Annotated in this window: 41 protein-coding genes, 3 rRNA genes and 1 pseudogene (1 of these 45 cut by a window edge); 41 read left to right on the forward strand and 4 right to left on the reverse strand. The window is 71.0% G+C overall.

The window, feature by feature from the left end:
* The 15 genes from JT1_RS03840 to JT1_RS03910 form a co-directional block, all read left to right on the forward strand.
* A protein-coding gene (locus JT1_RS03840; RefSeq protein ID WP_068323256.1) for an immune inhibitor A domain-containing protein crosses the window boundary here: on the forward strand, window positions 1-735 show its 3' end. It extends 1587 nt beyond the left edge of the window; the window shows 735 of its 2322 coding nt (coding positions 1588-2322); its start codon lies beyond the left edge, outside the window; its stop codon occupies window positions 733-735.
* Window positions 736-892: 157 nt separating this feature from the next.
* Window positions 893-2236 carry a class I SAM-dependent methyltransferase gene (locus tag JT1_RS03845; RefSeq protein WP_068323260.1) on the forward strand — a complete coding sequence of 448 codons (1344 nt, stop codon included), beginning with the start codon at window positions 893-895 and terminating at the stop codon, window positions 2234-2236.
* A gap of 26 nt (window positions 2237-2262) precedes the next feature.
* A complete protein-coding gene (locus JT1_RS03850) occupies window positions 2263-3600 on the forward strand; it encodes a glutamine synthetase family protein (protein ID WP_068323264.1) in 1338 nt (445 codons plus the stop codon).
* Window positions 3601-3604: 4 nt separating this feature from the next.
* Window positions 3605-6574, forward strand: coding sequence for a bifunctional [glutamine synthetase] adenylyltransferase/[glutamine synthetase]-adenylyl-L-tyrosine phosphorylase (locus tag JT1_RS03855; RefSeq protein ID WP_068323266.1), 2970 nt, complete (start codon window positions 3605-3607; stop codon window positions 6572-6574).
* Window positions 6575-6670: 96 nt separating this feature from the next.
* Window positions 6671-8005, forward strand: a complete 1335-nt coding sequence (gene hisD / locus JT1_RS03860; RefSeq protein WP_068323270.1) for a histidinol dehydrogenase — start codon at window positions 6671-6673, stop codon at window positions 8003-8005.
* Complete coding sequence (locus JT1_RS03865; RefSeq protein WP_068323275.1) at window positions 8002-9120, forward strand: histidinol-phosphate transaminase; 1119 nt, start codon at window positions 8002-8004, stop codon at window positions 9118-9120. Before hisD ends, JT1_RS03865 begins: the two co-directional genes overlap by 4 nt.
* Window positions 9117-9728, forward strand: a complete 612-nt coding sequence (gene hisB, locus JT1_RS03870; protein WP_068323278.1) for an imidazoleglycerol-phosphate dehydratase HisB — start codon at window positions 9117-9119, stop codon at window positions 9726-9728. The genes JT1_RS03865 and hisB overlap by 4 nt, the downstream gene beginning before the upstream one ends.
* A 7-nt stretch (window positions 9729-9735) precedes the next feature.
* Complete coding sequence (locus tag JT1_RS03875; RefSeq protein WP_169701836.1) at window positions 9736-10329, forward strand: hypothetical protein; 594 nt, start codon at window positions 9736-9738, stop codon at window positions 10327-10329.
* Entirely contained in the window at window positions 10326-10979 is a 654-nt protein-coding gene (gene hisH, locus JT1_RS03880; protein WP_068323284.1) for an imidazole glycerol phosphate synthase subunit HisH, read from the forward strand. Before JT1_RS03875 ends, hisH begins: the two co-directional genes overlap by 4 nt.
* The gene (priA, locus tag JT1_RS03885) at window positions 10976-11719 is read left to right on the forward strand and encodes a bifunctional 1-(5-phosphoribosyl)-5-((5-phosphoribosylamino)methylideneamino)imidazole-4-carboxamide isomerase/phosphoribosylanthranilate isomerase PriA (protein ID WP_068323287.1); all 744 of its coding nucleotides are present in this window, start codon (window positions 10976-10978) and stop codon (window positions 11717-11719) included. The genes hisH and priA overlap by 4 nt, the downstream gene beginning before the upstream one ends.
* Window positions 11716-12441 carry an SseB family protein gene (locus JT1_RS03890; RefSeq protein ID WP_068323290.1) on the forward strand — a complete coding sequence of 242 codons (726 nt, stop codon included), beginning with the start codon at window positions 11716-11718 and terminating at the stop codon, window positions 12439-12441. The genes priA and JT1_RS03890 overlap by 4 nt, the downstream gene beginning before the upstream one ends.
* Before the next feature lie 314 nt (window positions 12442-12755).
* The gene (infC, locus tag JT1_RS03895; RefSeq protein ID WP_245634755.1) at window positions 12756-13388 is read left to right on the forward strand and encodes a translation initiation factor IF-3; all 633 of its coding nucleotides are present in this window, start codon (window positions 12756-12758) and stop codon (window positions 13386-13388) included.
* 43 nt (window positions 13389-13431) lie between these two features.
* A complete protein-coding gene (gene rpmI / locus JT1_RS03900) occupies window positions 13432-13626 on the forward strand; it encodes a 50S ribosomal protein L35 (protein ID WP_068323302.1) in 195 nt (64 codons plus the stop codon).
* A 41-nt stretch (window positions 13627-13667) separates the two neighbouring features.
* On the forward strand, window positions 13668-14051 hold the full coding sequence (rplT, locus tag JT1_RS03905; RefSeq protein WP_068323305.1) for a 50S ribosomal protein L20: 384 nt from the start codon (window positions 13668-13670) through the stop codon (window positions 14049-14051).
* 56 nt (window positions 14052-14107) lie between these two features.
* Entirely contained in the window at window positions 14108-14872 is a 765-nt protein-coding gene (locus JT1_RS03910; RefSeq protein WP_082807446.1) for a TrmH family RNA methyltransferase, read from the forward strand.
* A gap of 69 nt (window positions 14873-14941) precedes the next feature.
* Here the strand turns inward: JT1_RS03910 and JT1_RS03915 are convergent, their stop codons facing one another.
* Window positions 14942-16501, reverse strand: a complete 1560-nt coding sequence (locus JT1_RS03915) for a catalase (protein ID WP_068323308.1) — start codon at window positions 16499-16501, stop codon at window positions 14942-14944.
* A 151-nt stretch (window positions 16502-16652) separates the two neighbouring features.
* A pseudogene (locus JT1_RS17685) lies at window positions 16653-16910 on the reverse strand (Fur family transcriptional regulator); the annotation flags it as partial.
* Here JT1_RS17685 and JT1_RS18860 point away from each other — a divergent pair.
* From JT1_RS18860 to JT1_RS03970, 11 genes are all read left to right on the forward strand, one after another.
* A complete protein-coding gene (locus tag JT1_RS18860; RefSeq protein ID WP_068323319.1) occupies window positions 16819-17013 on the forward strand; it encodes a hypothetical protein in 195 nt (64 codons plus the stop codon). The pseudogene JT1_RS17685 and the gene JT1_RS18860 overlap by 92 nt on opposite strands.
* A gap of 66 nt (window positions 17014-17079) precedes the next feature.
* A complete protein-coding gene (gene pheS / locus JT1_RS03925; protein ID WP_068323322.1) occupies window positions 17080-18174 on the forward strand; it encodes a phenylalanine--tRNA ligase subunit alpha in 1095 nt (364 codons plus the stop codon).
* On the forward strand, window positions 18174-20687 hold the full coding sequence (gene pheT, locus JT1_RS03930; protein WP_068323335.1) for a phenylalanine--tRNA ligase subunit beta: 2514 nt from the start codon (window positions 18174-18176) through the stop codon (window positions 20685-20687). The genes pheS and pheT overlap by 1 nt, the downstream gene beginning before the upstream one ends.
* A 154-nt stretch (window positions 20688-20841) precedes the next feature.
* Window positions 20842-21885 (forward strand): N-acetyl-gamma-glutamyl-phosphate reductase, encoded by a 1044-nt coding sequence (gene argC, locus JT1_RS03935; protein ID WP_255218246.1) that lies wholly within the window; start codon window positions 20842-20844, stop codon window positions 21883-21885.
* Complete coding sequence (gene argJ / locus JT1_RS03940) at window positions 21882-23033, forward strand: bifunctional glutamate N-acetyltransferase/amino-acid acetyltransferase ArgJ (protein WP_068323342.1); 1152 nt, start codon at window positions 21882-21884, stop codon at window positions 23031-23033. Before argC ends, argJ begins: the two co-directional genes overlap by 4 nt.
* A 10-nt stretch (window positions 23034-23043) precedes the next feature.
* Entirely contained in the window at window positions 23044-24009 is a 966-nt protein-coding gene (gene argB, locus JT1_RS03945) for an acetylglutamate kinase (RefSeq protein WP_068323344.1), read from the forward strand.
* Window positions 24006-25214, forward strand: coding sequence for an acetylornithine transaminase (locus JT1_RS03950; RefSeq protein WP_068323353.1), 1209 nt, complete (start codon window positions 24006-24008; stop codon window positions 25212-25214). Before argB ends, JT1_RS03950 begins: the two co-directional genes overlap by 4 nt.
* Window positions 25211-26149 carry an ornithine carbamoyltransferase gene (argF, locus tag JT1_RS03955; protein ID WP_068323355.1) on the forward strand — a complete coding sequence of 313 codons (939 nt, stop codon included), beginning with the start codon at window positions 25211-25213 and terminating at the stop codon, window positions 26147-26149. Before JT1_RS03950 ends, argF begins: the two co-directional genes overlap by 4 nt.
* Window positions 26146-26658, forward strand: coding sequence for an arginine repressor (locus JT1_RS03960; RefSeq protein WP_068323357.1), 513 nt, complete (start codon window positions 26146-26148; stop codon window positions 26656-26658). Before argF ends, JT1_RS03960 begins: the two co-directional genes overlap by 4 nt.
* On the forward strand, window positions 26655-28103 hold the full coding sequence (gene argH, locus JT1_RS03965) for an argininosuccinate lyase (RefSeq protein WP_068323363.1): 1449 nt from the start codon (window positions 26655-26657) through the stop codon (window positions 28101-28103). The genes JT1_RS03960 and argH overlap by 4 nt, the downstream gene beginning before the upstream one ends.
* A 1-nt stretch (window position 28104) precedes the next feature.
* A complete protein-coding gene (locus JT1_RS03970; protein WP_068323366.1) occupies window positions 28105-28734 on the forward strand; it encodes a DNA-3-methyladenine glycosylase in 630 nt (209 codons plus the stop codon).
* On the opposite strand, the gene bfr is transcribed toward JT1_RS03970, so the two are convergent.
* Both bfr and JT1_RS03980 read right to left on the reverse strand, forming a co-directional pair.
* Window positions 28721-29209, reverse strand: coding sequence for a bacterioferritin (bfr, locus tag JT1_RS03975; protein ID WP_068323368.1), 489 nt, complete (start codon window positions 29207-29209; stop codon window positions 28721-28723). The genes JT1_RS03970 and bfr overlap by 14 nt on opposite strands.
* Entirely contained in the window at window positions 29196-29417 is a 222-nt protein-coding gene (locus JT1_RS03980; protein ID WP_082807447.1) for a (2Fe-2S)-binding protein, read from the reverse strand. The genes bfr and JT1_RS03980 overlap by 14 nt, the downstream gene beginning before the upstream one ends.
* A gap of 178 nt (window positions 29418-29595) precedes the next feature.
* Here JT1_RS03980 and tyrS point away from each other — a divergent pair, with 178 nt between their 5' ends.
* The 15 genes from tyrS to JT1_RS04050 form a co-directional block, all read left to right on the forward strand.
* Window positions 29596-30867 carry a tyrosine--tRNA ligase gene (gene tyrS / locus JT1_RS03985; protein ID WP_068323493.1) on the forward strand — a complete coding sequence of 424 codons (1272 nt, stop codon included), beginning with the start codon at window positions 29596-29598 and terminating at the stop codon, window positions 30865-30867.
* A 635-nt stretch (window positions 30868-31502) separates the two neighbouring features.
* Window positions 31503-33027: ribosomal RNA gene (locus tag JT1_RS03990) — 16S ribosomal RNA — on the forward strand.
* Between the two features lie 374 nt (window positions 33028-33401).
* Window positions 33402-36514, forward strand: a 23S ribosomal RNA gene (locus tag JT1_RS03995).
* 95 nt (window positions 36515-36609) lie between these two features.
* Window positions 36610-36726 (forward strand): 5S ribosomal RNA (gene rrf, locus JT1_RS04000).
* Together the 16S, 23S and 5S rRNA genes form the textbook arrangement of a ribosomal RNA operon.
* A 401-nt stretch (window positions 36727-37127) precedes the next feature.
* Window positions 37128-37865 (forward strand): tetratricopeptide repeat protein, encoded by a 738-nt coding sequence (locus JT1_RS04005; RefSeq protein WP_068323372.1) that lies wholly within the window; start codon window positions 37128-37130, stop codon window positions 37863-37865.
* The gene (locus tag JT1_RS04010) at window positions 37862-38851 is read left to right on the forward strand and encodes an HAD-IIA family hydrolase (protein ID WP_068323375.1); all 990 of its coding nucleotides are present in this window, start codon (window positions 37862-37864) and stop codon (window positions 38849-38851) included. Before JT1_RS04005 ends, JT1_RS04010 begins: the two co-directional genes overlap by 4 nt.
* Before the next feature lie 30 nt (window positions 38852-38881).
* Window positions 38882-39373: a hypothetical protein gene (locus JT1_RS18615; RefSeq protein WP_068323381.1), complete on the forward strand. Its 492-nt coding sequence runs from the start codon at window positions 38882-38884 to the stop codon at window positions 39371-39373.
* Window positions 39366-39530 (forward strand): hypothetical protein, encoded by a 165-nt coding sequence (locus JT1_RS18220; RefSeq protein ID WP_169701837.1) that lies wholly within the window; start codon window positions 39366-39368, stop codon window positions 39528-39530. The genes JT1_RS18615 and JT1_RS18220 overlap by 8 nt, the downstream gene beginning before the upstream one ends.
* Window positions 39531-39533: 3 nt before the next feature.
* On the forward strand, window positions 39534-40340 hold the full coding sequence (locus JT1_RS04020) for a TlyA family RNA methyltransferase (protein WP_068323382.1): 807 nt from the start codon (window positions 39534-39536) through the stop codon (window positions 40338-40340).
* Window positions 40337-41248 carry an NAD kinase gene (locus JT1_RS04025; protein WP_068323389.1) on the forward strand — a complete coding sequence of 304 codons (912 nt, stop codon included), beginning with the start codon at window positions 40337-40339 and terminating at the stop codon, window positions 41246-41248. Before JT1_RS04020 ends, JT1_RS04025 begins: the two co-directional genes overlap by 4 nt.
* 1 nt (window position 41249) lies before the next feature.
* Complete coding sequence (recN, locus tag JT1_RS04030) at window positions 41250-42983, forward strand: DNA repair protein RecN (RefSeq protein WP_068323392.1); 1734 nt, start codon at window positions 41250-41252, stop codon at window positions 42981-42983.
* 31 nt (window positions 42984-43014) lie between these two features.
* Complete coding sequence (steA, locus tag JT1_RS04035; RefSeq protein ID WP_082807448.1) at window positions 43015-44199, forward strand: putative cytokinetic ring protein SteA; 1185 nt, start codon at window positions 43015-43017, stop codon at window positions 44197-44199.
* On the forward strand, window positions 44196-45179 hold the full coding sequence (locus JT1_RS04040; RefSeq protein ID WP_068323401.1) for a copper transporter: 984 nt from the start codon (window positions 44196-44198) through the stop codon (window positions 45177-45179). The genes steA and JT1_RS04040 overlap by 4 nt, the downstream gene beginning before the upstream one ends.
* The gene (locus JT1_RS04045; protein ID WP_068323405.1) at window positions 45176-45982 is read left to right on the forward strand and encodes a hypothetical protein; all 807 of its coding nucleotides are present in this window, start codon (window positions 45176-45178) and stop codon (window positions 45980-45982) included. The genes JT1_RS04040 and JT1_RS04045 overlap by 4 nt, the downstream gene beginning before the upstream one ends.
* A partial coding sequence (locus JT1_RS04050; protein WP_303621106.1) for a lipid II flippase MurJ occupies window positions 45979-46948 on the forward strand: 970 nt, incomplete at its 3' end. The genes JT1_RS04045 and JT1_RS04050, both read left to right, overlap by 4 nt.

The following is a 46948-nucleotide window of genomic DNA, read 5'->3' on the forward strand; positions in this document are numbered from 1 at the left end:
TGGCACGCAGAGACCACGGACCTCACTGCCTACGCGGGCGACAAGGTCCTCTTCCGCTGGCGCTACCAGACCGACGGTGGACTCGCCAAGACCGGCGCCTTCATCGACGACATCACCATCACGGTCGACGGCCGGGCCGTCCTCACCGACGACGTCGAGTCGGGTGACAACGGCTGGACCGCCGACGGGTTCACCCGGATGACGGGGTCGACCACCGAGGCCGTCCAGGACTACTACCTGGCGGAGAACCGCGTGTACTCCGGCTACGACGAGAACCTCAAGACCGGTCCGTACAACTTCGGCTGGGCCTCCACCCGGCCGGACTGGGTCGAGCGGTTCCCCTACCAGGACGGTCTGCTCGTCTGGTTCGCCAACGGCGAGTACAAGGACAACAACACCAGCTCCCACCCCGGGGGTGGGCTGGCCCTCCCGGTCGACGCCCGCCCGGCGCCGGTCACCTTCGAGAACGGCCGGCTGCTCGGCAACCGCCGTCAGCCCTTCGACGCCACCTTCGGCAAGCAGCGCACCGACGCGGTGACCTTCCACAACAACGGCATCGCCGAGACGGTGCCGTCGAGCAAGGGCATCGCGACCTTCGACGACTCCGACCCGGACCGCTACTGGTCCGCGGACAACCCGTGGAGCTCGACCAAGGTCGCCGGGTCCGGCACGAGGATCACGGTCAAGGCGCAGCACGGCGACGAGATGAAGCTCGACGTCCGCGCCGGCGAGTGAGGCCGTCGGCCTGACGCACACGGGCCCGTCCGTCCCCCCTTCACCGGGGGCGGGCGGGCCCGCGGCGCGTGCCCGCACAGGCCCCCCACTCCGCCGGATACTGTGGGCGAAGGCCCCGCCGGACGGGAGCCGGGACCGCTGGGAGAGGACCTTCGACGTGACGCAGACCGCTGACCACCTCCTGCCCGACTCTCCCGTGGAGCGCGCCCTCGTCGCGAGGGGATGGGCCGACATCGACCTCGTGGAGCGGCTCGGCCCGGCGCGCACCCGACGGTTCCGCTCCGCGACGCTGGGCGCCGACGTCGACCGCGCGCGGGAGTGGTTCCGCTCGCCGGAGCCGGGCACGATCCCGCCGGGCATCGTCCAGATGTACGAGTCCGAGGCCAACGTGACGCGCTACCGCCGAGTCCTGGACTTCATCGGTGCCGGCGAGCGGGTCTTCGAGGTCGGCATCGGTCACGGCTTCCTCGCGACGATGATGCTGCGCGACGGGGGGATCGAGCGGTACCGGGGCGTCGACCTCTCGCGGTACAGCGTGCGCAAGACGACCCAGACGCTCGAGGCCAACGGCTTCGCGGACGTCGCCGAGGTCGCCGAGCAGGACCTCTACACGGTGACCCGGCAGGACCTCGAGGCCGTCGACGCGACCCTCCTCGTGTGCTGCGAGGTGATCGAGCACGTGCCCGAGCCGGAGGAGGCGCTCGCGACGCTCGCCCGGGCCCTGCCCGAGGGCACGGACCTGCTGTTCTCCATCCCCCTCGTCGGTCGCCTCGAAGGGGTCTGGGGGCACACGCAGGTCTTCGGCGCCGCGCGCATCCACGACATGCTCGCGCCCGCCGGCCTGGTGGCGCACCACGTCGAGGTCCTCCACGACACGTGGGCGGTCGTCCTGGCCTCCACGAGCACGGCGCCCTCGCCGCGGGCCGCCCGCGTGCTCGAGGCGACCGCGCCGGTGGAGCCCGAGCGCTTCCTCGAGCCGCCGTTCAGGTCGATGGCCAATGTCGTCGTCAAGGACCTCGAGCGCGTCGAGGCCCAGTGGGTCAAGCGCGTCGCCGACCCCACGGTGGAGCCGTGCCCGGGTAGTGGTGACGACCCCGACCTGCCGCTGCGGGGCCTGCGGGTCAGGGCCGGCAACGAGAGCCCGACCCGCGGACCGGGCAAGGGCTGGGCGGCGTACGCCGGGGTCGCCTTCGCCGTGCCCGAGGGGACGAAGGGGGCGCGCCTGGAGGTCCACCTCGAGGACCCGGAGGCCGTCCGGGCCCTGCGGGTCGTGTGGTCGCGCGAGGGGGAGGCGGTCGGCAAGTGGGTGTGGCGTCCCGGCGAGGCCCGGCCGAGGATGGACTCGCCCACCTTCCTCATCGCCCCCGGACGCGGCGGGACGTACCTGCGACGGGTCCCGGGGTCGCGGGTCGAGGGCGCCGACGCCGTCGAGGTCTTCGTCGAGGCCGAGGGCACCGCCGACATCGACTTCCGTGTCCTGCGCTGGGCCTGGGTGAGCTGACGCCGCCCGTGGGGCAGGATGGGCCCATGGATCGTCAGCAGGAGTTCGTCCTCCGCACCATCGAGGAACGCGACATCCGGTTCGTCCGGCTCTGGTTCACGGACGTGCTCGGCACGCTGAAGTCGGTCGCGATCGCGCCGGCCGAGCTCGAGGGTGCCTTCGCCGAGGGGATCGGGTTCGACGGGTCGGCCATCGAGGGCTTCACCAGGGTCTACGAGGCCGACATGCTCGCGCGCCCCGACCCCTCGACCTTCCAGGTGCTCCCGTGGCGTGGTGAGCACCCGGGCACTGCCCGGATGTTCTGCGACATCCAGCTGCCAGACGGCTCGGCGGCGCTCGCCGACGCCCGCTACGTCCTGCGCCGGGCGCTCGACAAGGCCGCCGACATGGGCTTCACCTTCTACACCCACCCAGAGATCGAGTTCTTCCTCCTGCACCAGGGCACCCCCAAGGGCGCGCGGCCGGAGCCGGTCGACGACGCCGGCTACTTCGACCACGTGCCCAAGGGCGAGGCGCACGACTTCCGCCGGGCGGCGATCACGATGCTCGAGTCGGTCGGCATCTCCGTGGAGTTCAGCCACCACGAGGGCGCACCGGGGCAGAACGAGATCGACCTGCGCTACGCCGACGCGCTGTCCACCGCGGACAACATCATGACCTTCCGCACGGTGGTCAAGGAGGTCGCGCTCGAGCAGGGCGTCTACGCGACCTTCATGCCCAAGGTCTTCGCCGAGCACCCCGGCAGCGGCATGCACACGCACATGTCGCTCTTCGAGGGCGACACCAACGCCTTCTACGAGCCCGGAGCGCCGTACCAGCTGAGCAAGGTCGGCCGACAGTTCATCGCCGGGCTGCTGCACCACGGCCGCGAGTACACCGCCATCACCAACCAGTGGGTCAACAGCTACAAGCGGCTGTGGGGCGGTGGTGAGGCCCCCGCGCACCTCACCTGGGGCCACAACAACCGCTCCGCGATGGTCCGGGTGCCGATGTACAAGCCCAACAAGGGCAACAGCAGCCGGGTCGAGGTCCGCAGCCTCGACTCCGCGTGCAATCCCTACCTCGCCTTCGCCGTGATGCTCTCGGCCGGCCTCAAGGGCATCGAGGAGGGCTACGAGCTCCCGCCCGAGGCCGAGGACGACGTCTGGGGCCTCACCGACCGCGAACGTCGCGCCATGGGGATCAAGCCGCTGCCGGCGAGCCTGGCCGAGGCGATCGAGGCCATGGAGGAGAGCGAGCTGGTCGCCGAGACCCTCGGCGAGCACGTCTTCGACTTCTTCCTGCGCAACAAGCGCCAGGAGTGGGACGACTACCGCAACCAGGTCACCCCCTTCGAGCTCGAGCGCCTGCTGCCCAGGCTGTGACCTCGTGACGCCACCACGCCGCGCGGTCCCGGGGCTCGCCCGACGGGGCTTCAACGACACGGCGCGCGCGGAGACGCTGCTGTCCGACCCGGCGCTCGAGCCGCTCGTCGCCGCCCGGGAGCCGCTGCTCGCCGCCCTCGGTCGCGCCGCCGACCCCGACGCGGCCCTGCTCGGTCTCGTCCGGCTCCTCGAGGCAGCAGGTCCCGAGACCGACGCCCTGGCCGCCGCCCTTCGCTCCGACGAGGCCGCCCGGCTCCGCGTCATCGGCGCCCTCGGGATCTCGAGCGCGCTCGTCGACCACCTCGTGGCCCACCCCGAGCAGTGGCGCGACGCCGTCGAGGCGCACGAGATGACCCCCGAGGAGCGGACCGACGCGCTGCTCGGCGAGATCGCCGCGCACGGGGACCTCGAACCCCAGGACGCCCTGCGCGTCGGCTACCGGAGGCAGCTGCTCGGCATCGCGGCCTGCGACGTGACCTCGGAGGACCCCCTGGCCCACCTGCCGACGGTCGCCGCTGCCCTGGCCGACCTCGCCGGGGCGGCGCTCGAGGGTGCGGTGCGGATCGCGATCGACGAGCTCGGGGAGGCCGGCCAGACCTGCCGCTTCGCCGTCATCGGCATGGGCAAGGCCGGGGGACGGGAGCTCAACTACATCTCCGACGTCGACGTCATCTTCGTCGCCGAGCCCGTCGAGGGCGCCGACGAGGCCGCCGCCCTCGAGGTGGCGACCAAGATCGCGACGCGCACGATGCACGCCTGCGCCGACGCCACCGCGCACGGCAGCCTGTGGCCGGTCGACGCGGCCCTGCGGCCCGAGGGGAAGCAGGGCCCGCTCGTGCGCACCGTCGCCAGCCACCGCACGTACTACGAGCGCTGGGCCAAGACCTGGGAGTTCCAGGCCCTGCTCAAGGCGCGCCACCTCGCGGGCGACGCCGGCCTCGGTGCCGAGTACCTCGACGCCGTGCGGCCGCTCGTCTGGGAGGCCGCCTCCCGGGAGGACTTCGTCGACGACGTCCAGGCCATGCGCCGCCGCGTCGAGGAGCACATCCCCGCCGCCGAGGCCGCGCGCCAGCTCAAGCTCGGTCCCGGGGGGCTGCGCGACGTCGAGTTCTCCGTGCAGCTGCTCCAGCTCGTCCACGGACGCACCGACGAGACGCTGCACTCGGGCACGACCCTCGACGCGCTCGCGGCGCTGTCCACCGGCGGCTACATCGGTCGCCGCGACGCGCAGGTCCTCGGCGAGGCCTACCGGGTGCTGCGCACCCTGGAGCACCGGATCCAGCTGCACCGGCTGCGCCGCACGCACCTCATGCCCACGTCCGAGCAGGACCTGCGGCGCCTGGGCCGCGCCATGCGCCTCTTCGACCAGCCGGACAAGCAGGTCGTCGCCCTGCGCACCGAGCGTTCCCGGGAGGTGCGCCGGCTCCACCAGCAGCTCTTCTACCGGCCGCTGCTGTCCGCCGTCGCGCGGCTCAGCCCCGACGAGGCCCGTCTCACGCCCGACGCGGCCCGCACGCGGCTCGGCGCCCTCGGCTACCGCGACCCCGCCGGCGCGCTGCGCCACCTCGAGGTGCTCACCGACGGGGTCAACCGCACGGCCGCGATCCAGCGCCAGCTCCTGCCCGTGATGCTCGAGTGGTTCGCGGAGATGGCCGACCCGGACGCCGGCCTCCTCGCCTTCCGCAAGGTGAGCGAGGCGCTCGGCTCCACGCACTGGTACCTCCGGCTGCTGCGGGACGAAGGGGAGGCCGCCCAGGTCCTCGCCCACACCCTCGGGGCCAGCCGGTTCGCTGGCGACCTGCTGCTGGCGAGCCCCGAGGCCGTCCAGATGCTCGGCGACGGGGACGGGCTGCGCCCCCGCGGCAGGGACGAGATCCTGCGCCGCATGCGGGCGGCGGCCGGCCGCCGCGACGACGCCGACGCGGCGGTCTCTGCGATCCGTGCCATCCGCCGCGCCGAGATCTTCCGCGTCGCCGTCGCGGACCTGCAGGACACGGTGAGCCTGGAGCAGGTCGGGCAGGCCCTCACCGACCTCAGCGAGGCGACGATCGAGGCATCCCTCGAGGTCGTCGTCCGCTCCGTCGAGGCCGACCTGGGCCGGCCGCTGGGCACGGACCTGCTCATCATCGGGATGGGGCGCCTCGGGGGCAGGGAGATCGGCTACTCCTCGGACGCCGACGTGCTCTACGTGCACGACCCGCACGACGGGGTCGCCGACCAGGACGCCCAGGAGGCCGCGCTCGCGGTCGTGGGGGAGATGCGTCGGCTGCTCGGGGCGCAGGGCTCCGACCCGCCGCTCGGCCTCGACGCGGACCTGCGCCCCGAGGGCAAGAGCGGGCCGATGGTGCGCACCCTGGCGTCGTACGCGACCTACTACGCGCGGTGGTCCCAGACCTGGGAGGCGCAGGCGCTCCTGCGGGCCCGACCGGTCGCCGGGGACCCGGGGCTGGGGGAGCGGTTCATCGCCCTCATCGACCCGCTGCGCTGGTCCGACGACGGGCTCGACGCCACGCAGATCCGCGAGGTCCGCCGGCTCAAGGCCCGGATGGAGGCCGAGCGGCTGCCCCGCGGCGCCGACCGCAAGGCGCACTTCAAGCTCGGGATGGGCGGTCTCTCCGACGTCGAGTGGACCGTGCAGCTGCTGCAGATGGAGCACGCCCACGAGCACGAGGGCCTGCGCACGACCCGGACCCTGCCCGCACTCACGGCGGCGGTCGAGGCGGGGCTGGTCACCGCCGAGGACGCCGAGGTGCTGCGCCAGGCGTGGTGCATGGCCTCCCTGCTGCGCAACGCCGGCATGCTCTTCCGCGGTCGCGCGGTCGACTCCGTCCCGTCCAACCTGCGCGAGGCGGACGGCGTGGGGCGCATCGTCGGGATGGAGCCGCAGTCGGGGCTGGCGCTCGCCGAGTCCTACCGCCGCACCGCCCGCCACGCGCGCCAGGTCGTCGACCGGATCTTCTACGGCGAGGAGTGAGCGCCTGCTGCTCTCGGGGTGGTGCGGCGGGCGTCGGGTGACCCCGAGCGGTGGACACCGGACGGGCCGTCCGGTGGACGAACCTAGACTTGTCCCATGCTCGCCACGATCGACCTGCGTTCCCAGCCCCTCGGGGCCCGGCAGCTGCGGGCAGCCCTGCCGCGCGCCGAGTACGACGTCGAGGCCGCGCTCGACGCGGTGCGACCGATCTGCGACGACGTCCATGACCGGGGCGCCGAGGCGCTCTACGACCTCGCCGAGCGCTTCGACGGGGTGCGGCCGACCGCCCTCCGCGTGCCGGCGCAGGTCCTCGAGGCCGCCGTGGAGGTCCTCGACGCCGACGTGCGGGCCGCCCTGGAGCTGGCCATCGAGCGCGCCCGTGCGGTCCACGCCGACCAGCGTCGCACCGACACCACGACCACGCTCGCGCCCGGGGGGACCGTCACCGAGCGCTGGGTCCCGGTCGAGCGGGTCGGCCTGTACGTGCCCGGTGGCCGGGCGGTCTACCCCTCGTCCGTCGTCATGAACGTCGTGCCCGCCCAGATCGCCGGAGTCGGGTCGCTCGCCGTCGCCAGCCCGCCCCAGCGCGAGAACACCGGCGTCTTCGCCGGCTACCCGCACCCGACGATCCTCGCGGCGTGCGCGCTGCTCGGCGTCGACGAGGTGTGGGCGATGGGTGGGGCCCAGGCGGTCGCCGGCTTCGCCCACGGGTTCACCGACGGTGCCGACGAGTGCGCCCCCGTCAGCCTCGTCACCGGCCCGGGCAACATCTACGTCGCCGCGGCCAAGCGGCTGCTCAAGGGCCTCATCGGCATCGACGCCGAGGCCGGGCCGACCGAGATCGCCGTGCTCGCCGACGCGAGCGCCGACCCCGAGCACGTCGCGGCCGACCTCATCAGCCAGGCCGAGCACGACCCGCTCGCCGGTTCCGTCCTGGTCACCGACTCCACCGAGCTCGCCGACGCCGTCACCGCTGCCGTCGAGCGGCGCGCGGCCGCGACCAAGCACAGCGAGCGCGTCGGCGAGGCCCTCACCGGGCGCCAGTCCGCGATCGTCCTCGTCGACGACGTCGATGCCGGCCTGCGGGTCGTCGACGCCTACGCCGCCGAGCACCTCGAGGTCATCACGGCGGACGCGCCGCAGGTCGCGGCGCGCGTGCGCAACGCAGGGGCGATCTTCGTCGGTACGCACTCGCCGGTGAGCCTCGGGGACTACGTCGCCGGGTCCAACCACGTCCTGCCCACCGGCGGCAGCGCCGCCCACAGCAGCGGCCTGTCCGTGCAGTCCTTCCTCCGGGGCATCCACGTCGTCGAGTACTCGGCGCAGGCCCTCGCCGAGGTCGCCCCGCACGTCGTGGCCCTGGCCGAGGCCGAGGACCTGCCCGCCCACGGCGAGGCCGTCACCGCGCGCACGGGCGAGGTCCGGCGATGAGCGAGATCAGCGAGCTGCTGCGCCCCGGGCTGCGCGGCCGCACCCCCTACGGTGCGCCGCAGCTGGACGTCGACGTGCAGCTCAACACCAACGAGTCCTCCTACCCGGTGCCCCCCGAGGTCGTCGAGGCCATCCTCGCGGAGCTCGCGGACGAGCTCGGGACGCTCAACCGGTACCCGGACCGCGAGTTCACCGCGCTGCGCAAGGCGCTCGGTGACTACCTGCACGACCGCAGCGGGGTCTCCATCCGCCCCGAGCAGCTGTGGGCCGGCAACGGGTCCAACGAGGTCCTCTCGCACCTCGTCCAGGCCTTCGGCGGGCCGGAGCGGACCGCGCTCGGCTTCACCCCCGCGTACTCGATGCACCCGATCATCGCCGAGACGCTCGGCACGACGTGGGTCGACGGGCAGCGTGACCGGGCCAGCTTCGACCTCACCGTCGAGTCCGCGATCGAGCAGGCGAAGGGGGTCGACCCGCACCTCGTCTTCCTCTGCTCGCCCAACAACCCGACCGGCACCGCCCTGCCCTTCGACGTGGTCCAGGCGATGCTCGAGGCCGCGCCGCGGGCGATCGTCGTCGTCGACGAGGCGTACGCGGAGTTCGCCCGTCCCGGGACGCCCACCGCGCTCTCGCTCCTCGAGCGGCACCCGCGCCTCGTCGTGACGCGCACGATGAGCAAGGCCTTCGCCCTCGCAGGTGGACGGCTGGGCTACCTCGCCGCCGACCCCGAGGTCATCGACGCCCTGCGCCTCGTGCGACTGCCGTACCACCTCTCGGCGCCGACGCAGACGATCGCCCGCGTCGCGCTCGAGCACGCGGACCGGCTCCTGGAGACGGTCGAGGCCATCAAGGACCAGCGTGACCGGCTCGTCACCGAGCTCACGGCCCTCGGCCTGCGGCCCGTGCCGAGCGATGCCAACTTCGTCCTCTTCGGCGGCCTCGCCGACGCCGCGGCGACGTGGCAGGCTCTGCTGGACCGGGGCGTGCTCGTCCGGGACGTCGGGATCCCGCACCACCTGCGCGTCACCGCCGGCACGCCGGAGGAGACGACCCGGTTCCTGACCGCGCTCGCCGAGCTCGTCCCCACGCACGCCACCACCAAGGAGACCCCGTGAGCAGCACCGCTCCCCGTACCGCGACGGTGACCCGCGGCACCTCGGAGAGCCGGGTCGAGGTGAGCGTCGACCTCGACGGCACCGGCGCGGGCCAGGTGTCGACGGGTGTGCGCTTCTACGACCACATGCTCCTGTCGCTGGCCAAGCACAGCCTCATCGACCTGACGATCGCCGCCGAGGGCGATGTCGACGTCGACGCCCACCACACCGTCGAGGACGTCGCGATCGTCCTCGGCCAGGCGGTCCGCCAGGCGCTCGGCGACAAGAGCGGCATCAGCCGCTTCGGCGACGCGACCGTCCCGCTCGACGAGGCGCTCGTCCACGCGGTCGTCGACGTGGCCGGGCGGCCGTACGTCGTCCACACCGGTGAGCCCGCCGGCCAGGAGCACGTCGTCATCGGCGGCAACTTCGTCGGCTCGCTCACCCGCCACGTGCTGGAGTCCTTCGCCTACAACGCCGGCATCGCCCTGCACGTGCGGGTGCTCGCCGGGCGCGACCCGCACCACATCGTCGAGGCGCAGTTCAAGGCGCTCGCCCGCGCACTGCGCGCGGCGGTTGCCCCCGACCCCCGGGTGAGCGGCATCCCGAGCGCCAAGGGCGCGCTGTAGGGATGAGATGACCGAGCCCGACAGGGGAGTGGTCCTCCTCTCCGCGTCGTCCGCGGCCGCCGTGGACTGGGTGCGGGGCGGCGTCGTGCCCTGCCACGTCGTCGAGCACCCCACGTGGTCGATCGTCGTGCCCGCGACCTCGGCGACGGTGACCGCCGCTCCCTACGACGACGCACTCACCGTGCTCGCCGCCCGGCACACCGGCGCCCGGCTCGCACCGGCCATCGGCTTCTTCAGGATCGGTGACACGGCCGTCGTCACGGCCCGTGCCCCCGGCCGCTCGCCGATCCGGTGGGCGCTGCGGGCCCCGGACCGCGAGATCGTCCGCGGACCGCAGCTGCCGCCGCTCGCCCCCGAGGACCTGCACCGCGCGCTCTCGGCCGGCTCCGGCGCACGCCTGGTGCCGATCCGCGAGATCCGCGCCCTCTGGCGGCGTACCGACCTCACCCACCTGGAGTGGCTCGACGAGGCGATGACCGTCCTCGGTCTGCCGGGGGCCCGTCTCCTCGACGGCTCCGACACGGCGCTCGGTCCCGTCATCGCGCCCGACGAGCGCGCCGTGTCCACCTTCGAGTCCGTCGTCAAGGACGTGCACCAATGAGCAGCCAACCCCGTGTCGTCGTTCTCGACTACGGCTCCGGCAACATCCACTCCGCCGTCCGGGCGCTCACCCACGTGGGCGCGGACGTCGAGCTGACCGCCGACCGGTCCGCCGTGCTCGCCGCCGACGGGCTGCTCGTGCCGGGCGTCGGCAACTTCCACGCCTGCATGGCCGGGCTGCGGGCCGTCGACGGCCCCTCGCTCGTCGACACCCGTCTCGCCGGCGGCCGCCCCGTCCTCGGGGTCTGCGTCGGCATGCAGGTGATGTTCGAGGGGTCCGGCGAGCCGAGCGCGGCCCAGCCGGAGCAGGAGGGCCTGCACCAGTGGCCCGGCACCGTCTCCCGGCTGTCCGCCCCCGTCGTGCCCCACATGGGCTGGTCGACCGTCACCGCGCCCGAGGGCACGCGCCTGCTCGCGGGCGTGGAGGACGAGCGCTTCTACTTCGTCCACTCCTACGGGGTGGCCACCTGGGACCTGCCGACCGCGCCGGGGGCGCTCGTCGCCGCCACGCCGCTCGTCACGTGGAGCGAGCACGGGTCCCCCTTCGTCGCGGCCGTCGAGAACGGTCCGTTGTCCGCCACGCAGTTCCACCCCGAGAAGTCCGGGGATGCGGGACTGCACCTCCTCAAGAACTGGGTGATGTCACTGTGACCACGACCGACCGGCCCCGGCTGGAGCTCCTTCCCGCCGTCGACGTACGGGGCGGCCGCGCCGTCCAGCTCCAGCAAGGCGTCGCCGGGTCGGGGTGGGACTTCGGTGACCCGCTCGAGGCCGCGCAGGCCTGGCAGGAGCAGGGCGCCGAGTGGATCCACCTGGTCGACCTCGACGCGGCCTTCGGCGAAGGGAGCAACCGTGAGCTCCTCGCCGACATCGTCGGACGCCTCGACCTCAAGGTCGAGCTGAGCGGAGGCATCCGCGACGAGGAGTCGCTGGCCGCCGCGCTCGCCTCGGGCTGCGCCCGGGTCAACGTCGGCACCGCCGCCCTGGAGAACCCCGAGTGGACCGCCCGGGCCATCGCCGAGCACGGCGAGCGCATCGCCGTCGGCCTCGACGTGCGGGGCGCGACGCTCGCCGCCCGCGGGTGGACCCAGGAGGGCGGCGACCTGTGGGAGACCCTCGCGCGCCTGGACGCCGAGGGCTGCGTCCGCTACGTCGTCACCGACGTCGCCAAGGACGGCATGCTCGCCGGTCCCAACGTGCAGCTGCTGCGCGAGGTCGCCGCCGCCACCGACGCCAAGGTCGTCGCGAGCGGCGGCGTCACGACCGTGGACGACGTCGTCGCCCTGCGCGACCTCGTCCCCGAGGGCGTCGAGGGCGCGATCATCGGCTCGGCTCTCTACAAGGGCAGCGTCACCCTGACTGAGGCCCTCGACGCGGCCGGGCGGCCGTGAGCGGGCCCACCGACTCCGCCGGTGTGCCCTGGCAGGGGCGCGAGCTGCCCGCCGGCGGCTTCGCCGGTGACTCCGGCGAGGCCGACCCGGCGCTGCTGCGCGCCCTCACCACCGGCGCGGAGACCGACGTGCTCGAGCACCTCGCGCGCGCGCGGCTGCTCGTGCCGGTGGCTGCGGTCGCGGCGGAGACCACGCAGACCGAGGCCGGCCACACCGCTGACAAGGAGGCCGACATGGCTGTCGTCCTCCTCGAGCACCCCGACGGACGCACCGCGCTGCCCGTCTTCTCCTCGATGGCCGCTCTCGCGGCCTTCGACGCGTCCGTGCGTCCCGTGCCGGTCAAGGCCGCTCGCGCCGCGCAGGCCGCGGTGAGCGAGCAGGCCGACCTCATCGTGCTCGACTGCGCGAGCGAGCACGCCTTCGAGGTCCGGGCGTCCATGGTCTGGGCGCTCGCCCAGCAGCGGCCGTGGCTGCCAGCGCACGAGGACCCCTTCGTCGCGCGGTCGGTGGAGCGGGTCTGCGCCGGGGTCGAGCAGGTCATCGGCCACACGCTCGCCGAGGGGGTGCCCGACGGGCAGGGGATCCTGCAGATCGGTCTCACGCTCGTCCCCGGCCTCGACGCGGCCGCGGTCGAGGAGCTCGTGACGGCGATCGCCGAGGAGCTGGCCACCGACGGTGAGCTCCGGGCGCGCGTCGACGGGCTCTCCTTCACCGTCTCCTGAGTCGACGGGCGGCGATTTCGGCTCGCGCGGGGGTCGCTGCTACTGTTGTCTCCGACCGGTCACCATCTTCGTGGTGGTGACGCAAGAGGAGCCTCGCTTCCACCCGCGACAACCAGCTGGTTGCCGGGTCTCAGGTCTCGACGCGGTCCGGATCCGCCGGGTGCCCAGGCACCCTCCGTCCGGCATCGTCGTCGTGCTCTGGTGAGGCTCCTCGCGATCGGCGAGGAGCCTTTCTTCGTCGGTACGCAGGACACCGAGCTAAGGAGCAGCACATCAGCGAACCTCGCATCAATGACCGTATCCGCGTCCCGGAGGTGCGGTTGGTCGGCCCCAACGGGGAGCAGGTCGGCATCGTCCGCGTGGAGGACGCCCTGCGTCTCGCTGCCGAGGCAGACCTCGACCTCGTCGAGGTCGCTCCGATGGCCAAGCCCCCGGTCGCCAAGCTCATGGACTTCGGCAAGTACAAGTACGAAGCCGCGATGAAGGCGCGCGACGCGCGCAAGAACCAGGTCAACACGGTCATCAAGGAGATCAAGCTCCGACCGAAGATCGACAGCCACGACTACGGCACCAAGAAGGGCCACGTCGAGCGCTTCCTGGGCGCCGGCGACAAGGTCAAGGTGACGATCATGTTCCGCGGGCGTGAGCAGTCGCGTCCCGAGCTGGGCTTCCGGCTCCTGCAGCGCCTGGCCGAGGACGTCATCGAGCTCGGCACCGTCGAGTCGGCGCCCAAGCAGGACGGGCGCAACATGATCATGGTGCTTGCCCCGACGCGCAAGAAGTCCGAGGCCCGCGCCGAGGCGCGGCGCAAGAAGGACGAGGAGAAGGTGGCCGCCGAGGCCAACGCCCCGGAGCAGCGGACCTCCGAGTCCCCGGCACCGGCGGAGGAGCCCACCGCGGCCCCGGCCGCGGTCGAGGGCAGCACCGAGGCCCCGGCCGAGTCCTGATCCGGCACCAGACCAGCACAGCAACGACAAGGAGATCGGCGCCATGCCGAAGAACAAGACGCACTCCGGTGCCAAGAAGCGCTTCCGGGTCACCGGCTCGGGCAAGATCATGCGTGAGCGCGCCAACCACGTCCACAAGTTCCACGAGAAGAGCCCGCAGCACGCGCGTCGTCTCGCGAGCGACGTCGAGGTCTCCAAGGCCGACGTGAAGAAGATCAAGAAGCTGCTCGGTCGCTGACCTGAGCACCTTGCACACACACTGACTGAAGGAGTACTCACGTGGCACGCGTGAAGCGGGCGGTCAACGCCCACAAGAAGCGTCGGGTCGTCCTCGAGCGCGCCAGCGGTTACCGGGGCCAGCGGTCCCGCCTCTACCGCAAGGCGAAGGAGCAGGTCACCCACAGTCTCGGTTACAGCTACCGGGACCGCCGGGCCAAGAAGGGTGACTTCCGTCGCCTGTGGATCCAGCGCATCAACGCCGGCGCCCGCGCCAACGGCATGACCTACAACCGGTTCATCCAGGGTCTGCGCGCCGCGGAGGTCGAGGTCGACCGCCGCATGCTCGCCGAGCTCGCCGTCAACGACGAGGCCGCGTTCGCCGCGCTCGTCGAGGTCGCCAAGGCGAACGTGCCGGCGACGAGCGACGCCAAGGCCTCGGCCTGAGCGACCACACCGGACGCCGGGAGCGTCCGCCCCTGACCAATCCCTCCTCGGAGCGGGTGGCGTCGGTGCGCGGACTCTCCCGGCGTCCTGTGCGTCGGCGGACCGGCCGGATCCTCGTCGAGGGACCGCAGGGTGTCCGCGAGGCCGTGAGCTTCGCCCCCGAGCGGATCGTCGACCTGTACGCCACGACCGAGGCGGCGCAGCGGTACGCCGAGTTCGTCGAGCCGGCCCGCGAGCAGGGGGTCTTCGTCCACGAGACGAGCGAGGAGGTCCTCGCCGCGATGTGCGACGCCGACACCCCGCAGGGCACGGCGGCCGTCGTCGAGTGGGCCCCGAGCGACCTCGCCTCGGTCCTCGCGAGCTCGCCCCGCCTCCTCGTGCTGCTCGCCCACGTGCGCGACCCCGGCAACCTCGGCACCGTCATCCGCGGCGCCGACGCGGCCGGCGCCGACGCCGTCCTCGTCAGCGATGCCTCGGTCGACGTCACCTCGCCCAAGGTGGTGCGCTCGACGGCGGGTTCGCTCTTCCACCTGCCGGTGGTCACGGGCCTCGACATCTCGGAGACCCTCACCGCCCTCGGCGACGCCGGGATCACCCGCCTCGCCGCCGACGGCGCGGGCGAGCGGACCATGGACGACTGCGACCTCACCGGTCCCCACGTGTGGGTCATGGGCAACGAGGCCTGGGGCCTCGAGGACGCCACCCTCGCCGCGTGCGACGAGGTGGTCCGGGTCCCGATCCACGGCCATGCCGAGTCGCTCAACCTCGCCATGGCGAGCACGATCTGCCTCTACGCCTCGGCGCGCCAGCAGCGCGCCTGAGCACGACCCCGGCACGCGACGACGAAGGGGGTGGACCGGCCGGTCCACCCCCTTCGCCGTGCCATGGCATCAGGAGACCGCGTGCGTCTCCTGACCACCGAGGACCTCGCCCGGGTCGACCGGCGCCTCGTCCGCGGCGGCCTTGCCGTCCCGGACCCGCTGACCGATCGTGGCGTCGATGTTGGTCCAGTACTCGAAGACCCGCGAGAGGACCGGGTCCTCGACGCCGGCGAGCGAGCCGACGACCGTGTCGACGAGACGGTCCCGCTGGGCGTCGTCGAAGACCTCGCGCACGAGCGTGCCCGGCTGACCGAAGTCGTCGTCCTCCGGGTGCAGCTGGTAGGCCGAGCGCACGATCGCGCCGTCGACCTCCCACCCGTCGTCGACCGGTCCCTCGAAGTCCGCGACCGGCCTGCCGAAGCTGTTGGGGTGGTAGGTCGGCGCGGCACCCGAGTGCTCGTAGCGCATCGGGCCGTCGAAGGAGTAGTGGTTCTCCTGCTGGACCGCGGGGCGGTTGACCGGCAGCTGGTGGAAGTTCGGGCCGATCCGGGCCCGGTGCGCGTCCGCGTAGGCGAAGACCCGGCTGAGCAGCATCTTGTCGGGGGAGTACCCGATGCCCGGGACCGTGTTGCTCGGCGCGAACGCCGCCTGGTCGATCTGCGCGAAGAAGTTCACCGGGTTCTCGTCGAGGGTCATCGTGCCGACCTCGATGAGCGGGTAGTCCTCGTGCGGCCAGGTCTTCGTCAGGTCGAAGGGGTTGAAGCGGTAGGTCTTCGCGTCCTCGTAGGGCATGACCTGGACAGACAGCTTCCACTGCGGGGACTCGCCGCGGGCGATCGCGTCGAAGAGGTCGCGACGGTGGAAGTCCGCGTCCTGCCCGGCGATCCGGTCGGCCGCCTCGCCCGTGATGCCGCGCACGCCCTGCTGGGTGTGGAAGTGGTACTTGACCCAGAACTTCTCGCCCGAGGCGTTGACCCACATGTAGGTGTGGCTGCCGTAGCCGTTCATGTGGCGCCACGAGCGCGGCAGGCCACGGTCACCCATGAGGTAGGTGACCTGGTGCGCCGACTCGGGGTTGTTGGTCCAGAAGTCCCACTGCATCGTGTTGTCGCGCAGCCCGTTGTCGGGCAGGCGCTTCTGGCTGCGGATGAAGTTGGGGAACTTCAGCGGGTCGCGCAGGAAGAAGATCGGGGTGTTGTTGCCCACGAGGTCGAAGTTGCCCTCGGAGGTGTAGAAGCGCAGCGCGAAGCCGCGCACGTCACGCCACGTGTCGGGGGAACCGAGCTCCCCGGCCACCGTCGAGAAGCGCGCGAGCATGCGGGTCGTCGTGCCCGGCTGGAAGAGGGCGGCCTTGGTGTACCGCGAGACGTCGGCCGTGGTCTCGAAGTGACCGAAGGCGCCCGCGCCCTTGGCGTGCGGCTTGCGCTCGGGGATGTTCTCCCGGTTGAAGTGCGCGAGCATGTCGACCAGGTGGGTGTCGTGGAGCAGGAGGGGGCCGTTGCTCCCCACGGAGAGACTGTTGCGGTCGCTGACCGTCGGGGAGCCGTTGAGCTGCGTCGAGGGCCCGGAGACGTCGAGCGTCCCGCGCGCGTCCGCGCGGCTCTGCGGGGTGGAGGGGGTGGTGGACATGTGCTGCTCCTCTTTCTCTGTGGGGTGGGGCGCAGTGCTGGTCAGGGGGTGCCGTCGCGGTCGCGCAGTCGGGGCAGATGCCCCAGTAGATGACCTCGGCCTCGTCGATGGCGAAACCGTGGTCGTCGGCGGCGTCGAGGCAGGGTGCCTTGCCGGGGGCGCAGTCGACATCGACCATCGTGCTGCACGAACGGCACACGAGGTGGTGGTGGTTGTCGCCGAGCTCGAGCTCGAAGCGGGCGGGGTGGCCGGCGGGCTCGAACTTGCGCACGAGCCCGTGGGCGGACAACACCGCGAGGATGTCGTAGACGGCCTGGGTGCTCACCGAGCCGAGGCGCTCGCGCGTGCTGCGCGCGATCGTGTCGACGTCGGCGTGGGGGCGCGCGGAGAGCTCGCGCAGCACGGCCACGCGCGGGGCGGTCACCCGCAGCGACCGGCCACGCAGGAGATCTGCCGCGGCGTCGGTGTCGATCATGGTGCTCATCGTCCCCAAGACTCGCACCGATACTTGAACCAGTCAAGAAAAGGGCGGAAGGGGGTCGCGCGACCCCCTTCGCCCCCCCGTAGACTCGGGCCTCGTGTCAGGACCCAACACCAACTACGACCCGGTCGAGGTCGCCGCGCTCGACCCGCAGGTGATCGAGGAGGCCGTCGCGGCCGCCCTCGCCGCAGCAGCGGGAGCCACGACCCTCGACGAGCTCAAGCGGATCCGCGGGCAGCACCAGGGCGACAAGAGCCCGCTGGCGCTGGCCAACCGCGAGATCGGCGCCCTGCCGCCGAGCGCCAAGGCCGAGGCCGGCAAGCGCGTCGGGCAGGCGAGGGGCCGCGTGGGAGCGGCCTTCTCGGCCCGCCAGGTCGAGCTCGAGGCCGAGCGCGACGAGCGGATCCTCGTCGAGGAGACCCTCGACCTCACCGTGCCGAGCCCGCACCAGCGCCTCGGTGCCCGCCACCCGATCAGCCTCGTGACCGAGCGGGTCGAGGACATCTTCGTCGGCATGGGCTGGGAGATCGCCGAGGGCCCGGAGATCGAGTCCGAGTGGCTGACCTTCGACGCGCTCAACATCGGTCCCGACCACCCGGCGCGCGGCGAGCAGGACACCTTCTTCGTCGAGCCGGCCGACGCCGGGGTCGTCCTGCGCACCCACACCTCGCCGGTGCAGATCCGCACGATGCTCGACCGCGAGCCGCCGATCTACGTCCTGTGCCCGGGCAAGGTCTTCCGCACCGACGACCTCGACGCGACCCACACCCCGGTCTTCCACCAGTTCGAGGGCCTCGTCGTCGACAAGGGCATCACGATGTCGCACCTGCGCGGGGCGCTCGACGCCTTCGTCCAGGGCCTCTTCGGCGAGGGCATCGTCACCCGCCTGCGCCCCAACTACTTCCCCTTCACCGAGCCCAGCGCCGAGATCGACTGCCAGTGCTGGGTCTGCCGCGGTGAGGACTCCGGCTGCCGCACGTGCGGCGGCACCGGCTGGATCGAGCTCGGCGGCTCCGGCATGGTCAACCGTCGAGTGCTCGCGGCGAGCGGCATCGACCCGGACGAGTACACCGGTTTCGCCTTCGGCCTGGGCATCGAGCGCTCGCTCATGCTGCGCCACGGCGTCGCCGACATGCGCGACATCATCGAGGGGGACGTCCGCTTCTCGGCGGCGTTCGGGATGGAGATCTGATGCGGGCACCCGTGGAGTGGCTCCGTGAGCTGACCGAGGTCGACCCGCAGGCGAAGGGGGCGGACGTCGCCGCGTCCCTCGTGCGCGTCGGCCTCGAGGAGGAGGAGATCTCCGGCGGCGAGGTCACCGGCCCCCTCGTCGTCGGCCGGGTCCTCGAGCGCACGCCCGAGGAGCAGAAGAACGGCAAGACGATCAACTGGTGCCAGGTGGACGTCGGGTCCGCCAACGGCTCCGGCGAGCCCCAGGGCATCGTCTGCGGCGCGCACAACTTCGACGCGGGCGACCTCGTCGCGGTCATCCTGCCCGGCGGTGTGCTCCCCGGGAACTTCGAGATCTCCGCGCGCAAGACCTACGGGCACGTGAGCGCCGGCATGATCTGCTCCGCCCTGGAGCTGGGTCTGGGCGAGGACCACGACGGCATCATCGTGCTCACCGAGCAGCTGCCCGCCGACGTGGTCGCGGGTCTGTCTCCGGGTGACGACCTCATCCCCGTCCTCGGCCTCGACGCCGAGACGGTGGAGGTCAACGTCACCCCGGACCGCGGGTACTGCTTCTCCATGCGCGGGATCGCGCGGGAGTACGCGCTCTCCGAGGGGACCCCCTTCGTCGACCCGGCACAGCTGCCCGTCGCCGAGGCCACCGGCCCCGGCTACGAGGTGCGTCTCGCCGACGGCGCCCCGGTCGACGGCGTGCCCGGGTGCGACCGGTTCGTCGCGCGGACCGTGCGGGGCATCGACGCCACGGCCGCCTCGCCCGAGTGGATGCAGCGCCGGCTGACCGAGGTCGGGATGCGCCCGATCTCGCTCGCGGTCGACGTCACCAACTACGTGATGATGCTGCTCGGTCAGCCGCTGCACGCCTACGACCTCGGCAAGCTCTCCGGGGCCATCGAGGTCCGCCGTGCCCGTGCCGGCGAGGTGCTCACGACCCTCGACGACGTCGAGCGCACGCTCGCGCCCGAGGACCTGCTGATCACCGACGGCGGGACGACGCCGCTGGCGATCGCCGGCGTGATGGGCGGGGCCTCGAGCGAGGTCGACGACGCGACCACCGACGTGCTCGTCGAGGCCGCGCACTTCGACCCGGTCTCCGTCGCCCGCTCCGCGCGACGCCACCGGCTCTCGACCGAGGCCTCCAAGCGCTTCGAGCGCGGCGTCGACCCGGGCGTGACCGCCGCGGCGGCGCAGCTGGCCGTCGACCTGCTCGTCGAGCACGGCGGCGGCGTCGCCGACACCACCGCCACCGACGTGGGCGCGCCCGCGCCGGCGCAGGCGATCACCTTCGACCCGCAGCTGCCGAGCCGGTACATCGGCCTCGAGTACCCGCGGGAGGAGGTCCTCGCGACCCTCACCGCGATCGGCTGCGCCGTGACGGACGAAGGGGAGTCCCTCCTCGTCACGCCCCCCACCTGGCGCCCCGACCTCGTCGACGGACCGGACCTGGTCGAGGAGGTCGCGCGGGTGCGCGGCTACGACCAGATCCCCTCCGTCGTGCCGCGCGCGAGCGCCGGTCGTGGCCTGACGCCCGGCCAGCGCGCCCGTCGCGTCGTCGCGCGCACGCTCGCGGCGACCGGTCTGGTGGAGGTGCTGTCGTACCCCTTCACCTCGTCGGAGCGGCACGATGCCCTCGGCTACGCGGCCGACGACGCCCGCCGTGAGACGGTGCGACTGGCCAACCCGCTGCAGGACGAGGCGCCGCTCATGCGCACCTCGATCCTCGACACGCTGCTCGACACCCTGCGGCGCAATGTCTCCCGCGGCCACCGGGACGTGGCGCTCTACGAGATCGGTCTCGTCACGGCCGGCGGCATCACGCCGCTGCCGCTGCCCCCGGGGGGCGTCAAGCCCGACGCGGCGACCCTGACGCGGATCACCGACGGAGTCCCGCCGCAGCCGCGGCACGTGGGCATCGTCGCGGCGGGTGCGACCCTGCCCGCCGGGCCGCACGGTCCGGCGCGCGCCGCCGACGCCACCGATGTCGTCGGGTGGTCGCGGGCGGTCGGCTCGTCCCTCGGTCTCGAGCTCACGGTCGAGGCCGCCCACCAAGCGCCCTTCCACCCGGGCCGCTGCGTCGCTGTCTCGCTGCCGGACGGCACCGTCGTCGGCCACGCGGGCGAGCTGCACCCCAAGGTCTGCTCGGCCCTGGAGCTCCCGGAGCGCACCGTCGCCGCCGAGCTCGACCTCGACGCGATCACCGCGGCCGCCGGCGAGCCGGTCCGGCCCGAGCAGCTCTCGACCCAGCCCGTCGCCAACACCGACGTCGCGCTCGTCGTCGACGACGGGGTCCCGGCAGCCGCCGTCGCCTCGGCCCTGCGCTCGGGTGCCGGCGACGACCTCGAGTCGCTCACGCTCTTCGACGTCTACCGCGGCGACCAGGTGGGGGAGGGGCGCAAGTCCCTGGCCTACCGGCTGACCTTCCGCGCGGGCCGCACGCTCAAGACCGGGGAGGTCTCCTCCCTTCGCGACAGGGCCGTCGCGGCCGCGGCGAGCGCCACGGGGGCCCAGCAGCGCTGAGCGCGCTGACCTCAGGATTATCGGGTCACCCGAGAATCATCGGCTGAGCAGGAGTTTTAAACTCTTGCTCAGCGGGGGTTTCTCGGGTGACCCGATAATCCTGGGACGCCCCCCAGCTTGCATGGAATCGACCCACAACGTATATTCATGCACTGTGATCACCGCAGCCATCGCCGGAGCCAGCGGCTACGCAGGAGCTGAGATCGCCCGGCTCCTGCTCGCGCACCCAGAGGTCGAGATCGGGGCGCTCACCGCCTCGGGCAACGCGGGGGTGAGCATGGGTGACCTCGCGCCCCACCTGCAGCCGCTCGCCGACCGGGTGCTGGAGCCCACGAGCGCCGAGACCCTCGCCGGGCACGACGTCGTCTTCCTGGCCCTGCCCCACGGCCACTCGGCCGCGATCGCGCAGCAGCTGCCCGAGGACGTGACCGTCCTCGACTGCGGCGCCGACTTCCGGCTCGACGACGAGCAGGACTGGACCGACTACTACGACACCCCCTTCGCCGGCACCTGGCCCTACGGACTGCCGGAGCTGGTCCGAGCCGGTGGTGGCAAGCACCGCGACGACCTCGTCGGGGCCCGCCGCATCGCCGTCCCCGGGTGCTACCCGACGGCGGTCAGCCTCGCCCTCGCGCCCGGCCTGGCCGCGGGCGTCATCGAGCCCACCGACGTCGTCGTCGTCGCCGCCTCGGGCACCTCCGGGGCCGGCCGCTCGAGCAAGCCGCATCTCATCGGCGCCGAGGTCATGGGCGCGATGAGCCCGTACGGGGTCGGCGGCGGGCACCGCCACACCCCGGAGATCCGGCGCAACCTCGCCCTCGCCGCGGGCGCGGACGCCACCGTCTCCTTCACCCCGACGCTTGCCCCGATGCCCCGCGGCATCCTCGCCACGACGACCGCCCGCGCGGTGCCCGGCGTCGACGCCGCGACCGTCCGCGCCGCGTGGGAGAGCGCGTACGCCGACGAGCCCTTCGTCCACCTGCTGCCGGAGGGGCAGTGGCCCCACACCGGCAGCGTCGTCGGCTCCAACCTCGTGCACGTCCAGGTGGTCCTCGACGAGCGCAGCGGTCGCGTCGTCGCGATCGCCGCCGAGGACAACCTGACGAAGGGGACGGCCGGCGCCGCCGTGCAGTCCATGAACCTCGCCCTCGGTCTCCCCGAGACCGCCGGGCTGCCGATGACGGGAGTGGCCCCGTGAGCACGACGACCCCTGCAGGATTCCGCGCCTCCGGCGTGACCGCTGGCCTCAAGGCGAGCGGACGACCCGACGTCGCGGTCGTCGTCAACGACGGCCCGGACCACCACGCCGCAGCGGTCTTCACGACCAACCGCGTCGAGGCGGCACCCGTCACGTGGTCGCGGCAGGTCGTCGTCGACGGTCGTGCCGACGCCGTCGTCCTCAACTCCGGCGGCGCCAACGCGTGCACCGGCGCGCAGGGGTTCCAGGACACCCACGCCACCGCCGAGCACACCGCGGCGGCCCTCGGGGTCGCCGCCGGCGACGTCGTCGTGTGCAGCACCGGGCTCATCGGTGAGCTCCTGCCCATGGAGAGGCTGACCGCCGGCGTCACCGCGGCGGCCGCCGCCCTCACGGACGAAGGGGGAGCCGCCGCGGCCGAGGCCATCATGACCACCGACACGGTCCCGAAGACCGCGACCGCCACCCGCGACGGCTGGTCCGTCGGCGGCATGGCCAAGGGCGCGGGCATGCTCGCCCCCGCCCTCGCGACGATGCTCGTCGTCGTCACGACCGACGCGGTGACGAGCCCCGGCGACCTCGACGCCGCGCTGCGCGAGGCGACGCGCACGACCTTCGACCGCATCGACTCCGACGGGTGCATGTCGACCAACGACACGGTCCTCGCCATGGCCTCCGGTGCCTCCGGCGCCGGTGCCACCCGCGAGGAGCTCACCGAGGCGATCCGCGAGGTCTGTGCCGACCTCGCCCGGCAGCTCATCGGTGATGCCGAGGGCGCCGCCCACGACATCGAGATCGTCGTGCGCAGTGCGGCCAGCGAGGCCGACGGTCTCGAGGTCGCGCGCAGCATCGCCCGCAACAACCTCTTCAAGTGCGCGATCTTCGGCCAGGACCCCAACTGGGGCCGGGTGCTTGCTGCCGTGGGCACCACCGCGGCCGCCTTCGAGCCGTCGCAGCTCGACGTCTCGATCAACGGCGTCCAGGTCTGCCGCGCCGGCGGGGTCGGGGAGGACCGCACGCTCGTCGACCTCGAGGCCCGGGACGTGCGCGTCCTCGTGGACCTGCACGCCGGTACCGACGAGGTGACGGTCTGGACCAACGACCTCACGCACGACTACGTCCACGAGAACTCCGCCTACTCCACCTGATCGGACCGGCATGTCTGCTGAATCCACCCTGCGCGGCGCCATCGACGCCGCGGCCCTGCGGGTCGCCCAGAGCAAGGCCACCACCCTCGTCGAGGCGCTGCCCTGGCTCGAGCGGTTCCGCGACGCGCTCGTCGTCATCAAGTACGGCGGCAACGCCATGACCGACGACGCCCTCAAGGCGGCCTTCGCCGAGGACATCGTCTTCCTGCGCTTCGCCGGGCTGCGCCCCGTCGTCGTGCACGGCGGAGGCCCGCAGATCCAGGCCATGCTCGACCGGCTCGGCCTGGAGAGCGAGTTCAAGGGGGGGCTGCGCGTCACGACCCCCGAGGTCATGGACGTCGTGCGCATGGTTCTCACCGGCCAGGTCGGGCGCGAGCTCGTCGGGCTGCTCAACCAGCACGGCCCCGTCGCGGTCGGGCTCTCCGGCGAGGACGCCGGGCTCTTCGGCGGACGCCGCAGGGGCGTCGAGATCGACGGCGAGATGGTCGACATCGGTCTCGTCGGTGACGTCGAGTCGGTCGACCCCGCTGCCGTCCTGGACATCCTCGACGCCGGACGGATCCCCGTCGTCTCGACGATCGCGCCCGACCTGGACGAGGACGGGCAGGTGCTCAACGTCAACGCCGACACCGCCGCCGCGGCCCTGGCCGTGGCGCTGCGGGCGCACAAGCTCGTCGTCCTCACCGACGTCGACGGCGTGTACGCCGACTGGCCGGACCGCGACTCGTTGCTATCCCACCTGAGCGCGTCCGGTGCCCGCGACCTCCTGGCCCGGGTCGACTCCGGCATGATCCCCAAGCTCGAGGCGTGCATCCGCGCGGTCACCCACGGCGTCCCCCAGGCGCACGTCGTCGACGGCCGCCAGCCGCACTCGATGCTCCTCGAGCTGTTCACCTCGGAGGGCTTCGGGACGATGATCCTGCCCGACGACCCGACCACCGCCCCCGACGACGAAGGGGAGGGGAGCCCCTCGTGAGCACCGTCTCGCCCGCACACCAGCAGCTGCTCGAGCGCTACCGCGCCAGCCACATCGGGGTCTTCGGCCTCCCCGGGCTCGTCCTCTCGCACGGCGAGGGCCCCTACGTCTGGGACGTCGACGGCACCCGCTACCTCGACCTGCTCGGCGGCATCGCCGTCAACGCCCTCGGCCACGGCCACCCGGAGCTCGTCGCCGCGATCTCCAAGCAGGCCGGCACCGCCGTGCACGTCAGCAACTTCTTCACGACCCAGGCGCAGATCGAGGCGGCCGAGGCGGTCCTGCGCATCGCGCAGGCCCCGGAGGGGTCCGGCATCTTCTTCTGCAACAGCGGGTCGGAGGCCGTCGAGACCGCGATCAAGCTCTCGCGCCGCACCGGCCGCACGGGGATCGTCGCCGCCGGAGGTGCCTTCCACGGGCGGACCACCGGCGCGCTGAGCCTCACCCACAAGGCGGCCTACCGGACCCCCTTCGAGCCACTGCTCCCCGGGGTGACGCACGTGACGCCCGGCGACGTCGACGCCCTGCGCGCCGCCGTCGGCCCTGACACCGCGATGGTCCTCCTCGAGCCGATCCAGGGGGAGGCGGGCGTCGTCCCCACCCCGCCCGGCTACCTCGCCGCCGCCCGCGAGATCACCCGCGAGGTGGGCGCCCTCCTCGTCCTGGACGAGATCCAGACCGGTATCGGCCGCACCGGGGCGTGGTTCGCCCACCAGCTCGAGGGCGTCGTACCGGACGCGATCACCGTCGCCAAGGGGCTTGGCGGGGGAGTGCCGATCGGCGGCCTCGTCACCTTCGGTCCCGAGGTGACCGGCCTGCTGACGGCCGGCCAGCACGGGTCCACCTTCGGCGGCAACCCGCTCGCCTGCAGTGCGGCCCTGGCGGTCATCGCCACCATCGAGTCCCAGGACCTCATGGCGCACGCCGTGGCCGTCGGCGAGGCCCTCGTCGCGCAGGTCGCCGCGCTCGACCACCCGTTGGTCGCCGGGGTCCGTGGGGCGGGGCTGCTCCGCGCCGTCGTCCTGACCCGGGAGATCGCGCCCGCCGTGGCCCTGGCCGCCCGCGCCCGCGGCTTCATCGTCAACCCCGTGGCGCCGGACGCCCTGCGCCTGGCGCCGCCGCTCACCATCACCACCGACCAGCTCGCGACCTTCGTCGAGGCGCTGCCCGCGCTCCTCGACCAGGCCGCCAAGGAGTCCGCATGACCGTCCGCCACCTCCTCGCCGACGACGACCTGACGGCCGCCGAGCAGGCCGAGGTGCTCGACCTCGCCGCGGCGCTCAAGGCCGACCGCCACGCAGAGCAGCCGCTGGCCGGCCCGCAGGCCGTCGCGATCATCTTCGACAAGCCGACGCTGCGCACCCAGCTCTCCTTCGCCACCGGTGTCGCCGAGCTCGGTGGCTACCCGATGACGGTCGACGGCAACCTCGCCCAGATCGGCACCCGCGAGTCGATCGCGGACGTGGCGCGGGTCGTCGGGCGCCAGGTGAGCGCCATCGTGTGGCGCACCCACGGCCAGGACCGGCTGCAGGAGATGGCCGACCACGTCGACGTGCCGGTCGTCAACGCCCTCACCGACGACTACCACCCGTGCCAGCTGCTCGCGGACCTGCTGACGATCCGTGAGCACAAGGGGAGCACTGCCGGACGCACGATCGCCTACCTCGGCGACGGCGCCAACAACATGGCGCACAGCTACCTCCTCGCCTGCGCCCTCGCCGGGATGCACGTGCGCATCGGCACCCCGGCGACCCACCAGCCCTCACCGGACGTCCTCGTCCGCGCCGAGCGGATCGCCGCCGAGCAGGGCGGCTCGGTGCTCGTCACGGACGACCCGGTGGCCGCCGTGGACGGCGCCGACGTCGTGGCGACCGACACCTGGGTCTCCATGGGCATGGAGGGCGAGAAGGGCGATCGCACCGGCCAGGCGTCGCCCTTCGCCCCCTTCGCCGTGACCCGTGGCCTCATGGCCCACGCGGCCGCCGAGGCGATCGTGCTGCACTGCCTGCCCGCCTACCGCGGTCTCGAGATCGAGGCCGAGGTCATCGACGGCGAGCAGTCGGTCGTCTGGGACGAGGCCGAGAACAGGCTCCACGCGCAGAAGGCGCTCCTCACCTTCCTCCTGCGCGCCTCGTCGTGATCGCCGCGACGAGGTCCGGGCGGCAGGCGCGGATCACCGAGCTCCTGCGCGAGCACGCCGTGCGCAGCCAGACCGACCTGCTCGCGCTCCTCGCCGCGGACGGCATCGAGGTCACCCAGGCGACGCTGTCGCGCGACCTCCTCGAACTGCGCGCCGAGAAGGTGCGGGTCGGACGTGACCTGGTCTACGCCGTCCCGGGCGAAGGGGGGGACCGCACGCCCCGCGCAGCCGTCGCCCACGCCGAGGTCGACGACCGCCTCCGCCGGCAGTGCGAGGAGCTGCTCGTCACGGCCCGGGCCAGCGCCCAGCTCGTCGTCGTGCGCACCCCGCCGGGCGCGGCCAGCTACCTCGCGTCGGCCATCGACCACGCCCGGCTCCCCGAGGTGCTGGGCACCATCGCGGGGGATGACACGATCATGATCATCACCGCCGGCCCCGACGAGGGCGCGGCCCTCACCACTTCGCTGCTGGGGCACGCCCAGGGCACCGACAGCCAGGAGGCACCGTGAGCCAGGACCAGACCGCCCAGCCGAGCGAGCGAGTCAGCCTCTGGGGAGGCCGTTTCGCCGGGGGGCCGAGCGATGCCCTGGCGGCCCTGAGCAAGTCGACGCACTTCGACTGGCGGCTCGCTCCCTACGACATCGCAGGGTCCCGCGCGCACACCCGCGTGCTGCACGGCGCCGGGCTGCTCGACGACGCGACCCGGGACGCCATGCTGGAGGCCCTGAGGCAGCTGGCGGACGACGTGGAGTCGGGCGCCTTCGTCCCGGCCCAGGACGACGAGGACGTCCACACGGCGCTGGAGCGCGGGCTGATCGAGCGCGCCGGACCTGACGTGGGCGGGCGCCTGCGGGCCGGCCGCTCACGCAACGACCAGGTCGCCACGCTCTTCCGCATGTACCTGCGCGACCACGCACGGATCGTCTCGGGGCTGGTGCTCGAGGTCGTCCAGGCACTGGTCGACCAGGCCACCACCCACATCGACGTGCCGATGCCCGGGCGCACCCACCTGCAGCACGCGCAGCCGGTCCTGCTCAGCCACCACCTGCTCGCGCACGCCTGGGCGCTGCTGCGTGACGTCCAGCGCCTGGTCGACTGGGACGCGCGCACCTCGCTCAGCCCCTACGGCTCCGGTGCCCTCGCCGGCTCCTCCCTCGGACTCGACCCGGAGGCCGTCGCGGCGGACCTCGGCTTCGCCGGGTCCATCGACAACTCGATCGACGGCACGGCCTCGCGCGACTTCGTCGCGGAGTTCTGCTTCGTCGCGGCGATGACCGCCGTCGACATCTCCCGGCTCGCGGAGGAGGTCATCCTCTGGGCGACCAAGGAGTTCTCCTTCATCACCCTCGACGACGCCTTCTCGACCGGGTCGAGCATCATGCCGCAGAAGAAGAACCCCGACGTCGCCGAGCTGGCCCGCGGCAAGGCCGGCCGGCTCGTCGGTGACCTCGCCGGGCTGCTGACGACGCTCAAGGCGCTGCCGCTCGCCTACAACCGCGACCTGCAGGAGGACAAGGAGCCGGTCTTCGACGCGGTCGACACCCTCGAGGTCCTGCTGCCCGCCTTCGCGGGGATGATGGCGACGATGACCTACCACGGCGAGCGCATGGCCTCCCTGGCGCCGCAGGGCTTCTCGCTCGCGACCGACATCGCCGAGTGGCTCGTGCGCGAAGGCGTCCCCTTCCGGGTCGCCCACGAGGTCGCCGGCTCGTGCGTGCGCGTCTGCGAGGAGCGCGAGATCGAGCTCTGGGACCTCACCGACGAAGACCTGGTCGGCATCAGCGAGCACCTCACCCCGGGCGTGCGCGAGGTCCTGTCCGTCGAGGGCTCCCTCGCCTCGCGCGACGCGAAGGGGGGCACCGCTCCGGCACGCGTGCGGGAACAGCTGGCTGCGGTCCGGTCCCTCGTGGGCGACCTGTCGGCCTTCGCCGCCTCCCGCATCGAGGCACGCTGACGTGGGCCCGTCGGGGCGCCGGCTGGTCGCGCAGGACCTGTCCGCCGACCCCCTGACCGTCGCCCCCGTCCTGCTCGGGAGCCACCTCGTCGTCGGCGACGTGACGCTGCGTCTCACCGAGGTCGAGGCGTACTGGGGGAGCGTCGACCCCGGATCGCACGGCTACCGCGGCATGACGCCGCGCACCGAGGTGATGTTCGGGCCGCCCGGACGCCTCTACGTCTACCGGTCGTACGGCATCCACTGGTGCGCCAACATCGTCTGCGGGACGAAGGGGGAGTGCGCCGCAGTCCTGCTGCGTGCCGGTGAGGTCGTGGTCGGGCAGGGGCTGGCCATGGAGCGACGTCCCGGCGCCGCGGTGCGCGACCTTGCCCGTGGACCGGGGCGGCTCACCAAGGCCCTGGGACTCGACGGTGACGACGACGGCGCCGCGGTCGTGGGGAGGGGCGCGCGCCTCGTCCTGCGGGCCCCGGCCGAGCCGGTGCCCGCCGAACGCATCCGCACGGGTCCGCGCGTGGGGGTCTCGGGCCCCGGCGGCGACGCGGAGGCCTTCCCGTGGCGGTACTGGATCGACGGGGACCCGACCGTCTCCGCGTATCGGCCCGGCGGGCCCCGCGTCAGGCGGGGCTGACCCCGACGTCGACCTGCTGGGCGAGGTAGTTCTCCAGACCCACGCGGGCGATCGCGTCGAGCTGTGCCTCGAACCAGTCCCCGTGGCGCTCCTCGTCGCGGGCCATCTCCTCGAAGATCGAGGCGGTGGCGTGGTCGCCGAGCTCGTGGCACTCCTTGGCGCCGGCGTTGAACTGGTTGATCGCGACGATCTCGCCGGCGAGGGCCAGCTCGAGCATCTCCTTGGCGTCCTCGCCGATCTGGATGTTGTTGAGCTTCTGCACGTTGGGGTGGCCGTCGAACATGAGGATGCGCTCGATGAGCTCGTCGGCGTCCTTCATCTCGCCGATCGACAGGTCGTAGAAGACCTTGCCCAGGCGTGGCAGGCCCCAGTTGTCGAGCATGCGCGCGTGGAGGAAGTAGGCGTTGACGACGGTGAGCTCGAGGGTGAGTGCCTCGTTGAGGAGGGTGACGACTCGAGGGTCAGCTGGCTGCACGGTGGACCTCCGCGGAAGTGGTGAAGAGACCGTGATCGGCCTCGCTCCCCACATGTTCGCAGAGGATCTGCCGCACGGAGAAGACACAGGCCCCGCAGTCGCGACCGGCGCCGGTGCTCGCGCACACGCGAGAGAGTGTCGTCGCGCCCTGGGCGGCCGCCTCGGCGATCGCCCGGTCGCCGACGACGGCGCAGTGACACACGATCACGAGACTCTCCCTTCGTTGCTGAGGTGAGGCATACCTTAGCCCAGCGGGGAAGTCTCCTGTCACGGGGTGTTCCACATGCCGGACCGGTGCGCCTCCGGGACGACGCGGTGCGGCATGGCAGGCTGGGGAGGGGCGCGACCGCGCGCCCCGCGACCTCCCGGAAGGACCCATGGCCACCGTGACCGACATCCTCGACGAGCTGCAGTGGCGCGGAGCGGTGGCGCAGACCACCGACGAGGACGCCCTGCGACAGGCCCTCGCCGACGGACCGGTCACGGTGTACTGCGGCTTCGACCCGACGGCCCCGTCGCTCCACTTCGGCAACTTCGTCCAGCTCGTCGCCCTGCGCCGCCTGCAGCGAGCGGGCCACAAGGTCATCTGCCTGGTCGGCGGCTCGACGGGCCTCATCGGGGATCCCAAGCCGACGAGCGAGCGCCAGCTGAGGACCAAGGAGCACACGGCGCAGAACGTCGCGCGGATCAAGGAGCTCGTCCAGCCCTTCCTCGACTTCGACGGCAGCCAGGGAGCCGAGCACCCGGCGATCCTCGTCGACAACCTCGACTGGACAGCTCCGATGTCCGCCCTGGACTTCCTGCGGGACGTGGGCAAGCACTTCCGGGTCAACCAGATGATCCGCAAGGACGCGATCGCGGCGCGGCTCGAGAGCCAGGAGGGGATCTCGTACACGGAGTTCAGCTACCAGCTGCTCCAGGCGCTCGACTACCTCGAGCTCTACCGGACCCACGGCTGCAGCCTCCAGGTGGGCGGCTCGGACCAGTGGGGCAACCTCACCGCGGGGGTCGACCTGATCCACCGCGCCGAGGGGGCCTCGGTGCATGCCCTGACCTCGCCGCTCCTCACCGACTCGCACGGGGTCAAGTACGGCAAGTCCGAGGGGAATGCCATCTGGCTCTCTGCCGACCTGACGAGCCCGTACGCCTTCTACCAGTACTTCCTCAACGTCGAGGACGCCTCCGTGGTCACGCTGCTCAAGGTCTTCACCGACCGGGGACGTGACGAGATCGCCGAGCTCGAGCGACTCGTGGCCGACGAGCCCTACCGCAGGGCGGCGCAGAAGGCGCTGGCCTCGGACATGACCACGCTGGTGCACGGCGCGCAGGCCACCTCGGCCGTGCAGGCGGCCTCGGAGGCACTCTTCGGCAAGGGCGACCTGGCGGCCCTGGACGAGCCGACGCTGCTGGACGCGACAGCGGAGCTCCCCGGCGCCGACGTATCGATAGGGACGGGGGTCCTCGACGCCCTCGTCGCGACCGGCCTCGTCGACTCCAAGAAGGCCGCCCGTCGCGCGATCGGCGACGGAGCCGTCTCGATCAACGGGGCCAAGGTCACCGACGAGGCACACGCGATGGCCCCGGAGGACTACCTCCACGGGCGCGTAGCCGTCCTGCGGCGTGGCCGCAAGAACCTCGCCGCGGCCCGCCACCCCTGACCGTCGCCGGGGCACGGCGCCGAATCCCCGGAAATCCGGGGGATCCGGGGCCGATTTGGTTTCTGCCAGATCCTTGATCTACTGTTCTCGATGTCAGCCCGAGAGGGAGGAACGGACTCCACGCGGTGGCCCTTGCAGGGTCGCACCAAGCAGGCCGGTCCCACCGAGCAGACATCCACTCCGAGCGAGTCGCCACAGCACTTCGGTGCCGGTGGGACGGACTTGGAAGCTCAGCAGCACGGCTGCTAGAGTGGGAGACCGCCGCAGGCGCCAGACCCGCACAACGACCTCCACGAGGACGAGCGAGTTTGACCCGCGACGATCACAAGAAGTAAGTTTGAGAAGTTGCCCCTTGTGCGGGCCGCCTGGTTTGGGTGGTGTGTGTGGGGTGTGCGTGTGAATCTTGAGAACTCAACAGCGTGTCAAAAATCGATGCCAATACCTCGTTCTGGCTGATTGTGGTTCGACTCTATTGTGGGGTTGGGCCTGGTTGGTTGGAGTGAAATTTTTTCCTTTGGTTGACAAGAGATTCAAACAGCGATTGCGCTGGTTGTTCTTGCTCAGTCATGGTTCAGCCCTTTGTTGGGTTATGGATTGCTCCCTTTGAGCCTTTTGGGTTCGGGGGGTGTTGATCATCAACGGAGAGTTTGATCCTGGCTCAGGACGAACGCTGGCGGCGTGCTTAACACATGCAAGTCGAACGGTGAAGCTTGGAGCTTGCTTCGAGTGGATCAGTGGCGAACGGGTGAGTAACACGTGAGCAACCTGCCCCAGACTCTGGAATAAGCGCTGGAAACGGCGTCTAATACTGGATATGTGACGGACCTGCATGGGTACCGTCTGGAAAGTTTTTCGGTTTGGGATGGGCTCGCGGCCTATCAGCTTGTTGGTGAGGTAATGGCTCACCAAGGCGACGACGGGTAGCCGGCCTGAGAGGGCGACCGGCCACACTGGGACTGAGACACGGCCCAGACTCCTACGGGAGGCAGCAGTGGGGAATATTGCACAATGGGCGAAAGCCTGATGCAGCGACGCCGCGTGAGGGATGACGGCCTTCGGGTTGTAAACCTCTTTCAGCAGGGAAGAAGCGAAAGTGACGGTACCTGCAGAAGAAGCACCGGCTAACTACGTGCCAGCAGCCGCGGTAATACGTAGGGTGCGAGCGTTGTCCGGAATTATTGGGCGTAAAGAGCTTGTAGGCGGTTTGTCGCGTCTGCTGTGAAAATCCGGGGCTCAACCCCGGACTTGCAGTGGGTACGGGCAGACTAGAGTGTGGTAGGGGAGACTGGAATTCCTGGTGTAGCGGTGAAATGCGCAGATATCAGGAGGAACACCGATGGCGAAGGCAGGTCTCTGGGCCACTACTGACGCTGAGAAGCGAAAGCATGGGGAGCGAACAGGATTAGATACCCTGGTAGTCCATGCCGTAAACGTTGGGCGCTAGGTGTGGGACTCATTCCACGAGTTCCGTGCCGCAGCTAACGCATTAAGCGCCCCGCCTGGGGAGTACGGCCGCAAGGCTAAAACTCAAAGGAATTGACGGGGGCCCGCACAAGCGGCGGAGCATGCGGATTAATTCGATGCAACGCGAAGAACCTTACCAAGGCTTGACATATACCGGAAACTTCCAGAGATGGTTGCCCCCTTTGGGTCGGTATACAGGTGGTGCATGGTTGTCGTCAGCTCGTGTCGTGAGATGTTGGGTTAAGTCCCGCAACGAGCGCAACCCTCGTTCTATGTTGCCAGCACGTAATGGTGGGGACTCATGGAAGACTGCCGGGGTCAACTCGGAGGAAGGTGGGGATGACGTCAAATCATCATGCCCCTTATGTCTTGGGCTTCACGCATGCTACAATGGCCGGTACAAAGGGCTGCGATACCGCAAGGTGGAGCGAATCCCAAAAAACCGGTCTCAGTTCGGATTGGGGTCTGCAACTCGACCCCATGAAGTCGGAGTCGCTAGTAATCGCAGATCAGCAACGCTGCGGTGAATACGTTCCCGGGCCTTGTACACACCGCCCGTCAAGTCACGAAAGTCGGTAACACCCGAAGCCGGTGGCCCAACCCTTGTGGGGGGAGCCGTCGAAGGTGGGACTGGCGATTGGGACTAAGTCGTAACAAGGTAGCCGTACCGGAAGGTGCGGCTGGATCACCTCCTTTCTAAGGAGCACTGGCCTGGTCCATCTGTGATGGGCTGGGTTCATGTAGAGCTTGGTTTGTCGGCGTATGTCCGGCACCGAGTGCTCTGGGTGGAACATCGATTATTTGACGCTCGTGGCTCGTGCTGGTGAGTACCTGCGCTCCTTTGGGGGGTGTGGTGGAAAGCTGGTGCTGGGTGGCGGGTGTCTGGCACGTTGTTGGGTCCTGAGGGTTCACGCGAGTGAAGCTTCGGGCCGGCTCTCCTTCTGAGGGGGGTTGGTTGTGGGCCTCGCCTGGTGGCGTACCGCATCGCGTTTGCGTGGTGTTGGCGTCACGGTTTGGTGGGGTGCCGCCCGTATGTTGAGAACTACACAGTGGACGCGAGCATCTTTGTGGCTCAAGTTTTTAAGGGCGCACGGTGGATGCCTTGGTACCAGGAACCGAAGAAGGACGTAGGAATCTGCGATAAGCCTCGGGGAGTCGATAACCAGACTTTGATCCGAGGATTTCCGAATGGGGAAACCCGGCTGGAGGCAAGTCCAGTCACTCCCGGCTGAATATATAGGCCGGGTAGAGGGAACGCGGGGAAGTGAAACATCTCAGTACCCGCAGGAAGAGAAAACAATAGTGATTCCGTGAGTAGTGGCGAGCGAAAGCGGATGAGGCCAAACCGGTCATGTGTGATAGCTGTCAGGCGTTGCATGTCCGGGGTTGTGGGAGCTTTTGCTCGGAGCTGACACTTCGGGGTGGAGTAAGAAATCCATGTCATAGTCGAAGGGTCTTGAATGGCCCGGCACAGAGGGTGCGACCCCCGTAGACGAAATGTCGTGGACTCCATGGAGAGATTTCCCAAGTAGCACGGGGCCCGAGAAATCCCGTGTGAATCTGGCGGGACCACCCGCTAAGCCTAAATATTCCCTGGTGACCGATAGCGGACAAGTACCGTGAGGGAAAGGTGAAAAGTACCCCGGGAGGGGAGTGAAATAGATCCTGAAACCGTGCGCTTACAATCCGTCGGAGCCTCCTTGTGGGGTGACGGCGTGCCTTTTGAAGAATGAGCCTGCGAGTTAGTGCTCAGTGGCGAGGTTAACCCGTGTGGGGAAGCCGTAGCGAAAGCGAGTCCGAACAGGGCGTTTTAGTCGCTGGGTCTAGACCCGAAGCGGAGTGATCTACCCATGGCCAGGTTGAAGCGACGGTAAGACGTCGTGGAGGACCGAACCCACTTAGGTTGAAAACTGAGGGGATGAGCTGTGGGTAGGGGTGAAAGGCCAATCAAACTCCGTGATAGCTGGTTCTCCCCGAAATGCATTTAGGTGCAGCGTCACGTGTTTCTTACCGGAGGTAGAGCTACTGGATAGCTAATGGGCCTCACCAGGTTACTGACGTTAGCCAAACTCCGAATGCCGGTAAGTGAGAGCGTGGCAGTGAGACTGCGGGGGATAAGCTCCGTAGTCGAGAGGGAAACAGCCCAGATCACCAGCTAAGGTCCCTAAGCGTGTGCTAAGTGGAAAAGGATGTGGAGTTGCCGTGACAACCAGGAGGTTGGCTTAGAAGCAGCCACCCTTTAAAGAGTGCGTAATAGCTCACTGGTCAAGTGATTCCGCGCCGACAATGTAGCGGGGCTCAAGCACACCACCGAAGCTGTGGCATTGACACACTGCTCGGCACCTTTGGTGTCCAGGCGTGTTGATGGGTAGGGGAGCGTCGTGTGGCGAGCGAAGCGGCGGAGTGATCCAGCCGTGGATGCCACACGAGTGAGAATGCAGGCATGAGTAGCGAAAGACGGGTGAGAAACCCGTCCGCCGAATATCCAAGGGTTCCAGGGTCAAGCTAATCTGCCCTGGGTAAGTCGGGACCTAAGGCGAGGCCGACAGGCGTAGTCGATGGACATCCGGTTGATATTCCGGAACCGGCGAAGAACCGCCCATGATGAATCCAGTGATGCTAAACGCCTGAAGCTCACCGTAGATGCCCTTCGGGGTGTCGTTGGTGGGTGGAACGTGTGACCCTATCTGGTAGTAGTCAAGCAATGGGGAGACGCAGGAAGGTAGCCTCCGCGTGGCGATGGTTGTCCACGTCCAAGGGTGTAGGGAGTCAGGTAGGCAAATCCGCCTGGCACATATCCTGAGACCTGATAGTGACCGCCTCTGGCGGGAAGCAGGGTGATCCTATGCTGCCGAGAAAATCCTCTAGCGAGGTTCTAGCCGCCCGTACCCCAAACCGACTCAGGTGGATAAGTAGAGAATACTAAGGCGATCGAGTGAATCGTGGTTAAGGAATTCGGCAAAATGCCCCCGTAACTTCGGGAGAAGGGGGGCCCGGATTCTGAAGCCCCTTGCGGGCTAGGAAGATGGGCCGCAGAGACCAGGGAGAAGCGACTGTTTACTAAAAACACAGGTCCGTGCGAAGTCGCAAGACGATGTATACGGACTGACGCCTGCCCGGTGCTGGAAGGTTAAGAGGACCGGTTAGCCCCTTGTGGGCGAAGCTGAGAATTTAAGCCCCAGTAAACGGCGGTGGTAACTATAACCATCCTAAGGTAGCGAAATTCCTTGTCGGGTAAGTTCCGACCTGCACGAATGGCGTAACGACTTCTCCACTGTCTCAACCGCGAACTCGGCGAAATTGCATTACGAGTAAAGATGCTCGTTACGCGCAGCAGGACGGAAAGACCCCGGGACCTTCACTATAGCTTGGTATTGGTGATCGGGACGGCTTGTGTAGGATAGGTGGGAGACTGTGAAGCATGCACGCCAGTGTGTGTGGAGTCATCGTTGAAATACCACTCTGGTCGTTCTGGTTATCTAACCTCGGTCCGTGATCCGGATCAGGGACATTGCCTGGTGGGTAGTTTAACTGGGGCGGTTGCCTCCTAAAATGTAACGGAGGCGCTCAAAGGTTCCCTCAGCCTGGTTGGCAATCAGGTGGCGAGTGCAAGTGTACAAGGGAGCTTGACTGCGAGACAGACATGTCGAGCAGGGACGAAAGTCGGAACTAGTGACCCGACGGTGGCTTGTGGAAGCGCCGTCGCTCAACGGATAAAAGGTACCCCGGGGATAACAGGCTGATCTTCCCCAAGAGTCCATATCGACGGGATGGTTTGGCACCTCGATGTCGGCTCGTCGCATCCTGGGGGTGGAGTATCTCCCAAGGGTTGGGCTGTTCGCCCATTAAAGCGGCACGCGAGCTGGGTTTAGAACGTCGTGAGACAGTTCGGTCCCTATCCGCTGTGCGCGTAGGAAACTTGAGAGAGGCTGACCCTAGTACGAGAGGACCGGGTTGGACGAACCTCTGGTGTGTGAGTTGTTCTGCCAAGGGCACCGCTCATTAGCTACGTTCGGGAGTGATAACCGCTGAAAGCATCTAAGCGGGAAGCATGTCTCAAGATGAGGTTTCCATGGAGCTTGCTCCGAGAGGCTCCCAGTAGACTACTGGGTTGATAGGCCAGATGTGGAAGTGCAGCAATGCATGGAGCTGACTGGTACTAATAAGCCGATAACTTGATACACACACAACATCTGTTGCGTAACAAAAGATTGACTCGCGTCCACTGTGCAGTTCCCGAGATACGGTCGGGACACTGTCCACGTATTTCCATAGAGTTTCGGCTGTCATAGCGAGGGGGAAACGCCCGGTCCCATTCCGAACCCGGAAGCTAAGCCCTTCAGCGCCGATGGTACTGCACTGGTGACGGTGTGGGAGAGTAGGACGCAGCCGGACAAACATTGAGCAGAAACGCCCTGGTCGGCTCGTCACAGACGAGTTGTCAGGGCGTTTCTTGCATTTGATCCCCGATCCACGGGAGTGTGGCTCTCGCAGGGACAAGGTCTAGAGAGGTATCAGACGTGGACGAGAGGTCGAACCGACCCCAAGGTGGACGTGGCCGACCCGGTGGAGGGCGGCCGGGCGGTGGACGCTCCGAGCGATCCGGCGGAGGCCGTCCCGGCGGCAGCGGGGAACGGCCGCGTCGCGACGGCGGCCAAGGCCGTCCCTTCCGTGAGGACCGACGAGACGATCGCGACCGCCGCGCCGGTGAGCGTGGACCCGGGGACCGGCGTGACTCGCGCCCCGAGCGTGGAGGCACCGGTCGTGAGGACCAGGAGCGCGGCGGATCCCGTCTGGTGCCCAAGGAGGGCCGCAAGCCCGAGCCGGCCATCGCGCCCGATGTCACCGGCGCCGAGATCGACCGCAGCGTCAAGCAGCAGCTGCGCACCCTGAGCAAGGAGAATGCCGAGGGCGTCGCCCAGCACCTCGTGATGGTCGCGGCACTCCTCGAGGCAGAGGACCTGGACGGCGCCCTGGCGCACGCCGAGACCGCCGTGCGGCGTGCCGGACGGGTCCCGGCCGCACGTGAGGCGCTTGGCTTCGTGGCCTACCGCATGGGCGACTACGCGCGTGCGCTCACGGAGTTCCGCACCGTTCGCCGGCTGAGCGGGTCCTCGCACCTACTGCCGCTCATGGTCGACTGCGAACGTGGGCTCGGCCGTCCGGCGCGCGCTCTCGAGCTGCTCGGCTCGCCGGAGGCGCGTCAGCTCGGCCAGGAGGAGCAGATCGAGCTGCTCATCGTCGGGTCCGGCATTCGTCGTGACATGGGCCAGCCCCAGGCTGCTGTCCTCGCCCTCCAGGGGCAGGTGGACAAGGTGAAGAACAAGCCGTGGGCACCGCGCGTCTGGTACGCCTACGCCGACGCGCTGCTCGAGGTCGGGCGGCGCGACGACGCCCGGGCCTGGTTCGCCAAGGCGGCGGTGGCCGACCAGGACGGAGAGACGGACGCGGTCGAGCGCGTCGAGGAGCTCGACGGCGTGCACGTCGAGGAGCTCGATGACGTGGGCGACGGCGGGGAGACGCCGCAGCCGTGAGGGGAGGCCCCCTCTCCGCGGGCTTCGAGGGGATCATCTGTGACCTCGACGGCGTGGTCTACGCCGGTGCGGTTGCGGTGGAGCACGCGGTCGACGCGCTCAACCGTCTCGCCGTGCCCGTGGTCTACGCCACGAACAACGCGTCGCGACCCCCTTCGGACGTCGCGGACCATCTGCGGCGCCTCGGCGTACGGGTCGAGGCGGCGCGCGTCCTCACCTCGTCGGTTGCCGCCGCGCGAGAGCTGGCCACGGACCTGCCCGCCGGGACCGCGGTCCTGGCGGTCGGGGGCCCCGGGGTGGGCGTCGCGCTGCGCGACGCCGGTCTGCGGCCACTGGCGCCCGGGGACGAAGGGGAGGTCGCTGCGGTGCTGCAGGGTTACGGCCCGCAGGTGACCGCCGCCGACCTCGGTGAGGCCGCGCACGCCATCCGCGCCGGAGCGCGCTGGGTGGTGACGAACGACGACCTGACCCTGCCCACCGAACGAGGCCCGGCGCCGGGCAACGGCTCCCTCGTGGGCGCCGTGCGCAACGCGGTGGACCGTGATCCAGAGGTCATCGGCAAGCCGCACCCGCCGATGTACGAGCTCGCGGCCGACGTCCTGGGGGTGCCACCGGCTCGAGTGCTCGCGATCGGCGACCGTCTGGAGACGGACATGGCCGGCGCCCAGGCTGCCGGTACCTCAGGGGCCCTGGTGCTCACCGGTGTCCACGGACCCCCGGAGCTGGCGGCGGCCCCCTTCGACCATCGTCCTCAGTACGTCCTGACCGACCTGCGCGACCTCGCCGAGGACTACCCCGAGGCAGGCGTCGACGACGGCTGGCACGTGCGCGGATCCGCTCGTGCCCGCCTCGCGCGCGGTGGCCGGCTCGAGGTGGTCGGCGCGGGCGCCGACCTGTTGCGCGCCGCGCTCGACGCACTGTGGACCGCTCGCGATGCGGGTCTGATCACGGCGCAGGACGCGGGTCGGCTCGTCCCGAACGGGTAGCGTGGGATCCACCCCGACCCAAGGAGCGACGTGGACCCTGTACGCGGACTGATCCACCTGGGCCTCAGGACCACCGAGGCCGCCCTCGACCGCACCCTCGGTGTCGTGCGGCTCGTCGACACGCTGCTCGTCGCCAGTGCGGTGCCACCGGCCCGGGGTGACGCGCCGGAGCGCGCGTGGCCCGACGAGGAGCAGGCGGACCTCGACGCGCTGAGCGAGGCGCTGCGGGCCCGCGACGACGCGCCCGAGGAGGAGGTCGTCTCCACGACCCCGCCCACCCGTCGCACCGCTCCCGCTCGCCCGGCGACGAAGGCGCCGGTCCGCAAGAGCTCGAGCGCCGCGAGGAAGGCACCGGCGAAGAAGACGCCGGCCAAGAAGGCCGCCGCGAAGACGGCCACCAAGACGGCCACCAAGAAGGCCGCCACGAAGAAGGCCACGCCGAAGAAGGTCACTAGCGCGAAGGTGACCACGGCGAAGGCGACGGAGCCGACCCCGACCCCCGTGGTGCTCCCGGATGCCTGACGAGCCCGGTCAGCTCGTCCAGACCGGTGACCTCGTCGTCGATGCGGCCCTGTCCGATCTGGCGGGCGTCGATGCCGCAGACCTGGACGCCGTCCTCGCGGCCGGGGAGTCGGTGCACGCCACCTTGACCTCGCGCCTGTCCGACCTCGGGTCCTGACCCGTGGCGCAGACCACTCGCCTCGACGTCGCCCTCGTCGAGCGGGGCCTGGCGCGCAGTCGGACGCGTGCCCGGGAGCTCGTCGTCGCCGGTGACGTGCGGGTCGACGACGCGACGGTGACGAAGACCTCGCTGCAGGTCGGGCCGGACGCCCGGCTGACGGTCGTCTCCGACGGTGATCACTGGGTCGGGCGCGCGGCCGGCAAGCTCCTGGGCGCCTTGACGGCCTTCACGCCGCAGGTCAGGGGGCAGCGCTGCCTGGACATCGGCGCCTGCACGGGGGGCTTCACCCAGGTGCTCCTCGAGCACGGAGCCGAGCACGTCATCGCCCTCGACGTCGGTCATGACCAGCTGGCGCCGGAGCTCCTCGCGGATCCGCGCGTCACCGACCGCAGCGGCACGACCATCCGCGGGCTGGTCGCGGACGACATCGGTGGCCCCGTGGACCTGGCCGTGGGGGACCTGAGCTTCATCTCCCTTCGTCTGGTGCTCGCGGAGGTGGCCGGTCTGCTCACCGACACCGGCGAGGCGGTGCTGCTCATCAAGCCGCAGTTCGAGGTGGGGCGGGACCGGCTCGGTCGCAAGGGGGTCGTCACCGACCCGGCTGCTCGGGAGACTGCGATCATCGGTGTGCTCGAGCGCGCCCGCGAGGTCGGCCTGTCCGTGCTGGGACTGGCGCGCAGCCCGCTGCGCGGGGGTGAGGGCAACCACGAGTACCTCGTGCACCTCACCGCCCGACCGGGTGTCGGCCCGACGTGGCAGGCTCTGCAGGTGATCGCCCACGACCTGTCCCGCGAGGAGGAGAGATGACCGCGGAGCCGAGGCAGGTGCTGCTGCTCGCGCACCCTGCTCGCCCCGAGGCCCTCGAGGTCGCCATCGGTGTCGCCGAGCGGCTGTCCGCGGAGGGCATCCAGGTGCGTCTGCCGGCGGGCGAGCTCGCCGACACCGTGCTCGGCCAGCACCCGGAGGTCGTCGTCCACGACGGCGAGGACCCTGCAGCGGGGGTCGAGCTCGTCGTCGTCCTCGGCGGTGACGGCACGATCCTGCGCGGCGCCGAGGTCGCCCGGGGCAGCGGGGCGCCGCTGCTGGGGGTCAACCTCGGTCACGTCGGGTTCCTCGCCGAGGCCGAGCGCGAGGACGTCGACGCGACCGTCGACCACATCGTGCGCCGCGCGTACATCGTCGAGGAGCGCATGGCGCTGGACGTGGTCGCGACCCGGGACGGCCAGGAGATCGCCCGCAGCTGGGCCCTCAACGAGGTGACCGTCGAGAAGGCCTCGCGCGAGCGGATGCTCGTGCTCACCGTCGAGATCGACGGTCGACCGCTGTCGACGTGGGGCTGCGACGGAGTCGTCATGGCCACACCGACCGGTTCCACCGCGTACGCGTTCAGCGCCGGCGGCCCCGTGGTGTGGCCGGGTGTCGAGGCGATGCTCGTCGTGCCGATCAGTGCCCACGCGCTCTTCGCGCGTCCGCTCGTCGTCGCCCCGACCTCCGACCTCGCGGTCGAGCTCGTCCCCGGCACCGAGGGCCACGGCGTCCTGTGGTGCGACGGCCGCCGCGCCGTCGACCTGCCGCCCGGCACCCGCGTCGAGGTGAGTCGCTCGAAGGAGTCGGTGCGCCTCGCCCGCCTCAGCCGCTCGCCCTTCGCCGACCGGCTGGTCGCGAAGTTCGACCTGTCGGTCCACGGGTGGCGCGGCCGGAGAGGTTCGGCCTGACGTGCTCCGCGAGCTGCGCATCCGCGACCTCGGCGTCATCGAGGATGCGACCCTCACCCTCGACCCCGGCCTGACCGTCGTCACGGGCGAGACCGGGGCCGGCAAGACGATGGTCGTCACCGGGCTCGGCCTCGTGCTCGGCGGGCGGGCCGACACCGGCCTCGTGCGCACCGGTCGCGACGAGGCCGTCGTGGAGGCCGAGCTCGAGCTCGACCCGGACCATCCCGCCCGCGAGGTCGTCGCCGACGTCGGTGGCATCGCCGACGAGCCCGACCTGATCCTCAGCCGCACCCTCTCCGCCGCGGGGCGCAGCCGCGCCCACGTCGGCGGCCGCCGGGCACCCGTCGGTGTCCTGTCCGACCTCGGTGAGGGGCTCGTCGCCGTCCACGGGCAGGCCGACCAGTGGCGGCTGCGGCGGCCGGCCCAGCACCGCGCCCTCCTCGACGCCTTCGGCGGGGAGCCGGTGACCGGCCTCGTTCGCGAGGTCGGGTCCGCGCACCGCGCCTGGCAGGAGGCGAAGGGGGAGCTGGCCCGGCTCGTCGAGGGCGAACGCACCCGGTTGCAGGAGATCGAGCTGCTCACCCACCAGCTCGAGCAGATCGATACCGTCGACCCGCGGCCGGGGGAGGACCGCGAGCTGGCCCAGGAGTCCGAGCGCCTCGGGCACGCCGAGGACCTGCGCTCCGGCGCCGGGACCGCGCACCGCCTGCTGTCCGATCCCGACAGCTTCGACGGGGACGACGTGGTCGGCCGGGTCGCCCGAGCCGGAGAGGAGCTCGAGCGACTGGTCGCGCACGACGCCTCCCTGGCGGACCTGCGCCGACGCCTCACCGAGATCGGGGTGCTGGCCAGTGAGGTGGCGGCCGACCTCTCCGCCTACACCGCCGACATCGAGTCCGACCCTGCCCGGATGGGCGCGGTGCAGGAGCGGCGTGCCGCCTTGCACGAGCTCACGCGGCGCTACGGCGAGGACATCGGTGCGGTGCTTCGCCACCGCGACCAGGCCCGGGAGCGACTCCTCGGCCTCCACGGCGCCGACGAGCGCACCGAGGAGCTGACCCGCCGCGTGGCCGAGGCCGCCACGCGGCTGACCGTGCGCGCCGCCGCGCTCACCGCTGCCCGGACCGAGGCAGCCGGCCGATTGGCCACCACCGTCGAGGAGGAGCTCTCCCACCTGGGCATGGCCAGGGCACGCGTGCAGGTGGCCGTCGACCCGCGCAGCGACGAGGGCGCGGTCGAGGTCGACGTCGAGGGGGCCGAGGCCATCCGCGTCGGCGCCGACGGAGCCGATGTCGTGGAGATCCGGGTCGCCGCCAACCGGGGGACCGAGCCCCGGTCGGTGGCCAAGGCCGCGTCGGGCGGTGAGCTCAGCCGGATCATGCTGGCGATCGAGGTCGCGACCGCCGGGTCCGCGCAGGACCGGGTGCCGACGTACGTCTTCGACGAGGTCGACGCCGGCATCGGTGGCCGCGCGGCCCTCGACGTCGGCGCGCGCCTCGCCGCCCTGGCCCGCACGAGCCAGGTCATCGTCGTCACCCACCTCGCCCAGGTGGCCGCGCACGCCGACCGGCACCTCGTCGTGCACAAGGCGCACGGCGACCAGATCACCTCGAGCGGGGTGCGGGCCGTGGACGGCGACGACCGGCTGGGGGAGCTCTCACGGATGATGGGGGGCGACGACACGAGCGTCGGCCTGAGCCACGCCCGCGAGCTGCTGGAGCAGTGCCGTCGCTGAATCCCCGCGGCTTCATGGGACGATGCACCGGATGGCCATCCGACTGACCCGCGACACGACCCGTGAGCCGGCCCTGCCCGGCACCAACGGACCCGTGCGGGTCGACCGACGCACCAAGGACCTCACCAAGCGGCTGCGGCCCGGCGACATCGCGGTCATCGACCACGTCGACATCGACCGGGTGAGCGGCGAGGCCCTCGTCGCCCGACGCCCCGCGGCGGTCGTCAACGCCAGTCCCTCGACGAGCGGGCGCTACCCCAACGTCGGACCCCGGATCATCCTCGACGCCGGGATCCCGCTCCTGGACGTCGACGACGAGGAGCTGCTCGGCCGTCTCAAGGAGGGGACGACCGTCGGCGTGGACGGCGACACGCTCCACGTGTCGGCGGACGACACGATCATCGGCCGCCTCTGGGACGACGAGGCGCTCGCGCTCGCGATGGAGGCCGCGCGGGCCGGGCTGAGCCAGCAGCTCGAGGACTTCGCCAAGAACACGATGGAGTACATCACCCAGGAGCGTGACCTCCTCTTCGACGGCGTCGGCGTCCCGGAGATCTCGACGAGCATGCAGGACCGGCACGTCCTCATCGTCGTGCGCGGCTACCACTACAAGGAGGACCTCGCGGCCCTGCGCCACTACATCCGCGAGTACAAGCCGGTCCTCATCGGCGTCGACGGGGGCGCCGACGCGCTCGTCGAGGCCGGGCACCGGCCCGACCTCATCGTCGGCGACATGGACTCCGTCTCGGACGTCGTCCTGACCAGCGGCGCCGAGGTCGTCGTCCACGCCTACCGGAGCGGCCGGGCCCCCGGCGAGGCCCGCGTCGAGGCGCTCGGGGTGACCCCGGTCGTCTTCCCGGCGACCGGCACCAGCGAGGACATCGCGATGCTGCTCGCCGACGACAAGGGCGCCTCTCTGATCGTCGCCGTGGGCACGCACGCCACCCTCGTCGAGTTCCTCGACAAGGGCCGGGCCGGCATGTCGAGCACCTTCCTCACCCGCCTGCGCGTCGGCAGCAAGCTCATCGACGCCAAGGGGGTCAGCCGCCTCTACCGGACCCGGATATCGTCGTGGTCCCTGATCGGTCTGGGGATCGTCTGCCTCATCTCGCTCTTCGTCGCCCTCTGGGCGACCCCGACCGGACAGGCCACCCTGCAACTGCTGGGGGCCCGCTGGGACGACCTGTGGGCCCTCGTCGAAGGACTCATCACGTGATCGACTTCAGGTACCACCTCGTCTCCCTGGCCGCGGTGCTCATCGCCCTGTCCATCGGGATCGTGCTCGGGGCGGGCCCGCTCAACGACAACATCGGCAGCACGCTCTCCGGCGAGGTGACCAAGCTCCGCCAGGAGAAGGAGGCCCTGCGCGCGGACGGCAACGAGCAGCGCGCCGCGATCGAGGCCAGGGACACCTACGACGAGCAGACCCTCCCCCTCGTCGTCCAGGGACGCCTGAGCGATCGCACCGTCGCCCTCGTGCGCCTGCCCGAGGGCGCCGACGACGACGTCCAGGCGCTGCGCGAGACCCTCGAGGACGCCGGCGCGACGGTCGAGGAGCCCGTCGAGGTGAGCGCCACCTGGGCCTCGACGGCCGACGAGACCGTGAGCAGCCGCAGCGCGACCGGCGAGGCCGCCCTGCGCGACCTCGGTGTGAGCGCCGCCGTCCCGGACGGCGGCCAGCGCATCGACCAGGCCCTCGCCGTCGTGCTCACCGGCACCCGGTCGCCGCGGGACGGCGGCGACCGCGTCTCGCGCGAGCAGCGGCAGCAGGCGTGGACGCAGCTGAAGGACGCCGGGCTGGTCGACGGCCCCGACGAGACCCCGGACGCGGCCGACCTCGTCGTCGTCGTGGGTGGCCCGGTCTCCGCCGAGGACTCCTCCGACACGGACACCGTCGATCGCCAGGCGGAGGGCACCTCCGGCGTGTGGGTCGCGCTGACCCACCTCATCGAGACCCACGCCCAGGGCACGGTCCTCGCCGCCGACGAGGCCACCGACGGCACGAGCGACTCCTCACCGGTGACCATGGCCCGCCTGCAGGGGAGCCTCGCCGAGGGCGTCTCCACCGTGGACGACCCGGCCGTCCCCATGGGGCGCGCCGCGATCGTGCTCGCCCTCGTCGAGCAGCTCACCGGCGAATCGGGCCACTACGGGACCGGCGCGGGTGCCGCCCGCCCCGTCCCCACCTTCCAGTGACCACGCCGACGCTCGTCGCCGCGGCGGGCGCCCGTGCGCTCGTCACCGCCCGCCGGGGGCTGCCCCCCGGTTGGGGACGACCCTGGGAGCGCACCAACCACGCCGGCCGGGCGGTGACCCTGCTCGAGGGTCCGGCCGCGGTCCTCGGCGCGCTCGCCGGGGTGGCCGCGACACCGCACCACCGCGGCCCCGCCGGCGCCGTCGTCCTCGTCCCCGGACTGCTCGGAGCACTCGACGACCTCGTCGGTGACACCGCGACCAAGGGACTGCGGGGGCACCTCGCTGCCCTGCGCGCGGGACGCGTCACCACCGGCGCGCTCAAGGTCCTCGGCCTCGGGGCCGTCGCGCTCGTCACCGCCGCGACGGAGCAGCGGGCGGGGGGACCCCCTTCGTCCCGCCTCGGCCAGACCGCCGTGGACACCGTCGTCATCGCCGGGACCGGCAACCTCGTCAACCTGCTCGACCTGCGTCCGGGCCGCGCCCTCAAGGTGACGACCGCGGCCGGCGCGCTGCTGCTCCTGCCCACCGGGTCGCGCCCCCTGGCAGGGGCCCTCCTCGGGACCGGCGCCGGCCTGCTGCCCGAGGACCTCGCCGGGGAGTCCATGCTCGGCGACTGCGGGGCCAACGCGCTCGGCGCACTGCTCGGCCTGGCACTCGTGCGCGGGCTCGGACCGCGCGGCCGGCTCACCACCGCAGCCACGGTCACCGGGCTCACCCTGCTCTCCGAACGGGTGAGCTTCACCCGCGTCATCGAGTCGACACCCGTGCTGCGGGAGCTCGACGCCTGGGGCCGACCTCGGTGAGCCGGGTCGCCCGGGACGCCGGCACCGTCGCGCTCGTCACCGCGGCGGCGCGGGTCGTGGGCTTCCTGCGGTGGGTCGTCTTCGCCTGGGCCGTCGGTGCGGCCGGGGTCGGGACGGTCTACCAGACGGTCAACACCGTGCCCAACGTCGTCTACGAGATCGCCGCGGGCGGCATCCTCGCCGCTGTCGTCGTGCCGCTCGTGGCTTCGCGGATCGGGGACGGCTCGACAGAGGGTGCGGACGACGTCGCCTCGGCGCTGCTCACCCGGGCCGTCGTCGTCCTGCTGCCCCTGGCGGCCCTCGTCGCGCTGGCCTCCCCGCTGATCAGCCGGGCGCTCCTCGGCGGGCTCGAGGGGGCGGTCGAGGGTGCCGTCGGGCTCGGCACGCGACTGCTCGTCCTCTTCAGCCCGCAGATCGTCCTCTACGGTCTCGGGATCGTCGTCAGCGGTGTGCTCCAGGCTCACCGGTGGTTCCTCGCCGCGGCCCTCGCCCCCCTGCTGTCGAGCCTCGTCGTCATCGTCACCTACGTGCTCTGGGCCCTCACGGTGCCGGCCGGTACCGCGCCCGACGAGGTGACGGTCCGCGAGCTGCTGCTCCTCGGCGGCGGCACCACGCTCGGTGTCGTCGCCCTGTCCGTGCCCCTGCTCGCGGCGGCTGCCCGGCACGGGATCCGGCTGCGGCCGCGCTGGGCGCTCGCGCCCGAGACCGCTGCGCGTGCCCGGACCCTCGCCGGGGCCGGGGTGGTGGCACTGCTCGCCCAGCAGGTCACGGTCGTCGTCACCCTGCGGGTGGCCAACCGCTCCGGCGGTGACGGGGCGCTCGTCGTGCAGAACTACGTCCAGGCCCTCTACCTGCTGCCCTACGCGGTCCTCGCCGTCCCCGTCGCGACGGCGGTCTTCCCCGTACTCGCGGCGGCCGGCGGCGCCGCGGCCGAGCGCTCGGCCGCCCGCACCCTCGCGGCCTCCC

The organism is Janibacter terrae NBRC 107853 (assembly GCF_001591405.1).
GTDB classification, from domain to species: domain Bacteria; phylum Actinomycetota; class Actinomycetes; order Actinomycetales; family Dermatophilaceae; genus Janibacter; species Janibacter terrae.

Bases quoted from the DNA above. Each gene is read 5' to 3' on its own strand.
- JT1_RS03850 (WP_068323264.1), top strand. From the start codon at position 2,263: ATGGATCGTCAGCAGGAGTTCGTCCTCCGCACCATCGAGGAACGCGAC.
- hisD (WP_068323270.1), top strand. From the start codon at position 6,671: ATGCTCGCCACGATCGACCTGCGTTCCCAGCCCCTCGGGGCCCGGCAG.
- JT1_RS03865 (WP_068323275.1), top strand. From the start codon at position 8,002: ATGAGCGAGATCAGCGAGCTGCTGCGCCCCGGGCTGCGCGGCCGCACC.
- JT1_RS03875 (WP_169701836.1), top strand. From the start codon at position 9,736: ATGACCGAGCCCGACAGGGGAGTGGTCCTCCTCTCCGCGTCGTCCGCG.
- hisH (WP_068323284.1), top strand. From the start codon at position 10,326: ATGAGCAGCCAACCCCGTGTCGTCGTTCTCGACTACGGCTCCGGCAAC.
- rpmI (WP_068323302.1), top strand. From the start codon at position 13,432: ATGCCGAAGAACAAGACGCACTCCGGTGCCAAGAAGCGCTTCCGGGTC.
- JT1_RS03915 (WP_068323308.1), bottom strand. From the start codon at position 16,501: ATGTCCACCACCCCCTCCACCCCGCAGAGCCGCGCGGACGCGCGCGGG.
- pheT (WP_068323335.1), top strand. From the start codon at position 18,174: ATGCGGGCACCCGTGGAGTGGCTCCGTGAGCTGACCGAGGTCGACCCG.
- argB (WP_068323344.1), top strand. From the start codon at position 23,044: ATGTCTGCTGAATCCACCCTGCGCGGCGCCATCGACGCCGCGGCCCTG.
- argF (WP_068323355.1), top strand. From the start codon at position 25,211: ATGACCGTCCGCCACCTCCTCGCCGACGACGACCTGACGGCCGCCGAG.
- JT1_RS18220 (WP_169701837.1), top strand. From the start codon at position 39,366: ATGCCTGACGAGCCCGGTCAGCTCGTCCAGACCGGTGACCTCGTCGTC.
- JT1_RS04025 (WP_068323389.1), top strand. From the start codon at position 40,337: ATGACCGCGGAGCCGAGGCAGGTGCTGCTGCTCGCGCACCCTGCTCGC.
- steA (WP_082807448.1), top strand. From the start codon at position 43,015: ATGGCCATCCGACTGACCCGCGACACGACCCGTGAGCCGGCCCTGCCC.